The sequence below is a fragment of the Streptomyces thermoalcalitolerans genome (assembly GCF_039525155.1).
Taxonomy (GTDB): domain Bacteria; phylum Actinomycetota; class Actinomycetes; order Streptomycetales; family Streptomycetaceae; genus Streptomyces; species Streptomyces thermovulgaris.
The window spans coordinates 169,343-226,467 of the sequence record NZ_BAAAHG010000003.1; the positions used below are offsets into that span (position 1 = coordinate 169,343).

Annotated in this window: 52 protein-coding genes, 1 tRNA gene and 1 pseudogene (2 of these 54 running past the window's edge); 32 read left to right on the forward strand and 22 right to left on the reverse strand. The window is 71.0% G+C overall.

Annotated features, from left to right (window positions below; all coding sequences use genetic code 11):
• The 12 genes from ABD224_RS03525 to ABD224_RS03580 all read left to right on the forward strand — a co-directional run.
• Positions 1-1,068, forward strand: partial view of a GMC family oxidoreductase gene (locus ABD224_RS03525; RefSeq protein ID WP_344046614.1) — the 3' portion only. The gene continues 519 nt to the left of window position 1, outside the view; the window shows 1,068 of its 1,587 coding nt (coding positions 520-1,587); its start codon lies beyond the left edge, outside the window; it ends in the stop codon at positions 1,066-1,068.
• 32 nt (positions 1,069-1,100) lie between these two features.
• Positions 1,101-2,144: a LacI family DNA-binding transcriptional regulator gene (locus tag ABD224_RS03530; RefSeq protein ID WP_344046616.1), complete on the forward strand. Its 1,044-nt coding sequence runs from the start codon at positions 1,101-1,103 to the stop codon at positions 2,142-2,144.
• 47 nt (positions 2,145-2,191) lie between these two features.
• Complete coding sequence (locus ABD224_RS03535) at positions 2,192-3,223, forward strand: Gfo/Idh/MocA family protein (RefSeq protein ID WP_344046618.1); 1,032 nt, start codon at positions 2,192-2,194, stop codon at positions 3,221-3,223.
• Positions 3,220-4,815, forward strand: a complete 1,596-nt coding sequence (locus tag ABD224_RS03540; protein ID WP_344046620.1) for an acyl CoA:acetate/3-ketoacid CoA transferase — start codon at positions 3,220-3,222, stop codon at positions 4,813-4,815. The genes ABD224_RS03535 and ABD224_RS03540 overlap by 4 nt, the downstream gene beginning before the upstream one ends.
• On the forward strand, positions 4,808-5,605 hold the full coding sequence (locus ABD224_RS03545; protein WP_344046622.1) for an enoyl-CoA hydratase/isomerase family protein: 798 nt from the start codon (positions 4,808-4,810) through the stop codon (positions 5,603-5,605). Before ABD224_RS03540 ends, ABD224_RS03545 begins: the two co-directional genes overlap by 8 nt.
• A 19-nt stretch (positions 5,606-5,624) precedes the next feature.
• Complete coding sequence (locus tag ABD224_RS03550; protein WP_344046624.1) at positions 5,625-7,124, forward strand: aldehyde dehydrogenase family protein; 1,500 nt, start codon at positions 5,625-5,627, stop codon at positions 7,122-7,124.
• A gap of 2 nt (positions 7,125-7,126) precedes the next feature.
• Positions 7,127-8,305, forward strand: coding sequence for a glycoside hydrolase family 88 protein (locus ABD224_RS03555; protein WP_344046626.1), 1,179 nt, complete (start codon positions 7,127-7,129; stop codon positions 8,303-8,305).
• A 274-nt stretch (positions 8,306-8,579) separates the two neighbouring features.
• Entirely contained in the window at positions 8,580-9,845 is a 1,266-nt protein-coding gene (locus ABD224_RS03560; RefSeq protein WP_344046628.1) for an ABC transporter substrate-binding protein, read from the forward strand.
• 85 nt (positions 9,846-9,930) lie between these two features.
• On the forward strand, positions 9,931-10,989 hold the full coding sequence (locus ABD224_RS03565; RefSeq protein WP_344046630.1) for a carbohydrate ABC transporter permease: 1,059 nt from the start codon (positions 9,931-9,933) through the stop codon (positions 10,987-10,989).
• 1 nt (position 10,990) lies between these two features.
• Positions 10,991-11,905 (forward strand): carbohydrate ABC transporter permease, encoded by a 915-nt coding sequence (locus ABD224_RS03570; RefSeq protein ID WP_344046632.1) that lies wholly within the window; start codon positions 10,991-10,993, stop codon positions 11,903-11,905.
• Positions 11,906-12,011: 106 nt separating this feature from the next.
• Positions 12,012-12,680 (forward strand): bifunctional 4-hydroxy-2-oxoglutarate aldolase/2-dehydro-3-deoxy-phosphogluconate aldolase, encoded by a 669-nt coding sequence (locus ABD224_RS03575; RefSeq protein ID WP_344046634.1) that lies wholly within the window; start codon positions 12,012-12,014, stop codon positions 12,678-12,680.
• Positions 12,677-13,639: a sugar kinase gene (locus tag ABD224_RS03580; protein WP_344046636.1), complete on the forward strand. Its 963-nt coding sequence runs from the start codon at positions 12,677-12,679 to the stop codon at positions 13,637-13,639. The genes ABD224_RS03575 and ABD224_RS03580 overlap by 4 nt, the downstream gene beginning before the upstream one ends.
• Before the next feature lie 234 nt (positions 13,640-13,873).
• Here the strand turns inward: ABD224_RS03580 and ABD224_RS03585 are convergent, their stop codons facing one another.
• Entirely contained in the window at positions 13,874-14,305 is a 432-nt protein-coding gene (locus tag ABD224_RS03585; RefSeq protein WP_344046737.1) for a VOC family protein, read from the reverse strand.
• A gap of 116 nt (positions 14,306-14,421) precedes the next feature.
• On the opposite strand from ABD224_RS03585, the gene ABD224_RS03590 reads away from it, so the two are divergent.
• Positions 14,422-15,327: a pseudouridine-5'-phosphate glycosidase gene (locus ABD224_RS03590; RefSeq protein ID WP_344046638.1), complete on the forward strand. Its 906-nt coding sequence runs from the start codon at positions 14,422-14,424 to the stop codon at positions 15,325-15,327.
• 89 nt (positions 15,328-15,416) lie between these two features.
• Here ABD224_RS03590 and ABD224_RS03595 read toward each other — a convergent pair whose 3' ends face one another.
• Positions 15,417-16,049: a nucleoside/nucleotide kinase family protein gene (locus tag ABD224_RS03595; protein ID WP_344046739.1), complete on the reverse strand. Its 633-nt coding sequence runs from the start codon at positions 16,047-16,049 to the stop codon at positions 15,417-15,419.
• 127 nt (positions 16,050-16,176) lie between these two features.
• Here ABD224_RS03595 and ABD224_RS03600 point away from each other — a divergent pair, with 127 nt between their 5' ends.
• The 3 genes from ABD224_RS03600 to ABD224_RS03610 all read left to right on the forward strand — a co-directional run bounded on the left by ABD224_RS03600 (position 16,177) and on the right by ABD224_RS03610 (position 20,334).
• Positions 16,177-17,667 (forward strand): glutamate synthase subunit beta, encoded by a 1,491-nt coding sequence (locus ABD224_RS03600; protein WP_344046640.1) that lies wholly within the window; start codon positions 16,177-16,179, stop codon positions 17,665-17,667.
• A gap of 135 nt (positions 17,668-17,802) precedes the next feature.
• Entirely contained in the window at positions 17,803-19,317 is a 1,515-nt protein-coding gene (locus ABD224_RS03605) for a pentapeptide repeat-containing protein (protein ID WP_344046642.1), read from the forward strand.
• Between the two features lie 177 nt (positions 19,318-19,494).
• Positions 19,495-20,334 (forward strand): SMP-30/gluconolactonase/LRE family protein, encoded by an 840-nt coding sequence (locus ABD224_RS03610; protein ID WP_344046645.1) that lies wholly within the window; start codon positions 19,495-19,497, stop codon positions 20,332-20,334.
• Between the two features lie 167 nt (positions 20,335-20,501).
• Here ABD224_RS03610 and ABD224_RS03615 read toward each other — a convergent pair whose 3' ends face one another.
• The 3 genes from ABD224_RS03615 to ABD224_RS03625 form a co-directional block, all read right to left on the reverse strand.
• On the reverse strand, positions 20,502-21,338 hold the full coding sequence (locus tag ABD224_RS03615; RefSeq protein WP_344046647.1) for an SAM-dependent methyltransferase: 837 nt from the start codon (positions 21,336-21,338) through the stop codon (positions 20,502-20,504).
• A gap of 92 nt (positions 21,339-21,430) precedes the next feature.
• Positions 21,431-21,667 carry a DUF397 domain-containing protein gene (locus ABD224_RS03620; RefSeq protein ID WP_067390338.1) on the reverse strand — a complete coding sequence of 79 codons (237 nt, stop codon included), beginning with the start codon at positions 21,665-21,667 and terminating at the stop codon, positions 21,431-21,433.
• Positions 21,668-22,528: a helix-turn-helix domain-containing protein gene (locus ABD224_RS03625; protein ID WP_344046651.1), complete on the reverse strand. Its 861-nt coding sequence runs from the start codon at positions 22,526-22,528 to the stop codon at positions 21,668-21,670.
• Positions 22,529-22,832: 304 nt separating this feature from the next.
• Between ABD224_RS03625 and ABD224_RS03630 the strand changes: the two genes are divergently transcribed.
• Both ABD224_RS03630 and ABD224_RS03635 read left to right on the forward strand, forming a co-directional pair.
• Positions 22,833-23,438, forward strand: coding sequence for an ATP-binding protein (locus ABD224_RS03630; RefSeq protein WP_425580908.1), 606 nt, complete (start codon positions 22,833-22,835; stop codon positions 23,436-23,438).
• Positions 23,429-23,881 carry a hypothetical protein gene (locus tag ABD224_RS03635; RefSeq protein ID WP_344046655.1) on the forward strand — a complete coding sequence of 151 codons (453 nt, stop codon included), beginning with the start codon at positions 23,429-23,431 and terminating at the stop codon, positions 23,879-23,881. The genes ABD224_RS03630 and ABD224_RS03635 overlap by 10 nt, the downstream gene beginning before the upstream one ends.
• Positions 23,882-24,041: 160 nt before the next feature.
• On the opposite strand, the gene ABD224_RS03640 is transcribed toward ABD224_RS03635, so the two are convergent.
• Entirely contained in the window at positions 24,042-24,227 is a 186-nt protein-coding gene (locus ABD224_RS03640) for a hypothetical protein (RefSeq protein ID WP_344046657.1), read from the reverse strand.
• A gap of 412 nt (positions 24,228-24,639) precedes the next feature.
• On the reverse strand, positions 24,640-25,290 hold the full coding sequence (locus ABD224_RS03645; RefSeq protein WP_344046659.1) for a TetR/AcrR family transcriptional regulator: 651 nt from the start codon (positions 25,288-25,290) through the stop codon (positions 24,640-24,642).
• A 73-nt stretch (positions 25,291-25,363) separates the two neighbouring features.
• Between ABD224_RS03645 and ABD224_RS03650 the strand changes: the two genes are divergently transcribed.
• Positions 25,364-26,776, forward strand: coding sequence for an FAD-dependent oxidoreductase (locus tag ABD224_RS03650; protein WP_344046661.1), 1,413 nt, complete (start codon positions 25,364-25,366; stop codon positions 26,774-26,776).
• A 384-nt stretch (positions 26,777-27,160) separates the two neighbouring features.
• Here the strand turns inward: ABD224_RS03650 and ABD224_RS03655 are convergent, their stop codons facing one another.
• Both ABD224_RS03655 and ABD224_RS03660 read right to left on the reverse strand, forming a co-directional pair.
• Positions 27,161-28,501, reverse strand: coding sequence for a globin domain-containing protein (locus ABD224_RS03655; RefSeq protein ID WP_344046663.1), 1,341 nt, complete (start codon positions 28,499-28,501; stop codon positions 27,161-27,163).
• Between the two features lie 326 nt (positions 28,502-28,827).
• A pseudogene (locus ABD224_RS03660) lies at positions 28,828-29,381 on the reverse strand (nucleotidyltransferase family protein).
• Between the two features lie 99 nt (positions 29,382-29,480).
• Here ABD224_RS03660 and ABD224_RS03665 point away from each other — a divergent pair.
• Complete coding sequence (locus tag ABD224_RS03665) at positions 29,481-29,906, forward strand: RidA family protein (RefSeq protein WP_344046665.1); 426 nt, start codon at positions 29,481-29,483, stop codon at positions 29,904-29,906.
• Positions 29,907-30,238: 332 nt separating this feature from the next.
• Here the strand turns inward: ABD224_RS03665 and pip are convergent, their stop codons facing one another.
• Together pip and ABD224_RS03675 are read right to left on the reverse strand one after the other, a co-directional pair.
• Positions 30,239-31,201, reverse strand: a complete 963-nt coding sequence (gene pip / locus ABD224_RS03670; RefSeq protein WP_344046667.1) for a prolyl aminopeptidase — start codon at positions 31,199-31,201, stop codon at positions 30,239-30,241.
• A 38-nt stretch (positions 31,202-31,239) separates the two neighbouring features.
• Positions 31,240-31,989, reverse strand: coding sequence for a uracil-DNA glycosylase (locus ABD224_RS03675; RefSeq protein WP_344046669.1), 750 nt, complete (start codon positions 31,987-31,989; stop codon positions 31,240-31,242).
• 73 nt (positions 31,990-32,062) lie between these two features.
• Between ABD224_RS03675 and ABD224_RS03680 the strand changes: the two genes are divergently transcribed.
• Positions 32,063-32,527: an RNA-binding S4 domain-containing protein gene (locus ABD224_RS03680; RefSeq protein ID WP_344046671.1), complete on the forward strand. Its 465-nt coding sequence runs from the start codon at positions 32,063-32,065 to the stop codon at positions 32,525-32,527.
• 25 nt (positions 32,528-32,552) lie between these two features.
• Here ABD224_RS03680 and ABD224_RS03685 read toward each other — a convergent pair whose 3' ends face one another.
• Positions 32,553-32,972: a DoxX family protein gene (locus ABD224_RS03685; protein WP_344046673.1), complete on the reverse strand. Its 420-nt coding sequence runs from the start codon at positions 32,970-32,972 to the stop codon at positions 32,553-32,555.
• Positions 32,973-33,213: 241 nt separating this feature from the next.
• Between ABD224_RS03685 and ABD224_RS03690 the strand changes: the two genes are divergently transcribed.
• Complete coding sequence (locus ABD224_RS03690) at positions 33,214-33,468, forward strand: DUF6343 family protein (protein WP_344046675.1); 255 nt, start codon at positions 33,214-33,216, stop codon at positions 33,466-33,468.
• Positions 33,469-33,493: 25 nt separating this feature from the next.
• On the opposite strand, the gene ABD224_RS03695 is transcribed toward ABD224_RS03690, so the two are convergent.
• From ABD224_RS03695 to rpsA, 5 genes are all read right to left on the reverse strand, one after another.
• The gene (locus ABD224_RS03695; protein ID WP_344046677.1) at positions 33,494-33,856 is read right to left on the reverse strand and encodes a tetratricopeptide repeat protein; all 363 of its coding nucleotides are present in this window, start codon (positions 33,854-33,856) and stop codon (positions 33,494-33,496) included.
• 50 nt (positions 33,857-33,906) lie between these two features.
• Entirely contained in the window at positions 33,907-34,590 is a 684-nt protein-coding gene (gene coaE / locus ABD224_RS03700) for a dephospho-CoA kinase (protein WP_344046679.1), read from the reverse strand.
• An 18-nt stretch (positions 34,591-34,608) separates the two neighbouring features.
• Positions 34,609-35,547, reverse strand: coding sequence for a proteasome assembly chaperone family protein (locus ABD224_RS03705; protein ID WP_344046681.1), 939 nt, complete (start codon positions 35,545-35,547; stop codon positions 34,609-34,611).
• A 66-nt stretch (positions 35,548-35,613) separates the two neighbouring features.
• Entirely contained in the window at positions 35,614-36,114 is a 501-nt protein-coding gene (locus ABD224_RS03710) for a hypothetical protein (RefSeq protein WP_344046683.1), read from the reverse strand.
• A 386-nt stretch (positions 36,115-36,500) separates the two neighbouring features.
• Positions 36,501-37,991, reverse strand: a complete 1,491-nt coding sequence (rpsA, locus tag ABD224_RS03715; RefSeq protein ID WP_344046685.1) for a 30S ribosomal protein S1 — start codon at positions 37,989-37,991, stop codon at positions 36,501-36,503.
• A gap of 348 nt (positions 37,992-38,339) precedes the next feature.
• Here rpsA and ABD224_RS03720 point away from each other — a divergent pair, with 348 nt between their 5' ends.
• Positions 38,340-39,167, forward strand: a complete 828-nt coding sequence (locus ABD224_RS03720) for a class I SAM-dependent methyltransferase (RefSeq protein WP_344046743.1) — start codon at positions 38,340-38,342, stop codon at positions 39,165-39,167.
• Between the two features lie 117 nt (positions 39,168-39,284).
• Here ABD224_RS03720 and ABD224_RS03725 read toward each other — a convergent pair whose 3' ends face one another.
• Both ABD224_RS03725 and polA read right to left on the reverse strand, forming a co-directional pair.
• Positions 39,285-41,078 (reverse strand): lytic transglycosylase domain-containing protein, encoded by a 1,794-nt coding sequence (locus ABD224_RS03725; protein ID WP_344046687.1) that lies wholly within the window; start codon positions 41,076-41,078, stop codon positions 39,285-39,287.
• A 583-nt stretch (positions 41,079-41,661) separates the two neighbouring features.
• A complete protein-coding gene (polA, locus tag ABD224_RS03730; protein ID WP_344046689.1) occupies positions 41,662-44,388 on the reverse strand; it encodes a DNA polymerase I in 2,727 nt (908 codons plus the stop codon).
• Between the two features lie 236 nt (positions 44,389-44,624).
• Here polA and ABD224_RS03735 point away from each other — a divergent pair, with 236 nt between their 5' ends.
• From ABD224_RS03735 to ABD224_RS03770, 8 genes are all read left to right on the forward strand, one after another.
• Positions 44,625-46,907, forward strand: coding sequence for an FdhF/YdeP family oxidoreductase (locus ABD224_RS03735; RefSeq protein WP_344046691.1), 2,283 nt, complete (start codon positions 44,625-44,627; stop codon positions 46,905-46,907).
• A gap of 61 nt (positions 46,908-46,968) precedes the next feature.
• On the forward strand, positions 46,969-47,463 hold the full coding sequence (locus ABD224_RS03740) for a PaaI family thioesterase (RefSeq protein WP_344046693.1): 495 nt from the start codon (positions 46,969-46,971) through the stop codon (positions 47,461-47,463).
• 161 nt (positions 47,464-47,624) lie between these two features.
• Positions 47,625-48,251 (forward strand): Tat pathway signal sequence domain protein, encoded by a 627-nt coding sequence (locus ABD224_RS03745; RefSeq protein ID WP_344046745.1) that lies wholly within the window; start codon positions 47,625-47,627, stop codon positions 48,249-48,251.
• Positions 48,252-48,539: 288 nt separating this feature from the next.
• On the forward strand, positions 48,540-49,769 hold the full coding sequence (locus ABD224_RS03750) for a branched-chain amino acid ABC transporter substrate-binding protein (protein ID WP_344046695.1): 1,230 nt from the start codon (positions 48,540-48,542) through the stop codon (positions 49,767-49,769).
• Between the two features lie 107 nt (positions 49,770-49,876).
• Entirely contained in the window at positions 49,877-50,809 is a 933-nt protein-coding gene (locus ABD224_RS03755) for a branched-chain amino acid ABC transporter permease (RefSeq protein WP_344046697.1), read from the forward strand.
• A 5-nt stretch (positions 50,810-50,814) separates the two neighbouring features.
• A complete protein-coding gene (locus ABD224_RS03760; RefSeq protein ID WP_344046699.1) occupies positions 50,815-52,641 on the forward strand; it encodes a branched-chain amino acid ABC transporter permease in 1,827 nt (608 codons plus the stop codon).
• 3 nt (positions 52,642-52,644) lie between these two features.
• The gene (locus ABD224_RS03765) at positions 52,645-53,649 is read left to right on the forward strand and encodes an ABC transporter ATP-binding protein (protein ID WP_344046701.1); all 1,005 of its coding nucleotides are present in this window, start codon (positions 52,645-52,647) and stop codon (positions 53,647-53,649) included.
• Positions 53,646-54,362 (forward strand): ABC transporter ATP-binding protein, encoded by a 717-nt coding sequence (locus ABD224_RS03770; protein WP_344046703.1) that lies wholly within the window; start codon positions 53,646-53,648, stop codon positions 54,360-54,362. The genes ABD224_RS03765 and ABD224_RS03770 overlap by 4 nt, the downstream gene beginning before the upstream one ends.
• Before the next feature lie 166 nt (positions 54,363-54,528).
• On the opposite strand, the gene ABD224_RS03775 is transcribed toward ABD224_RS03770, so the two are convergent.
• Entirely contained in the window at positions 54,529-55,200 is a 672-nt protein-coding gene (locus tag ABD224_RS03775; RefSeq protein WP_344046705.1) for an ANTAR domain-containing response regulator, read from the reverse strand.
• A 104-nt stretch (positions 55,201-55,304) separates the two neighbouring features.
• On the opposite strand from ABD224_RS03775, the gene ABD224_RS03780 reads away from it, so the two are divergent.
• Positions 55,305-55,377 (forward strand) — tRNA-Leu (locus ABD224_RS03780).
• Positions 55,378-55,396: 19 nt separating this feature from the next.
• On the opposite strand, the gene pyk is transcribed toward ABD224_RS03780, so the two are convergent.
• A complete protein-coding gene (gene pyk, locus ABD224_RS03785) occupies positions 55,397-56,842 on the reverse strand; it encodes a pyruvate kinase (RefSeq protein WP_344046707.1) in 1,446 nt (481 codons plus the stop codon).
• A 167-nt stretch (positions 56,843-57,009) separates the two neighbouring features.
• Positions 57,010-57,125 carry the 3' end of an SIMPL domain-containing protein gene (locus tag ABD224_RS03790; RefSeq protein WP_344046709.1) on the reverse strand. It continues 607 nt past the right edge of the window, so 116 of the gene's 723 nt are visible here — the last part of the coding sequence; its start codon lies off the right edge, out of view — the gene reads right to left on this strand; the stop codon is at positions 57,010-57,012.

A 57,125-nucleotide genomic window follows, 5' to 3' on the forward strand; every position in this document is an offset into this window, starting at 1 on the left:
AACGGCGCCGAGCAGGACGGTGTCGGCTACTACGACGTCACCCAGCGCAACGCCCGGCGGGAGAGCGCCGCCACCGCCTTCCTGCGGCCGGCCCGGCGGCGCCCCAACCTCACCGTGGTCACGGAGGCGTTGGCCACCCGGGTGGTGGTGAAGCACGGCCGTGCGGTGGGCGTGACGTACCTGCGGGGCGGGAAGGAGCACACCGCCTGTGCCGAGGGCGAGGTGATCCTCAGCGGCGGTGCCGTCAACTCGCCCCGGCTGCTCCTGCTGTCCGGCATCGGGCCGGGCGAGGAACTGAGCCGGCTCGGCATCCCCGTGGTCCACGACCTCAAGGGCGTGGGGAAGAACCTGCAGGACCACATGGACGTCTACATCACGGCAAAGACGGCCCCCGTCAGCTACAACCAGGAGGACCGCTGGGACCGCGCCCTGTGGCACGGGCTGCAGTACCTGCTGTTCCGCACCGGTCCGGTCACGGCGTGCGTGGCAGAGGCGGGCGCCTTCCTGCGCAGCAGCGAGAAGGTGCGCTCGCCCGACATCCAGATCCACTGCCTGCCGGCGTACGTCGTCGACCACGGCCGGCAGCGCATCAAGGGCCACGGGGTCACGATCAACACCTGCAACCTGCGCCCGCGCAGCATCGGAGAGGTGACGCTGCGCTCGGCCGATCCGCTCGTCCCGCCCGCCATCGACCCCAACTTCCTCGCCGACCCGTACGACTGGGAGATCTCGATGGCGGCTTTCGAGAAGGGACGCGAGCTGCTGGCCACCTCCGCCTTCGCGCCGCTGATCAGGCGTGAGCACATGCCCGGCGCCCGGGTGCGCACCAAGCAGGAGATCCGCGCCTACATCAAGCAGTGGTCCAAGACCGACTACCACCCCGTGGGCACCTGCAAGATGGGCAGCGACGACATGGCCGTGGTGGACACGGACCTGCGTGTGCACGGGCTTCAGGGGCTGCGTGTGATCGACGCCTCCATCATGCCGACGCTGATCAGCGGCAACACCCAGGCCCCGTCCATCATGATCGGCGAGAAGGGTGCCGCGCACGTACTGGGCGAGGCATGAAAGCCGGTCAGGTCGACGAAAGTGGCGGGGAGATGGGCAAGAGCAGAGTCACGCTGGCGGACGTGGCGGCGGACGCGAAGGTCTCGCGCGCGACCGTGTCGCTGGTGCTGAGGGACAGTCCGCTGGTCGCGGAGTCGACCCGGGCGCGCGTGCGCGCGTCGATGGACCGGCTCGGGTACGTCTACCACCGCGGCGCCGCGAGCCTGCGCAGCCGCCGCTCGCACACCGTGGGACTGCTCGTCACCGACGTCTCCAACCCCTTCTTCGCCGAACTGACCGTCGGCGTGGAGGCGGCCCTCGCGGACGCGGGCATCGTCGTCCTGCTCGGCCACAACTACGAGTCGACGGCCAAGCAGGCCGACCTGACGCGGGTGATGCAGGAGTACGGCGCGGACGGCCTGCTGATCACCCCGGCGCGCAACACCACCGCCGCGGACCTGCGTCCCCTGGTGACGGCCCGGGTCCCGCACCTGCTGGTCGTGCGCTACGTCGACGGCCACCCCGCCCCGTACGTGGGGGCCGACAACGTGGTGGGCGCCCGCGCCGCCACCGAGCACCTGCTGGAGCACGGAGCGCGCAGGGTCGCCTTCCTCGGCGGGCCCGAGGGCTCCTCGGCACGGTACGACCGGGAGCGCGGCGTGCGGGAGGCGCTGGCCGCCCGGCGGCGCACGCTCCCGGCGGGCAGGTCGGTGCCCAGCCCCGCGACCCGGCAGGGCGGATACGACGCGGCACTCGCCGTGCTGAGCCGCAAGAACCGCCCCGACGCCATCGTGTGCTACAGCGACGTCGTCACCTTCGGCGTCCTCCTCGCCTGTGAGGAGCTCGGGCTCCGCGTCGGCGAGGACGTCCGGGTCACCGGCTTCGACGACATCGCGGAGTCGGCCCTGCAGCACCCGGCACTCACCACCGTGGCCATCAGACCTCGCGAACTGGGCGAACGTGCCGCCCGGTTGCTCATCAGACGCATAGAGCGCCCGGACGGCCCCGTGGAGAGCGACGTGAGCGTGCCCCGGCTCGTGGTGCGCGCCTCCTGCGGCTGCCGCCCCGAGAAACACTGTGCGAAGGAGTCTCAATGACTGAGTCAAGCCGCTTGCGTGACCGGCGGGGCGGAGGTGAAGACCCCATGAACAGGCCCTTGAGGTGGGTCCTGATCGGAGCGAGCGACATCGCCGCCACGCGGATGATTCCCGCGATGCGGGCGCTCGGGCAGGATCCGGTGGCCGTCTTCAGCAGCAGCCCCGAACGCGGGCGGCAGTTCGCCGAGCGGCATCAGGTGCCGGTGGCGGCGGGCACGCTCGAGGAGGCCCTGTCGGTGCCGGCGGACGCGGTGTACATCAGCACCACCAACGAACTGCACCGCGACCAGGCCGTCGCCGCCGCGGCGGCGGGCCGGCACGTGCTGTGCGAGAAGCCGCTGGCGATGACCCTGGACGACGCCGCGGACATCGTGCGCGCCGCGCGCGCCGCCGGGGTGGTGCTCGGCACCAACCACCACCTGCGCGCCTCACCTGTTGTTAGAACGATCCAAAAGCTGGTGGCGGCCGGAGACATCGGCCGGCCCCTGGCGGTCCGGGTCCACCACGCCGTCGAGCTTCCCCAGCGGTTGCGCGGCTGGCGGCTGGAGAACCCCGCCGCCGGCGGCGGGGTCGTCCTCGACATCACCGTCCACGACGCCGACGCCCTGCGGTTCGTCCTCGGCCGTGAGGTGCTCGACGTGACCGCGACCGCCGTCAACCAGGGGCTGGCCGCACCCGGTGTCGAGGACGCCGCCATGGCGGTCCTGCGTCTTGAGGGCGACGTCCTCGGCTTCACCCACGACGCGTTCACCGTTCCGCACGCCGGTACGGCCCTGGAGGTGCACGGCACCGACGCCTCGGTGTTCGCCACCGACGCGATGACCCAGGACCCCGACGGCGAGGTGGTGCTCCGCCGGGGCGGCACCGGCACGCCCGTCGACGTCGGCCCCCGCGACGACCTCTACGTCACCGGCCTGCGGGCCTTCGCCGACGCCGTCCACGGCGACGGCACGCCGCTGGCCACGGGCACCGACGGATTCGCGTCCCTCGCCGTCGCCCTCGCCGTCCGCGACGCGCTGCGCACCGGCGCCCGCGCCCCTGTGACACCTGTGAGCACCCTGGAGGAAGAGGCGTCGTGACACGCAAACCAGTGATCAGCGCGGCGGAGGCGGCCGCTCTCGTGCCGGACGGCGCGGTGGTGTCGGTCAGTTCCTCCAGCGGGCTCGGCTGCCCCGACGCCGTGCTGCGTGCCATCGGCGAGCGGTTCGGCGCGACCGGCGCCCCGCGGGGACTGACCGCTCTGCACCCCATCGCCGCCGGCGACATGTACGGCATCAAGGGCATCGACCACCTCGCCCAACCCGGCCTGCTGAAGCGGGTGTTCGCCGGCTCCTACCCGAGCGGGCCGTCGTCCCTGGAGCCGCCGCTGATCCGCAAGCTGATCGAGGCCGGAGAGGTCGAGGCGTACAACCTGCCCTCGGGCGTGCTGTTCCAGATGCACCGCAGCGCCGCGACCGGCCAGCCCGGCGTCCTGACCACCGTCGGTCTGGACACCTTCGTCGACCCGCGCCGCGAGGGCGGACGGATGAACGCGGTCACACCGCAGTTCGTGCGGGTCGAGCACTTCGACGGACGCGAATGGCTGTTCTATCCGGCCATCGGCGTGGACGTGGCCGTCATCCGGGCCACCACCGCGGACGAGAACGGCAACCTCACCATGGAGGACGAGGGTTCCCCCCTCGGCGCCCTCGACCAGGCGCTGGCCGCCCGGGCGCGCGGCGGCCTGGTCATCGCACAGGTCAAGCGCATCGCCGAGGCGGGCTCCCTGCCGGCGCAGCAGGTGCGCGTCCCCGGCATCCTCGTCGACCGCATCGTCGTCGACCCCGAGCAGATGCAGACCACCCAGACCCCGTTCGACCCGGCCCTGGCCGGTGCGCTGCGCCGCCCGCTGACGGAGGTGGAGCCCGCCGCGTTCGGGCTGGAGAAGGTGATCGCGCGGCGCGCCGCCATGGAGCTCACCCGGGGCGCCGTGGTCAACCTGGGCTTCGGCATATCGGCCCTCGTCCCGAGGATCCTGCTGGAGGAGGGCTGCCACCACGACGTCACCTGGGTCATCGAGCAGGGCGCGATCGGCGGCTTCCCGCTCACCGGCTTCGCCTTCGGGTGCGCGCTGAACCCCGAGGCGATCCTCCCCTCCGCGGACCAGTTCACGTTTCTGCAGAGCGGGGCGTTCGACACCGCGATGCTGTCCTTCCTGGAGATCGACGCCGAGGGCAACGTCAACGTCTCCGCGCTGCCCGGACGCTCCCACATCACCGCCGGTGTGGGCGGCTTCGCCGACATCACCGCCAACGCCCGCCACCTGGTCTTCAGCGGACGCTTCACCGCCGGACGCGGCGACCTCGCGATCGAGGACGGCGAGCTGCGCATCCGCCGGGACGGCACCGCGGCCAAGTTCGTCGGCGCCGTCCAGCAGGTCACCTTCAGCGGCAGACGGGCGGTGGCCGAGGGCCGGCGCGTCACCGTCGTGACCGAGCGGTGCGTGCTGAGGCTCCTGTCCGAAGGACTGACCGTCACCGAGATCGCCCCCGGGGTCGACGTCCAGCGGGACGTGGTGGAACGCGCGGACTTCCCGCTGCGGATCAGTCCCCGGCTCACCGTCATGGACGCCCGGCTGTTCCGCCCCGAGCCGGTCTCGCTCGACCTGGCCGCGGGAGGCCGCCGTGAGTGACACCCGCACCGCCTCGTCCACGGGCGCCGTCCGGCTGGAACGTCACGGCGACACGGCCGTGATCCGGCTGGCACGGCCCGAGAAGCTCAACGCCCTGACCCCGGCGATGCTCGAGCAGCTGGCCGGGCACACGGAGACCGTCCACGCCGACGAGACGATTCGCGTGGTCCTGGTCGCCGCGGAAGGGGACCGCGCCTTCTGCGCGGGAGCCGACCTCGGGGCCTTCGCGGACCACGACGCGCTGGCCGTGTGGCGGCACTGGGTGCACACCGGTCACGAGGCCTTCCGCCGGCTGGCGGGCCTGCGGCAGCCGACCATCGCGGTGCTCCAGGCCGGTGCCTTCGGCGGCGGCCTGGAGCTGGCCCTGGCCTGCGACCTGCGCGTCGCCGCGGACACCGCACGCCTCGGCCTGCCGGAGGTCGGCATCGGCACCCTGCCCGGATGGGGCGGCACGGCGCGCCTCACCGCCCTCGTCGGCCCGGCCCGGGCCAAGCGGATGATCCTCACCGGGGACCTCGTCGACGCGGCCACGGCCCTGCACTGGGGCCTGGTCGACGAGGTCGCGCCGGCCGACGGGGTGCGGGAGGCCGCCGAGCGCCTCGCCGCCGCCGTCGCCCGCCGCGGTCCCGTCGCGGTGCAGCTCGCCAAGCAGGTGCTCAACCATGCGACACCGTCCAGCGCCGAGGCGTTCGAAGCCCTCGCCGGGGCGCTGTCCGCCGCCACCGACGACCGCGCCGAGGGCCTGGCCGCCTTCCGCGAACGGCGCACTCCCCGGTTCCTCGGCCGATGACCCCCTGGAGACCCCTGCCATGACCACCACCGACACCACCGAGCCGCGCCGCCATTGCCTGCTCATCGGCGGCGAGCACGTCCACGCGTCCGACGGACGGCGGTTCACCCGTACCAGCCCCGCCCACGACCGCGTCGTCGGCGAGTACGCCGAAGCCGGCCCCCAGGAGATCGACCTGGCCGTGGAAACCGCCCGCAAGGCGTTCGATGACGGCCGCTGGCGCGACCTGCCCGGCATGGAGCGCGCCCGCCTCCTGCGGCGCGTCGCCGCCCTCGTGGAGGAACACGCCGAGGAACTGGCCCGTGTGGAGGCGCTGGAGAGCGGCAAGCCCATCGCCCAGGCACGCGGCGAGGTCGCCACCACCGCCGAGCTGTGGTACTACGCGGCCACCCTGGCCCAGCACGCCTACGGCGACGCCCACAACGCCCTCGGCGGCGACTACCTGGGCCTGGCCCTGCGGGAACCGGTCGGCGTCGTCGGCATCATCACCCCCTGGAACTTCCCCCTGCTCATCGTCAGCCAGAAGCTGCCCTTCGCGCTCGCCGTCGGCTGCACGGCGGTGGTCAAGCCCAGTCAGCTCACCCCGGGCACCACCCTCGTCCTCGGCGACCTGGTGACCGAGGCCGGCATCCCGGCCGGCGTGGTCAACGTCGTCACCGGCAAGGGGGACGCCGGGGCCCGGCTGAGCGAGCACCCGCTCGTGGACATGGTCTCCTTCACCGGTTCCACTCAGGTGGGCAAGAAGGTCATGGCCGCCGCGGCCCGCACCCTCAAGCGCGTGGAGCTGGAACTCGGCGGCAAGAACCCGCAGGTCGTCTTCCCCGACGCCGATCTCGACGCCGCCGTCGACGCCGTGGTCTTCGGCGTGCTGTTCAACCAGGGCGAGTGCTGCAACTCCGGAAGCAGGCTGCTGGTGCACCACGACATCGCCGACGAGTTCGTCGCGCGTGTGGTGGAGCACGCCCGGCGGGTCGTGGTCGGAGACCCCCTCGACGAGACCACCAAGGTCGGTGCCATCGCCAGCGACGAACAGCTGCGGGTCATCGAACGGCTCGTCGGCGAAGGCATCGATGCGGGCGCCGAGCTGCTGCTCGGCGGACACCGCCTCGACACCCCCACCGGCCGGTTCTACGCCCCGACCGTCTTCGACCGCGTCACCGCGGACATGTCGATCGCGACGACGGAGATCTTCGGGCCGGTGCTGTCCGTCCTGCGTTTCGGTTCCCTCGACGAAGCCGTCTCGATCACCAACTCCACCCCCTACGGCCTGTCGTCGGCGGTGTGGACACGGGACGTCGACACCGCCCTGGCCTACGCACGCCGCAGCCGGGCCGGCACGGTCTGGGTCAACTGCTTCATGGACGGCTTCCCCGAGATCAGTTTCGGGGGGTACGGCGAGAGCGGCATCGGCCGCGAACTCGGACGACACGCCATCGACGCCTTCACCGAGCTGAAGAGCGTGGTGGTGCACACCGGCCCACGGCGCATCCGGTGGGTCCCGGCGGAAGGAGCGCACTGACCATGACGGAGACCATCGCATCCGCCGCGGGGGGCCTGCATCCGCCCGCCTCGCTGCGCGCCGCGGCCGAACGCGCCCTCGGCGTCGCCCAGGAGAAGGTGGACCGGCTGGTCACCGCGCACGGCGACTACTTCCCCCTCTACACCGAGCGCGGCCGGTGGCACCACGACAAGGAGCCCTGGACCAACTGGTGCGAGGGATTCCTCGGCGGCCAGATGTGGATCTTCGCCGAGGTCACCGGCGATCCGCTGTGGCGGCGCCGGGCCGAGCACTACTCCTTGCTGGTGGAGCCCCGCAAGCACGACCGGACCGTGCACGACCTCGGGTTCGTCTTCTGGCCCACCTGGAAGCGGTGGTACGACCTGACCGGCGACCCGTCCAGGAACGACGTCGTGGTGACCGCCGGGCGCACCATGGGCCTGCGCTACAACCCGGCGGGACGGTACCTGCGGTCCTTCCTCGCCCCCGACAGCCTGTTCATCGACATCATGATGAACGTCGGCATCGTCTTCCACGCCGCACAGCACAGCGGGGACGACGCCCTGCTGGACATCGCCCACCAGCACTGCCGCACCACCCGGCGCCATCTGGTCCGCGGCGACGGCAGCACCGCGCACGAGGGTGTGTTCGACCTGGAGACCGGCGAGTTCCTGCGGCAGAGCACCCAGCAGGGCTGGCGTTCCGACTCCTGCTGGGCCCGCGGCCAGACCTGGGCGCTGTACGGATTCGGCACCTGCTACGCCCTCACCGGCGAGCGCGACTACCTGGACACCGCGATCGCCTGCGCCGATCACTACCTCGCGCGCACCGGCGACCGGCTCGTCCCGCCGAACGACTGGGACGAACCCGACCCCCGTCTGCCCTACGAGTCCTCCGCCGCCGCGATCGCGGCCAGCGGGCTGATCCAGCTGGCGGAGCTGGTGGAGCCGGTGGACGGCGAGCGGGCGGCACGCTACCGCGGTCACGCGTTCGCCGCACTGGAGCGGCTGTGCCAGGAGGACTTCCTGGCCTCGGACGACCCGTCCTGGGAGGGCGTGCTCAAGCACGGCTCCTACCACGAGTCCAAGGGACTCGGTGTCGATGAGAGCGTCATGTGGGGCGACTACTTCTTCACCGAGGCGCTCCACAAGATCCTCGGCGGCCCCCTGACCGCCGTGAGCGGCCCCCGGCCGACTGCCTGATCGTTTCTTCACACAGGGCCGCGGACGCTTCACCGGCCACCGCCACGGCCGTGGCCGGCCCGTCCGTCCCCCTCTTCTCCCCCGCCTGTCCTCTTCCTTTTTCCTATCCGGATCCCGTCTTTCCCCCTATCCGGGCCTCGTCCCTCCCCTGCCCTTGTCCGGGTCCTCGCCCAGCCGTCCGCCACCGCGGTCGCCCCACATCCCCCCTCCTCCCCCCTCCTCCCCACTCCCAACCGCTGCCCCCAGCCCCTGTACACACAAGGAGTCCCACGCCATGAGGAAAACAGCCCTCTGGGCCGCGGCGCTGACCGCCGTGGCCGCCCTGACCGCCTCCGCCTGCGGCGGTGGACCGGCCGCCGGCGGCCAGAAGGCCGACCAGGTGGAGGTCTTCTCCTGGTGGACCTCCGGTTCCGAGGCCGCCGCCCTCGACGCCCTGATCGACAACTTCAAGAAGGCCAACCCCGGTGTGACGGTGCGCAACGCGGCGGTCTCCGGCGGCGGCGGGTCCAACGCCCAGCAGGTCCTGCAGACCCGGCTGGTCGGCGGCAACCCGCCCGACACCTGGCAGACCCACCCCGGCAAGGCGATGAGCGAGATCCTCGACAACGGCCTGGCCCTCGACCTCACCGACGTCTACGCCGCCCACAAGTGGAACTCCGTCATGCCGAAGCCGCTCATCGAGGCGATGAGCCGGGACGGCAAGGTCTACGGCGTCCTCACCGGCGTCCACCGCGGCAACGTCCTGTGGTTCAACAAGAAGGTCCTCGCCGAGGCCGGGGTCAGCGTCGGCGACCGCCTCAGCCGGCAGGAGTTCGACCGCGCGCTGGACAGGCTCCGCGCCAAGGGCAGGACACCGCTGTGCCTGGGCGACAAGGACATCTTCGCCTCCGCCGAGGTCCTGGAGAACGTCCTCGTCGGCCGCCTGGGCGCCACCGGCTGGCAGCGGCTGGTCAGCGGCGAGACCCACTGGTCCGACCCGAAGGTCCGCGCCGCGGTGAAGGAGTACACGAAGCTGCTCGACCGGGTCAACGACGACCACTCCGCCCTGACCTGGGACCAGGCCGTGAAGCGGATGGCCGACGGCGGCTGCGGCTTCAACACCATGGGCGACTGGGCGTACGGCGAGCTGCTCAAGAACGGCAAGCGCGACGGCGAGGACTTCGGGTACGTGGCCTTCCCCGGCTCGGAGGACGTCTTCGTCACCGTCGGCGACGTCTTCGTGGCCTCGGCGAGCGGCAAGAACGCCGATCTGGTGAAGAAGTGGATCGCCTCGGTCGGCAGCAAGGACAGCCAGCTGGCCTTCAACAAGGCGAAGGGCTCCACCCCCGTGCGCACCGACGTCGACGTGTCGTCCCTGGGCGCCTATCAGCAGGCAGCCGCCCAGGACTTCCGGAACAGGACGCTGGTCAGCACGCTGGTCCACGGCGAGGCCACGTCGCCGGGCTTCCAGCAGGCCTTCTTCGACGCCGTCAACCAGCTCAACTCGAACAAGGACGTCGACGCATTCGTCAAGGCCCTCGACGCCGCCGCGCGGAAGTGACGAGATCTCCCCGCAACAGGGTGGCCTCGGCCCGTCCGGCCGAGGCCACCCGGCCACCGAACCACCAGCGACAGAAGAGTCCACCATGACCCACACCGGTACGGTCCCGGCGCGACCGCTCGCCCGCACCGGCCGCCTCAGGAACCACGGGCGCTGGGCCCGGCTGCGCCACACCTGGCTCGGCCCCGCGCTCGTCGCGCCGAGCTTCCTCCTGCTGGCCGTCTTCGTCTACGGCTTCATCGGCTTCACCGTCTTCATCTCCCTGACCCAGCGGTGGAATCCCTTCAACCGCGTCACCGACCTGCGCAGTGACCTTCTGGGCAACTACGCGGACCTGTTCTCCACCCCCCGCTTCCAGGCGGACCTGCGCAACACGGTCGTCTTCACCGTGCTGTTCCTCCTCGCCTCCGTCGCCATCGGGCTGGTCCTGGCCGTCCTGGTGCACCACGTCGTCCTCGGCCGGGCCTTCTTCCGCAGCGTCTTCCTCTTCCCCTACGCCCTGTCGTTCATCGTCACCGGGGTGGTGTGGCGGTGGATCTTCACCCCGCAGACCGGCGCCAATCTGCTGCTGAAGGCGACCGGCATCTCCGGCGCCTACGCCTCCCTCACCGGCAAGCCGCTGCAGCCCGACTGGATCACCGACCGCCGCGTCGTCGGGGAACTCAACGGTGTCCTGGAGGCGGTCATCCCGGGCGGCACCTATCTGCACACCCAGGTGGGCATCCCCCTGGCCCTCATCCCCGTCGTGATCGCCGCCGCATGGCAGCTCGGCGGGTTCGCGATGGCCATGTACCTCGCGGGCCTGGCCGCCATCCCCGACGAGGTCCGGGAGGCGGCCCTGATGGACGGTGCCGGCCCTCTCCAGACCTACCGCAAGGTGATCCTGCCGATGCTGCGGCCGGTCACCCTGACCACTCTGGTCATCCTCGGGCACGTCAGCCTGAAGATCTTCGACCTGGTGTACGCGATGGCGGGCAGCGGGGTCGGCTTCAGCACCGACGTCCCCGGCATCTTCGTCTACGAGCAGATGTTCCGCGCCCTGCACTACAGCGCCGGTGCCGCGGCGAGCGTCGTGATGCTGCTGCTGGTGTGCGCGGTCGTCGTGCCCTATCTCGTCCGCACCTACGCCCGAGAGGACTCCTGACATGGGCGCCGTCACCCAGCTTCCGACTCCTGTCGCGGCCGGGCCGTCCGGCACCTCGACCCCCGCGGCGCCCGGTGCCCGGACACGGCCCCGGCGCCTGCCCCGCACCCGTGGCCAGTGGGCCGCCGTCGCGGTCCTGACCGTGTGCACGCTGACGTTTCTGCTGCCCGTCTACGTGATGGTCTCCGCCGGCCTGAAATCCCCCGCGCAGGCCGATGTCTCCACCATGTGGCAGCTGCCGTCCCCGATCAGCCTCGACGGCTACCGCGAGGCCTGGTCCCGGCTGTCCGGCAACTTCGCCAACAGCCTGCTGATGGTGGTGCCCGCGACCGTCATCTCCTCACTGGTCGGTGCCCTCAACGGGTTCGCCCTGTCCAAGGTGCGCTTCCCGAAGGCCAATCTGGTCTTCACCATCATGCTCCTGGGCATGTTCATCCCGTACCAGGCCGTGCTGATCCCGCTGGTGACGTTCCTGCAGCAGGTCGGCCTGTACGGCACCCTTGCCGGGCTCACGCTCGTCCACGTCGTCTACGGCATCCCCATCGCCACCCTCATCTTCCGCAACTACTACGCCGCGGTGCCGCAGGCCATCGTCGAGGCGGCGTCCATCGACGGTGCCGGTGTGCTGCAGACGTTCCGGCGGGTGATGCTGCCGCTGTCGCTGCCCGGGTTCGTCGTCGCCGGCATCTTCCAGTTCACCAACATCTGGAACGACTTCGTCTTCGGCATCGTCGTCGTTCCCGACCCGGCGAGCCAGCCGGTGACCGTGGCGCTGAACAACCTCTCCGGCACCCAGTCCGTGAACTGGAACGTCGTGATGGCGGGCGCGGTCGTCGCGGCCGTCCCGACCGCACTGATCTACCTGCTGCTCGGCAAGTACTTCATCCGCGGTCTGACGGCCGGATCGGTCAAATGAGCGGTCACATGAGCGCCGCCGGCCCGTGGGCCCCTTCCGCCTCCCCGGCCGCCGCCGTGCGGGCGATCCATGCACCCCGTGAAGGACGTGAAGGAAAGGTGCTGCCATGAACGAGATCCTGGACGAGCTGGCCCGGCATCGTGTCGTGGCCGTCCTGCGCGCCCCCGACGCCGGCCGCTTCCCGGCCACCGCGCGCGCCCTGGCGGCCGGCGGTGTCACCTGCGTCGAGGTGACGATGACGTCCCGGGGCGCCCTGGAGAGCGTCGCCGCCCTGCGGGAACAGGGCCTCGTCGTGGGCGTCGGCAGCGTCACCTCATCCGGCCAGGCGGCGGACGCCTGCGCGGCGGGCGCCGCGTTCGTCGTCACCCCCGCCCGGGTCGAGGGCGTCGTCGACCGCTGCGCCCCGCACGAGGTCCCCGTGGTGATGGGCACCCTGACCCCTTCGGAGATGCTCGCGGCCGTGCAGGAGGGCGCGGCGGCCGTCAAGGTCTTCCCGGCCGCCGCCTTCGGCCCGGACTACCTGCGGCAGATACGGGCCCCGCTGCCGCGGCTGCGGCTGATGCCGACCGGCGGCATCACTGTCGCCACGGCCGCCGGCTATCTGCGGGCCGGTGCCTTCGCCGTCGGACTCGGCACCCCGCTCGTCGGCGACGCCGACACCCCTCTCGACGAGATCACCAGGCGGGCCGAGGCACTCGTCCGCTCCTGCGCCGAGCCGGAGCACCCCGCACTCCCCGGCCTGCCCGGCCGTCCGCACGAAGGCAGACACATATGAGCAACCGCCCACCGCGCCCACTGGTCACGCTGGGCGAGACGATGGGACTCCTCACCACGACCGGCGAGGGTCCCCTGCGCCACCAGCGCGTTCTGGAACTGGGAACCGGCGGGGCCGAGTCCAACGTCGCCATAGGGGCGGCGCGGCTGGGAGTCCCGGCCGCGTGGATCGGCCGCGTGGGCGACGACGAGATCGGCAGGCTCGTCCTGGCGAGCCTGCGGGCGGAAGGCGTCGACACCAGTGCCGTCCGCGTGGACGCCCAGGCCCCCACCGGCCTGATGCTGAAGATCCGCAGGACCCCCGTCGACCGGCGCGTCCTCTACTACCGGCACGGCAGCGCCGGGTCGCGTCTGTCGCCCGAGGACGTGCCCGAGTCCCTCGTCCTCGACGCGGCGGTGCTGCACGTCACCGGCATCACCCCGGCCCTGTCGGCGTCGGCGCGCGAGGCCGTCGAGTACGCGGTCGGGCTCGCCCGTGGGAACGGCGTGCCCGTCTCACTCGACGTCAACTACCGTGCCACGCTGTGGTCCCGCCACGAGGCACGTTCCTGCCTCGCCGCACTCGCCCGGCAGGCCGACGTGCTCTTCGCCGGGGAGGACGAGGCGGCCCTGCTGGGCGCCCGTGGCGACCATGTCGCCCTGGCCGCCCACCTGGCCGCCCTCGGGCCCGCCGAAGTGGTCATCAAACGCGGCCCGCACGGCGCCTACGTCCTCGCGGACGGCACCGCGCACGAGACGGCGGCGATACCGACCACCGTTGTCGATCCGGTCGGGGCCGGCGACGCCTTCGTGGCCGGATACCTCGCCGAGCGCATCACCGGCACCCCCGTACCGCAGAGCCTGCGCACGGCGGCGATCTGCGGAGCCGCCGCCTGTGCGGTCCGCGGCGACTGGGAGGGCGCCCCCGAGCGCGCCGAGCTCGAACGCCTCGCCCGCACCGACGCGGAGGTCCAGCGGTGAGCCCGTCCGCGGCGGGCCATGCCCCGCTCACGCACATCCCCGTCAGGGGCGGGAGGAACACCGTCGGGCGTGCGATCGGCAAACTCGGGGCATCGCGGGGCGTCGCCGCCCGCTGCGGCGGGATCCCAGGGAGCTGCCGCGCCGGCCTCCACCCGCGGGCCTCCGTGATCCGGGGCGAGGGCCTCACCCGGACCGCCCACTGCCCGTGCCCCGGATCATGATCCGATACGTGTCCTAGTCGTAGTGCCGGGCCTCGAAGACGTTTCCGTCGGGGTCGTGGAAGTAGAAGCTGCGCTTGGCGTTGCCGCGTGCCCCGTAGGCGCCGTGGGAGAAGTCGGTCACGGGGACGCCGTGCTCCTGGAGGCGGGTGCGCAGGGCGTCGAAGGCGGCGGCGGACAGGGACACACAGATGTGGTTCACCGGGTGGCCCGCGCTGTCGGCGGCGCCGGGAAGCATGCTGTTCATGCCGCGCGCCATGTCGTACGGGGCGAGGTCGAGGATCGTCTCCTCGTTGAGGCGGACGGAGGGGAAGGAGACCTTGCCCGCGGCGAACTCGTCGAGCCGCAGCGGCTCCAGGCCGACTGTCTTCTCGTAGAAACCGGCGGCGGCGACCGGGTCCCGCACCCACAGGACGACGTGGTCGAGACGCGGCCCACTGTTCGTCATGTCCATGATCTCCAGGCTAGTGTCACGCGGTACGGACCGCAAAAGGGTTTGGCCGGGAGTGGAGCCCGCCAGGGATGAGGGGAGCGACGCAAGAACGACGGGCAGGAGGCAGGCACGTGCTGGTGGTGTCCGAAGAGGTGCGCGAGGCGCTGGCCGCGCGCCGCCCCGTGGTGGCCCTGGAGTCCACGATCATCGCGCACGGGCTGCCCCGCCCGCGCAACCTCCAGGTGGCACTGGAGCTGGAGGAGGTGGTGCGGCAGGAGGGTGCCGTGCCGGCGACGATCGCCGTGCTGGACGGGCGCCCGCACATCGGCCTGGACCGGGAGCGGCTGGAGCGGATCGCGAGCGCGGAGGGAATCCGCAAGCTGGGCCACCGCGATCTGCCGCTCGCCATGGCGGTGGGGGCCAGCGGGGCGACGACGGTGTCGGCGACGGCACAGCTGGCCGCGACGGCGGGGATCCGGGTGTTCGCCACGGGCGGGCTCGGCGGAGTGCACCGGGAGTGGACGGCGACCCAGGACGAGTCCGCCGACCTGCGGCTGCTGGCGCGGACACGGATCACGGTGGTGTGCGCCGGGGTGAAGTCGATCCTGGACGTACCCGCGACCTTGCAGCGGCTGGAGACGCTGGGGGTCGCGGTGGCGGGGTACGGCACGGACCGGTTTCCCGGGTTCTATCTGTCCGACTCGGGTCATCCGGTGGACTGGACGCTGCGCACACCGGAGGAGGTGGCCGCGGTGATGCGCGCGCAGGACGTGCTGCGGGGACCGGAGTCGGCGCTGATCGTCGCCCATCCCGTGCCGGAGGCGGAACAGCTGGACCCCGAGGTGCACGCGCGTGTGCTCGCCGAGGCGCTGCGGGCGTGCGCGGAGAAGGGGGTGACCGGGCAGGCGGTCACCCCGTTCCTGCTCGAGTACCTGGTCGACCGCACCGGGGGTGCGGCGCTGCGCGCCAATGTGGCGGCGGTGCGGGGGAATGCGCGGGTGGCGGCACGGATCGCGGAGGCGTGGGTGCGAAGGTGACGGCGGGAGCCGTCGGCGGGGCCCCGTTCCGCCCGGCCGGGCCCCATCCGCCCGGCCGCGTGTCCTGGCTTCCGGCGGCGGCCGTCCTCTCAGCCGCTCCAGGCCGGACGGCGCGGGTCGTCCGCGCGTACCAGGACGTCGGCGGTGCCGGCCGGGTCGGTCTCGGCCTCGTAGCGTGCGAAGGCGGGCAGGGTCCAGTGCTCCTCCTCAGGGGTACGGCGGCGCAGGGCAGCCGGGGAGAGGAGGATGTGGACGGTCAGGTCGAAGGGGAACCAGTGGCGCAGCAGAAGAGGGCCGTGCAGCAGGAGCAGGGCACCGGGCGGCAGCCGGACGTAGGGGCTGCGGGTGGCACGGTCGGTGACCGGGTCCCACAGATCGGGCAGGACGCGGCCGTCGCCGCCGGGTTCCAGGGGGCCGAAGACCTCGCGCCACAGGGCGCCGGTGTCGAGCCAGCCGTCGTAGTAGGAGTCCACGTCCCGGTGGCCGTGCTCCAGACGGACGGAGGCCGGGCGCAGGAACCCCTCGGCGCCGACGACCAGTGAGGGCCGGCCGAGCGGGCGCAGCGCCCCGGCGACACGTCCGGCGAGGTCACCGGGGCGGGCGGCGGGGGCGCCGTCGAAGGCGACGCGGGGCCAGGGACTGCCGTCGCCGGGCTTCAGCTCGAGCAGACGCTCGGCGAGGCGGTCGGCGAGCCGTTCCCAGGTGATCGCGTGAAGGCGCACACCGTCCATGATGCCGTCCATGACGCGGCAGGCCGTGTCCCGTGGGGCTCCGCGCGGGTACTGCGTGCGACCCGTCGCCGTCGTATCGTGGCCGGAAAGAGGTGGTGCCCAGGCAAGGGGGACGGCCATGGCCGATCCCAAAGGTTTCATGACCACGCCTCGGCAGGAGTGGCCGCGCCGGCCGGTCGAGGAGCGGGTGCGGGACTGGCACGAGGTGTATGCGCCGGGCGGATTGCTGCCGATCATCGGCAAGCAGGCGAACCGGTGCATGAACTGCGGGGTGCCGTTCTGCCACCAGGCCTGTCCGCTGGGCAACCTGATCCCCGACTGGAACGACCTGGTGTCCCTGGGGGACTGGCGCGCGGCGAGCGACCGGCTGCACGCGACCAACAACTTCCCCGAGTTCACGGGGCGGTTGTGTCCGGCACCGTGCGAGGCGGGGTGCGTGCTGGCGATCAACCAGCCGGCCGTCACCATCAAGAACGTGGAGTGCGCGATCGCCGACCGGGCGTGGGAGGAGGGGTTTCTCCCGCCGCAACCGCCCGACCGGCTGTCCGGGCGGTCCGTCGCGGTGATCGGCTCGGGGCCGACAGGGCTGGCCGCGGCGCAGCAGCTGACCCGGGCCGGTCACACGGTCGTGGTGTACGAGAAGGACGACCGGCTCGGCGGGCTCATGCGGTACGGCATCCCCGAGTTCAAGATGGAGAAGCACCATCTGGAGCGGCGGCTGGAGCAGATGCGGGCCGAGGGGACGAAGTTCCGCACGTCCGTGGTGGTCGGGCGGGACGCGGGGGCGGCCGAGCTGCGGGCGCGCCACGACGCCTTGGTGATCGCCACAGGTGCCACGGCGTGGCGCGAACTTCCGGTGCCCGGAAGGGAGTTGTCCGGAATCCACCAGGCGATGGAGTATCTCCCGGCGGCCAACCGGGTGTGCGAGGGGGACTTCGAGGACTCCCCCCTGTCCGCCGCGGGCCGGCATGTCGTCATCATCGGCGGCGGGGACACCGGGGCCGACTGTCTGGGCACGGTGATACGGCAGGGCGCCGCGTCCGTGACCCAGCTGGACATCTACCCCCAGCCGGGCACGGAACGCGACGACGACACCGAGCCGTGGCCGACGTATCCGAAGATCTACCGGCTGTCGGCCGCCCACGAGGAGGCGGACGCCCTGCGCACGGCACCCGCCGCGGATGCCGACGCACGGCTGTTCGCGGCGTCGACGTTCCGCTTCACCGGTGACGCCGAGGGGCGGGTGCGCGAGGTGCATCTGATGGAGGTCGACGCGCAGCGCCGCCCCCTGCCGGGCACCGAGCGCACCCTGCCCGCCGACCTCGTCCTGCTCGCACTGGGCTTCTCCGGCCCCTCCCAGGAGGACGGCCTGATCGCCCAGCTGGGCCTGGAACTCACCCCCCGCGGCACCATCGCCCGCGACCGTGCCTTCGCGACCAATGTCCCCGGTGTCTTCGCCGCCGGTGACGCGGCCCGCGGCCAGTCCCTCATCGTCTGGGCCATCGCCGAGGGCCGCGCGGTGGCGGCCGCCGTGGACCATTACCTGACCGGCGCCCCCTCCCGTCTCCCGTCCCCGATCAGCCCGGACGACCGCCCCATGAGGGTTTAGTGACCGGTCCCGTTGTACCGGTCGCCCGGGTGGGCGGTGCCCGGTTCCTTTCCGTATGCGCCCATACACATTCAGTGCGGCGGCTTCAGGGACAAGACCGGCAACCATCCGGCCGCGCTCGATCGTCCTTCGGGTGTGTCACACCCGAGCTCCGAACCGTCCCCGACTCCGCCGAACTGGCCGCACTGCGGTTACGGTGCCACCGCGGACGATCCGGTCGGCTGCCGCGGCATCCACGTTCCCGGCCACACCGCCTGCCTGGCCCACCTGGCCGAGGCCGACCACGACGCCTACCTGGCCACCCTGTCCCCTGGCGCCGACATCGATCACCGGGGCACCCCTTTCGCCGAAGGTCTGCTGAACCAGTTACTCACCGCCCTGCGCAACCCTGCCACTGGAAACCCCCGTTTTGGCGTCGCCCGGTTCGACTCGGTCACTTTCCAGGACACCGCCTGGTTCAACTCAGCCACCTTCCAGGACACCGCCGGGTTCGACTCAGCCACCTTCCAGGGCGACGCCTGGTTCGTAAGGGCGGTGTTCGAGCGGTTGACCAGTCTCGGGCCGTTGGTGTGTGCCGGGCGGATGGTGCTGTCCGAGGCGGTGTTCGGCGGCCCGGTGACCCTCTTGCTCGCCGCACGCCGCCTGGAGTGCCGGCGGACCCGCTGGTCATCAACGGCTGAGCTGCGTCTGCGCCATGCCACGGTGGACTTCTCCCAGGCGGTCTTCGAGTACCCCCTCACCATTGCCGCAGAGCCCAAGCCTTTCCTTCTCCCCAACGGGCAAACAATGGAGGAACACGCTCTGGCTGGTGCGCCCAGCATCGGGGTGCGGCTGGCCTCGTTGCGCGGGGTGGACGCGGCTCATCTGGTCATCGCGGATGTCGACCTGTCGCAGTGCCTGTTCACCGGCACGGTGCATCTGGATCAGGTGCAACTGGAGGGTGCTTGCTCCTTCGGCACGGTTCTTCTTGGCACGCACTGGGTGCGCTGGCGTCCGGTGCGGTTCACGCTGCGTCGCACCCTGGCCGAGGAACGCTGCTGGCGGGCGCGCCGGCCAGCAGCGGTCCCGGGCTGGAACGTCGAGGTATCCGGCGCCGAACACGTCGGGCCGGCGCAGTTGGCGCCGGTGTACCGGGCGCTGCGCAAGGCGTTCGAGGACGGCAAGAACGAGCCGGGGGCGGCCGACTTCTACTACGGCGAGATGGAGATGCGCCGCCACGACCGCATCAACACCCCTCGTGCCGAACGCGGACTGCTGCACGCCTACTGGATGCTGTCCGGCTATGGCCTGCGCGCCTCCCGGACCCTGGGCTGGCTCGCCGCCGCCATGCTCCTGACCATCGTGCTGCTGATGGGTTTCGGGATCCCACAGGACGACCCGAAGCAGGAGGCGACCGGCACCGTGCCGCCCGGCGGGGGCAAGGTCACCTTCGAGATCGACAAGAAGGACCCGCAGAACCCCACCGGGGACAGGTTCACCGGCGAGCGCTTCGAGAAGGCGTTGAACGTCACGCTCAACTCGGTGGTGTTCCGCTCCAGCGGACAGGACCTGACCACCGCCGGCGCCTACATCGAGATGGCGTCCCGCGTGACCGAGCCCGTCCTTCTCGGCCTGGCGGTCCTGGCGATCCGCAACCGCGTCAAACGCTGACCCGGCCCGTCCACCGGCATCTTCCGCACAGCCTGCCCGACACGGCGGGCCGGCTCCGACGGCGCTCGGCGAAGATGCGTGGGGCCGGGGTGTTGGAGAACATCGAAGGAGCAGCGGATCCGCGTGCCCCGGAGCGATGCCCGTGCCGGAGGGCGTGCCGGGAAGAGGGTGACGGCGGTGAAGGTCGAACAGGTCACCGAGCCGGTCGCATACCACGGTGAGGGGCCGGTCTGGTCCGATGCGTGGGGCGGTCTTCGGTGGCTGGACATGCTGGCGGGGGACGTGCTGTCGTTCGCCCCGGACGGAACCGTGGTACGGCGGCACATCGACACCGTGGTCGCCGCGGTCCGTCCCCGGCGGCGGGGCGGGGCCGTGCTCGGTGTCGCACGCGGCTTCGCCCTCGAGGACGCGGACGGCAAGGTGACCTTCCTGGATCCCCTGTGGAGCGACGAGCACGTCCGGATGAACGAGGGAGGATGCGACCCCGACGGCCGGTTCTACTGCGGCTCCATGGCCTACGACCTCCGGCGGAAGGCCGGGGCCGTCCACCGTCTGGACCCCGACGGCTCGACGACGGTCGTCCTCGACGGCGTGACGGTCTCCAACGGCCTCGACTGGAGCCCCGACGGGAACCGCGCGTACTACGTCGACACGGTGACCGGCCGCATCGACGTGTTCGACTACGACCGTGAGGGCGGGCTGCGCGGACGGCGCCCGTTCGCCGTCACCTCGGGCAGCCCGGACGGGTTGACGGTCGACGCGGAGGGCGGTGTGTGGGTCGCCCTGTACGGCGGCGGCGCGGTGCACCGGTACACGCCGGACGGCGCCCTCGACGAGATCGTGGAGCTCCCGGTCACCAAGGTGACGGCGTGCGCCTTCGGCGGTCCAGGACTCGGCCGGCTGTTCCTCACGACCTCGCGTGAGCATCTCGCTCCCGGCACCGAGCCGGAGGCGGGCGCGCTGTTCGCCTGCACCCCGGGGGTCAGGGGCGTGCCCGTCCGGGAGTTCGCCGGATAAGGAGTAATGAGCGGTGCCGGCGCCCCCCTCAAGCCGGCGTCCCCGCGGGCGGCACGACCGGTGACCGGTGACCCGATCCCCTCGCGGAACCGGGCACCCGGCAGGCCCGAAGCGGCCCACCGGGTGCCCGTCGTGTTCCTTCCGCGGGTTCCTTCCGTCCGCCGTTCCTACGGCTTCCGGCCCACCGCCCCGTATCCCGGGATCACTCCGTCGTCCTGGCCCGGAACCGGCTCGCCGAGCTCCGGGCGCCACTTGTGGACGACCGCGATGCCCGGCTCCACCAGCTCCAGTCCGTCGAAGAAGCGGGTGAACTCCTCGCGGGAGCGCAGGGCCAGGGTGACCCCCGCGCTCTTCAGCTTCGCCGTCGCCTTCTCCGACTCCTCGGGAGTGAAGTCGGCGGTGGCGTGGGTCATCACCAGGTAGCTGCCGGACGGGAGCGCGTCGAGGAGACGGGCGACCAGCCCGTGGGCGTCGTCCTCGTCGGGGATGAAGTGGAACAGGGCGATCAGGGAGAGGGCCACGGGCCTGGTGAAGTCCAGGACCTTGCGGGCACCCTCGATGATCGTCTCCGGGTCGCGCACATCGGCCTGGAGGTACTCCGTGACCCCCTCGGGCGTGCTGCGCAGCAGGGCTGCCGCGTGGGCCAGCACGATGGGGTCGTTGTCGCAGTAGACGACGCGTGTCTCGGGCGCGATCGCCTGGGCGACCTGGTGGAGGTTCGGCTCGGTCGGGATGCCGGTGCCGATGTCCAGGAACTGCCGTACGCCCTGTTCGGTCAGCCACCGTGTGGCCCGGTGCATGAACGCGCGGTTGACCTTGGCCATCACCGGCACCCTCGGTTCGAGGGCGACCATCTGCCGGCCCATCTCCTCGTCGACGGGGTAGTTGTCCTTGCCGCCGAGGTACCAGTCGTACATCCGCGCGGGGTGCGGCTTGCTTGTGTCGATCACGAGCCCGTCACCGGTCCCGGGGCCGGTCTCGGTCTCGTCCTCATGTGCGGTCATACGGCACCCCTTAAGCATCCGAGGGAGAAGGCAATCATGAACAAGTCTGCACTGAAAAAAGGAAGTTGAGAGTCAAGCAATACTCAGGACAGTCAGGTGAGCAGGAAGTCCGCCACCCCCGCCTTCGCGCCCTCGATGAATGCCGTCATCTCGTCCGCGGTGTAGATGAGCGCCGGCCCGTCCGGGTCGGTCGACTGACGGACCGCGATCCGGCCGTCGGCCAGCTTCATCGCCTCCAGGCAGTTGCCGCCGTTGCCGCCGCTCCACGGTTTGTGCCAGCCCTCGGTTCCCAACTCCCGGGCGGGCATGCCGTTGTAGATGCGTTTCATTCAGAGCTCCTTGCGAAGATCGCGGAGGATCTTCTTCGTGCGATGTACTGTGGCGGCCTGCGCCGCCATGCGGTCCATGACCTCGAGATGGGTCGCCACCTCCGGGCGCGCGTCCAGGTAGACGGCACCGGTCAGGTACTCGCTGTAGACCATGTCCGGCAGTTCGGGCATGGCAAATCGGAACAGCACGAAGGGCCCGTACGTGCCCGGGTGCGGCCCCGAGGAGAACTGGGCGACCTGGAGCGTCACATTGGGCAGCTCCATGGCCTCGAGCAGCTTGTCGATCTGCGCCCGCATCACCTCGGGGCCGCCGACCGGACGGCGCAGCGCGGTCTCGTCCATCACCGCCCAGAACCTGGGCGCGTCGGGACGGGTGAGCAGCTCCTGGCGTCGCATGCGCAGCGCGACATGACGCTCGATGTCCTCGGGGCTGGTCTGGCCGATGGCCCCGGACTTGAGCACTCCGCGCGCATAGTCCTCGGTCTGCAGCAGGCCGGGCACGAAGTGCGGCTCGTAGGACCGGATGAGCGTGGCCGCACCCTCCAGGCTGACGTACATCGAGAACCAGCTCGGCAGGATGTCGTGGAAGCGCTGCCACCAGCCGGGACGGTTGGCCTCCTCGGCGAGCTGCACAAAGGCCTCGGCCTCGTCGTCGGGGACGCCGTACGCCTTCAGCAGCATGTGCACATACGGGATCTTGAGGGCGACCTCGGCCATCTCCATGCGGCGTACGGTCGCGGGGGCGACGCGCAGGATGCGCGCGGCCTCCTCGCGCTTGAGTCCCGCGCGTTCCCGCAGGTCCATCAAGCGCCGGCCGAGCACGACCTGTCCGACGGTCGGCGCGGACCGCGGCTCGCTCACACTCCACCTCCACGACTCGGGGACGGCCTTGTGGAGCCGTGCCGGCGCTCCGTTCCAAGGGCCGCGCACGGCCCCTTGCGATCCCGGGCTGCTTCCGGGTGACCCCAAGGCGTTCCCAACTTGCGTCGTTCGACGCACTGTTGCGTGCAGTGTGCCATGACCTGTCACTGCGTCATACAGCACTCTGCAATTTTCAGAGTGCCACTTGCCAAGTGTTCACGGCGGGGAGATAGTGACAAGCGTGATTCCGTCCCCGCCCTTAGGAACAGCCACGTCCGCGAGCCCCCAGGGCCTCGGCGTCCCCATGGGAGCGGGCCTCGGTGAGGCCGCTGCCCTCCGTCGGTTCCGTTTCGAACTGGCCGCGCATCCCGGTTCTCCCGCCCAGGCCAGGCGCTTGACCAGAGCCCGGCTGACCGGCTGGTCCGTGTGCGAGGACACCTGTGAGACAGCGGCCCTGGTGATCTCCGAGCTGGTCACCAACGCCGTCGTGCACACCGCCAGCAACCAGATCGTGTGCGAGCTGCAGGACGGCAGGGACCTGGTGCGCATAGCCGTACGTGACGAGGGGTGCGCGCCGGGCGAGCCGCACCCGTCGCCCAAGCTGCCGGAGGAGGAGCACGGGCGGGGACTGCTCCTCGTCGACGCGCTGTGCCGGGCCTGGGGGGTGCAGGAGTACGACTCCGGCCTGGTGGTGTGGGCGGAGGTTCCCTGCGGGTCCGCTCCCGCGGAGGACACGTCCCGGACCCGGGAGGACGCCCAGGAGGTGCGCGGCGACCTCGGCTGGGGGGGCCGCTCCAGGCCGGGCCCGTCCCGCGACGCGGACGACACGGACGGCGAGGACGACGGGGCCCGCGCGGACGACGAGGACGACCCGCCGGCGCACCGGGGAGTGGAAGCCGTATGGCCGTGACCGACACCGACGCCCTGGGCTCCGGCCGCGTCCTCAGCCTGGACACGCTCGTCCGGCTGAGCCGCACCGCGCGCGCTCCCGACGCCCCCCGGCGCCTGACCGTTCCGGAGGGCATGACGACCCCCTTGGGCTGTGACGCGGTGGCGGTCCCCGCCCACCTCGGTCCCCGGCTTCTGCCCCGGCTCCCCCGTGTGGGCTGTGTCTACGCCGATCCCACGTACTGGTGGTGGATCGTCCCCGCGGACTCCGACTACGCCCTGTGCTGGCCGCTCCCCGCCCACTACTCCACGGGCGCGGTCCTCCCCGCCGCTCCGTCCCCCGCCCTCACCCTGGTCCACCGTCCCCAGGGCACGATCCCCTATACGCCGCCGATCCCTCTCTACCTGGCCCTGTGCCGGGTCATGGGAGCGACGCCGACCTGGTCCCGTCCCTTCCCGGCCTGACGCACGGCCCGGCTGGACGCCGCACCCGGGCACGGCCGCCCGGACCGGAGCGCCGGCTGCTCAAGGGCGTCTCCCACCGGTCCGCCGCGGAAGGACCGTGCTCCTGGTCCGGGACACCGGCCCGCGGGAAGAACGGAGCCCGCATCCGAGGGCCCGGGCGTCATGTCGTCGCGTCGGCCGCCTTCTCGTCGTCTCTGACGATCACCAGGAACATGTCCGTCGCGAGGTCCATGACCACCTCGGCGGGGAGACCCTCCTGACGCCGGGCCTGGGCGAACTCCTCCGCCGGCCACGATCCGCGCGGACCGCCCGCGGGAAAGCGTCGAAGCACCGTCCGCCCCTTCACCTGGCACCTCCCATGTCATGCTGCAGTCGACGATTTAAACGCCAGGTACGAGGCGAACGTCCCGTCAGGTGACGGTACTGAGATCAACCCGACACGAGTTCACCGCCACAGTGCGTCCCACCTCACACATTCCGCCGCTTCCGGCACGGTCCGCCGCACTGCGTGCACTCTCCGTGTTCCTTCACCTTCGCCTCCCCCGCCTCCGTACCACGGGGTGCGCGCCGTTCCTCCTCCCCTGCCCCGCCCCACGCTCTCGTGCCCATGCCCGCCCCGGCCCGCGAGCGCGGATCATGAGTGAGCCGCGCATCCGCCGCCCCCGCGGGCCCTCGCAGGGAGGCGTCGAGGCCGACTCGGGCACCGACGGCCCGCACGAGCCGCAGTTCACGGGCCGGCGGCCCCGGGGCGAGGAGCCTCAGTCGACCTTGTACCGTGCCGCGATGCCGTCGATCACGAGCTCCAGTCCCTCCGCGAAGTGCCGGTCGTAGTCGGCGAAGATCTCGGCGCCCGCGGCGGCGGCCAGCGGGAAGTCCTCCATCGCCCGGGCGCGTTCCTCGATGTCGAAGCCCTCACGCCGCTGACCGGGCAGCGGCTCGGTGCCCTGTTCCTCGGTGACGAAGCCGAGCGTGTACACATACGTCGTCGTGATCGCGCGGACCGCCTGGGCGAGGGTGAAGCCGGCGGCCGTGAAGAGGCGCAGATTGTCCTCCATCTGCTCGGCGTGCACGAGGCTCGTGAAGCGTGAACCGCTGAAGACCTTCGCGCCGTCGCGGTAGCCGCGCAGCGTCGTACGCAGGGCGTGGTTGCTCTTGCGCAGCCGCTCCCGCCAGGTGTCCGCGGGATCGGGAGACGTCCCGGCGATCATCCGGCGGAACATCTCCGTGGCCATCTCGTCGAGCAGCGCCTGCTTGTCCTTGAAGTGCCAGTACAGGGCGGGCGCCTTGACACCCAGCTCGCGGCCGATGGCGCTGAGCGTCAGTCCTTCCAGGCCCACCTCGTTCAGGAGGTTCAGGGCGGCGTCCGCCACCCGCTTGCGGTCGAGGGGCACACGGCGTTTCGTACTCACGCTTGACAGCTTAACGCCGTTAAGTGCATCGTCGTGCCCAGCGGAACTTAACGCCGTTAAGGAGCGTGGACGCATGACCGCACAGGTGGACACAGTGGACGTCCTGGTCGTGGGCGCCGGCCCCAGCGGGCTGACCCTCGGTATCGACCTCGCCCGGCGCGGGGTGGACGCGCTCGTCGTCGAACGGGGCGACGGGCTGTTCCCCGGCTCGCGCGGCAAGGGATTCCAGCCGCGCACCCTGGAGGTCTTCGACGACCTCGGGGTCCTGGACGCGATCCGCGCGGCCGGCGGAACCTACCCGGTCGGGATGATCTGGCAGGACGGACGGCGCATGGGCGAGCACCGGCTGTTCGACCCGGTGCGGCCGACCGAGGACGCGCCCTACAACGAACCGTGGATGGTGCCGCAGTGGCGCACGCTGGAGATCCTGCTGGCGCGGCTGCGCGAGCTGGACGGGCGGATCGCCTTCCGCCGCGAGGTGGTCGGCCTCGCACAGGACGAGGACGGGGTGACCGTGCGCTTCGCCTCCGGCGCCGACCTGCGGGCCAGGTACGTGGTCGCCGCCGACGGAGGCCGCTCGACGGTGCGCCGGGCGCTCGGCATCGGCATGACCGGCGAGACGGTCGACCCGAACCCCATGCTGGTGGCGGACGTCCGCGTCACCGGCCTGGACCGCGACAACTGGCACTTCTTCCCGCCGCACGGGAAGAGCGACGGTCCCGACGGTCTCCTGGCGCTGTGCCCCCTCGCGGGCACGGAGGACTTCCAGCTCATGGCGCAGGTCCCGGAGGGCACCGCGGTGGATGTCTCCCCGGACGGCATACGCAAGCTCGTCGCCGCCCGCTCGCACCTCTCCCCCGAGAATGTGACCGACGTGCGCTGGGCCTCGGAGTTCCAGCCGCGGACCGCCCTGGCGGACCGCTTCCGCGAGGGCCGGGTCTTCCTCGTCGGGGACGCGGCGCACCTCCACTCACCGGCCGGCGGCCAGGGCCTCAACACCAGCGTTCAGGACGCCTACAACCTGGGCTGGAAACTGGGCGCGGTACTGCGGGGCGACGCACCCGCCTCGCTTCTCGACACCTACGAGGAGGAGCGGCGGCCGATCGCCGCCGGCATGCTCGCCCTGACGACGAGCGTTCACCGCGGCGAGACCCGCCGCGGTGAGGCGACCCGGCAGCTCGACCTCCACTACCGGACCTCCTCCCTCACGCAGGAGACCCGCACCACCCCGGGCCCGCTGCGGGCGGGCGACCGCGCACCGGACGGGACGGTGGCGGGAGTGCGGCTGTTCGACGCCTTCCGGGGGCCGCACTGGACCCTGCTGACGCTGGGCACGGACGCGCCGCAGTGGTACGGCGCGGGGGTGTTCCTGATCCGCCCGGACGGCTACGTGGGCTGGGCCGGGGACACCACGGAGGGGCTGGCGGAGTACACCAGGCGCGTGGGGGCCGAGGACGTGCGCCGGGTCCCTCAGTGCTCCGGATGAACCGGCTTGCGTACGCCCCGTGCGCCCGGATTCCTCAGAGGTGACCGGCAACCGGGCTCGCACAGCGGGTCGTGCTCGTCACCGGGGGCGGCGGGGGAAACGGCAGGGCGATCAGCCGTACCTCCGCCGCCGAAGGGACCCGCGCGGCCGTGCACTGCTCCGTTCCAAAGGAAGCGTCACCTTCGGGACGGAGACGGGAACACGCGGCTCCCGCGGCCGAGGCGGCCGAGGCCCTGGCCCCGGACCGGCCGACGCCGATCACCGCCGGACCGGGAGGTCCCAGCCGGCCCGAGCCGGGGCGGTCCGGGCCGGGGCGGTCCGGGCCGGGACGCTCCCCGGGCCGGCTGGGATCACACGCCGTGGACGAGGGGCCTCCCCGGCCGGTCAGACCGGGATCGGCTGCCCCGGGAACGCCGGGGCTCCGGCCGGGCCGAAGCCCTCCGCGGACCGCGGCAGGTCGCGCGGGCCGGGCGGCAGCAGGTCGTGGAGGATGCGTTCGGCGGGCATCCCGGCGTGGGTGAGAGCGGCCGTCACCGCCTGGACCATCGCCGGCGGCCCGGCGAGCAGGGCGCGGCCGGCCGCCGAGGGGCCGCTCCGGGCCACCGCGCGGGCCAGCTCGCCGTACACGTCCTCCTCCTGCGCCGTGCCCGTCACCGGGATCACGGTCAGCCACGGGCGGCGCCGTTCGAGCCCGGCCAGGTACTCGGTGTCGTACAGGTCGGACAGCACGTCGGCCCCCAGGAAGAGCCGTACCCGGGGCATCCCGGGCGCCGTCCGCGCACGGCCGTCCAGCTCCTGCAGCAGCGCCTTCATCGCGGCCCAGCCGGTGTCCCAGGCCACCAGCAGCAGTTCGTCCACCGGTTTCTCGTCGAGCCCCAGGTTCCCCTTGGCGGGCCCGAGCTGTATCCGGTCCCCGACCGCGGTGTGACGCACCAGAGCCTCGCTCACCCCGCCGGGGCCGGTGCACCGGACATGGATCTCCAGCTCCCCCTCCCGGCCGGGCACACCGGCCAGGTAGTACGAGCGCCAGGTGTGCGGCAGCCGCGCGGACTCCAGCGCGGCGTACTGCCCGGCCCGGTACGGGAAGGGCTCGTGCGGCCGGACGCGCATCACCGCGAGGTCCGGACCGATCACCTGATGCTCGGTCACCGTGGCCTGCCAGCACGGGGGTTCACTCAGCGCGGCATCCGCTCCCTGCACCATGGCCGTGATGCCGAACCGCAGCATCCGCACCCACGCCTGCTCGAGTTCCTCGGTCCAGCCCTCACCGGCGCGGATGCGCAGCGCCTCGCACAGTGCGGTTTCGAACGCGGAGTACTGCGCGGGGAGCACACCGAGTTTGCGGTGGTCGCGGCCCAGCTGGTTGAAGGTCGCGACGATCTGCTCGGGCTTGTCCAGGTTCTCCAGCAGATACCAGAACGCCCGCGCCAGATGGGCCTGCTGGAACTCCATCGTGGCGGGGAAGAGCGACCGCAGCGAGGGGTGCCGGGTGAACAGCGCCTGGTAGAGGTGGGCGATCAGCTCCTCGAACGGGGTCACCAGGTCGAGGTGACGCATGATGATCCGCTGGTCGGCGGCCCCGTCGTAGGGCTGCCCGGCCGGGTTCCCGAAGCCGCTGCCGCGGCCCGCGTCCGGGCCGCCTCCGGGGGAGAGCAGCTGCCGGCGCAGTCGCATCGCGTCGTGCCGGGCGAGAAGTGCGTGGTACGTCCCGTCTCCCGCGCTCATGTTCAGCAGCTCCTTCTCATCTCGTGCCGACAGGGGTGGGGGCACTGCCCGGGAGCTGGTGGTGGGGTCGAGGCATGAGTGCGCTCCTGAAAAACGTGCAAAGGACAATGGACGGACACGCGGTGAGGAAAGCTGATCCGCCCGCTGAAACCGCCGATCAGTATGGCATTAAGGACAAATGCCCAACGTCCCTGGTCGGAAGGGACGTTGGGCCCTGGACAAGGCCAAGACGACGATCTTCAGCGGGCGGGGGCCGTCCAGTCGAGGGGCATCCGAGCGGCATCCGGTTCGAGGGGCTTCCGGGTGTCCGGCCCGTTCCGGCAGGCTCAGTCCGCAGGGCCGCCGGATCCGTCGGCGGGAGGCCGCACGGCCCGCCGGATCAGGGCCTCGGTGCCGTCGAGGGCGGCGATCAGCGACTCGGGCCCGGGCTCCAGTCCGGCCACGATGCCGTCGGCCTCGCGCAGACCCGCACGGGCGATCAGGCCCTTGTCGTTGGTGGTCCACTCGCCCCGGGCGGCGAGCACCGCGTGGGCGGCCTGGGTCGCGGCGAGGGCGATCGCGCCGGCGACCTGGGTGACCGCACCCCGACGTCCAGGTCCCGGTAGTGCACGTCGACCCGCCGCCCGTCGATCCTCAGCCAGGCCCCGCCGTTGAACACGCCCCCGCCCCAGGCCCCGATCTCGGAGACCTCCCCTTCCCAGCCGACGGCGCGCAGGCCGGCCGGGTCGAAACGGCCGCGGTAGTAGAGGGCGAGGTCCCAGTCGCTGTCGGGCCGGTGGGTTCCCCGGGCCCGGGACCCGCCGAGGGCCACGGCGCGGACTCCGGGGAGGGCGGCCAGGCGGTCGGCGGTGTCCCGCAGGAACGAGGAGTCGTCCGTCATGAGGTCATCCCTACGTCAGGCATTCCTGTGACACCACTCTTTTTCCGGTCCATGATCGGAAAGTCCCCGTGTCCGTCCCAGCGACTCCAGGAGCTCACCGTGATCCGTCGTGTCACCGCCCCCGCTCTCTTCCCGCCGCCCGCCTACTCCCACGCCTCGGTCGTCGAGGCGGGGACGAGACTGGCGTTCCTCGCCGGATCCGTACCGCTGGATGCCCACGGTGAACTGATCGGGGCAGGGGATCCGGTGCGGCAGGCCGAGCAGGCGATCGCCAACCTGGCGGAGCAACTGCGGGCGGTCGGAAGCGACTTCGCCCATGTGCTGTCCACCGACGTCTACGTCGTCACCACCGATCCCGCCGTGCTCGGCGCCGTGTGGAAGGTGGTGGAGGCCTCCGGGCTCAGTACGGGGCCGCACGCGTCGACGCTGATCGGGGTCGCCTGCCTCGGGTACCCCGGGCAGTTGGTGGAGATCACCGCGACGGCCGCCGTGCCGGAGGAGGACGAGGAAGCGCGCAAGCCCTGAGAACGCCGTCCCGTGCCGCGTCGGGCCGCCGGTCCCGCCGCCCGGCCCGCGCTGCTCGCGCTCAAGGCGCGCCGACGCCTTCGCAGGGCACTGTTCCGATCGTGGACGGCACTGTGACTTCGATGCCCGCCCACGCCCGCCACCCCCGCTCGCGGTGGACCCGGTCCTGCCCGGTACGTCTTCGCGTCCGGCTCCGCACCACCCCCTCGGCGACGGCACCCGGGCCGATGACTGGACGGTGCTTCGGCGTCCGGCCGCTCACCCCGAGAGCGGCACGGGGCAGGAGCCGGGTTCTCCCTGCCGCTCGGGTGCGGGGCGTCGGCGGTGAACGCTCAGTGCCGGGCGTACTTGTCCGTCGCCTTCACCAGCGCGTCCGCCATGGCCGGGGCGCCCGCGTCGTGGCCGGCCTGGTCGACGATGACCAGTTCGCTGTCCGGCCAGGCGTGGTGGAGGCGCCAGACGGTGCCGAGGAGGTTGCCGAAGTCGAGGCTGCCTTGGACGAGGGTGCCGGGGATGCCCTTGAGCAGAGGGGCGTCGCGGAGGATCACGCCCTCGTCGTTTCCCTCGCCGAGGAAGTGGTCGTTGCCGAAGTAGTGGGTGACCGTGCGGGCGAAGGCCATGCGGAAGACGGGGTCCTCGTAGCGCGCGACGGAGCGGGGCGGGGCGGGGATGATCGCCGTCTCCCAGTCGGTCCAGGCGCGCGCCGCCCGTTCCCGGACGGCCGGGTCGGGGGACTCGAGCAGCCGGTTGAAGGCGGCGGCGAGGTTGCCGTCGCGGTCCTGCTCGGGCAGCTCGGCCAGGAAGCGTTCGAACGCCTCCGGGAAGATCCTTCCCAGGCCGTGGGTCAGCAGGGCCACCTCGGGGTTCGAGCCGGTGGCGACGGCGGTGAGGACCAGTTCGGAGACCGCGGAGGGGTGCGTCTGGGCGTAGCGCAGCGCCAGCACCGAGCCCCAGGAGGCGCCCCACACGAGCCATCGCTCGATGCCGAGGTGGCGGCGCAGCAGCTCCAGGTCGGCGATCAGGTGCGCGGTGGTGTTCACGCTCATGTCGGTGTCGTACGCGCTCGCGTGCGGCGTGGAGCGTCCGCAGCCGCGCTGGTCGAGCAGCACGATCCGGTACGCGTCGGGGTCGCAGTAGCGCCGGTATCCGGGGGTGCAGCCGGAGCCCGGTCCGCCGTGCAGCATCACCGCCGGTTTGCCCCGCGGGTTGCCGCAGGTCTCCCAGTAGACGCGGTTGCCGTCACCGACGTCGAGCATGCCGTGGTCGTACGGTTCGATCTCCGGGTAGAGGCCCATCGGGGCACCGTAGGCGGGGTGCGGCGGTCCTGTCATCCCTATTTTCCGCGCAGCCCTTCGCAGGGTCCTCCGCTCTGCTCTTCCCTCTGTTCCCGGGGCAGGCCGGCTGTCCGCGCCGCCGTGCGCAGGACGGCGCGCAGCATGTCGGGGGTGAGTCTGCCGGTGAAGGTGTTGCGCTGGCTGACGTGGTAGCAGCCGAAGAGGGTGATGCCGTCGAGGGGGACCCGGGTGGCGTGGGCGAAGGGCGGGCGGGGGCGGGGAACCCGCCAGCCGGCCTTAGCGAAGGCCGAGAGGGCCGCCTGCCAGCCGAAGGCGCCCAGGACGACGACCGCGCGGAGGGTGGGGCGCAGAAGGGTCAGTTCCTGGACGAGCCAGGGACGGCAGCTGTCGCGTTCGGCGGGTGTGGGCTTGTTGCCGGGCGGGGCGCAGTGGACGGGGGCCGTGACGCGCACCCCGTACAGGCGCAGACCGTCGTCGGCAAAGACCGCGGTGGGCTGGGAGGCCAGGCCCACGTCGTACAGGGCCTGGTAGAGGACGTCTCCGGAGCGGTCCCCCGTGAACATGCGGCCGGTGCGGTTGCCGCCGTGGGCCGCCGGGGCCAGGCCGACGATCAGCAGACGGGCGTCCGGGGGACCGAAGCCCGGTACCGGGCGGCCCCAGTAGGTCCAGTCGGCGAACGCGGCCCGCTTGGTGCGGGCCACCTCCTCCCGCCAGGCGACCAGCCGCGGGCAGGCCCGGCAACCGGTGATCCGCTCGTCGAGGTCGGCGAGCGTGCGAGGGTGGTCCATGGGTCCACGGTAGTTTTCCGGAGTCCACGGTGGTTTTCCGGAGCCGGTGGGTGATGCGGCTAAGGTCGGACGCATGGCTGCTCAGAACGACCAGGACGTGGACCCGAAGACCGCCGCCGCCATCGCCGCCGCCGAGGCGGCCGGCCCGGCCGCCGGTGAGAACGTACGGATCGACAGCTGGATCTGGGCCGTCCGTCTGGTCAAGACCCGCTCCATCGGCGCGACCGCCTGCCGGGGCGGGCATGTCCGGGTGAACGGGGAGCGGGTGAAGCCGTCGTACTCCGTGCGCGTGGGGGACGAGGTACGGCTGCTGCACGCGGGCCGCGAGCGGATCGTCGTCGTCAAACGGCTGATCCGCAAGCGCGTGGGCGCCCCCGTCGCCGCCCAGTGCTACATCGACAACTCCCCGCCGCCTCCGCCCCGCGAGGCCGTCGCCCCCGTCGGCGTCCGCGATCGCGGCGCCGGCCGTCCCACCAAGCGCGACCGGCGCGAGCTGGAGCGCCTGCGGGGCCTGGGCGGCCGTCCCCGGGGGCGGTGACGTCCGCCGTCCCACGCCTGCCGTCTCACCCCTGCCGCCGCAGCAGCCGCAGGAGCGTCACGTTGTGCTCCCGCCGTGCCCATGCGATCACCGCGAGCGGCACGATCAGGACGAGCGGGGTCGCCGCGTACTGCCCGTCGAAGACGGTGAGCTGCACGACGAACGCCCCCGCCATCAGCGCGCCCAGTCCCGCCGCCGCCACCGACTGCAGCACCGGGATCAGCAGTCCCACGGCCCCGGCCAGCTCCAGCAGGCCGATGGCGTACATTCCGGCACTCCCCCATCCGATCCCGTCGAACGACTCGACCGCCGACGGATGCGCGATGAGCTTGGGCAGCGCACTGGCGAACGCGTAGAACAGCGCGAGCACCGTCTGTACGGTGCGCAGCGCGATCCGGGCGGCACGGCGGCCGCGGGCGGACACTGTCCCGGTGGTGACGGACATGAGGGACTCCTCTGGGAAGCAGGTCGGGTCGTTGTGCTTGCACAGAGGTGGACTGCTTCACGCCGCGGAACTCATCGCCCTCACGCGTGTTCCGTTCTCCGTCGGGTACCGCTCCCCTCGGCCCTGCCTTCCGCACCGGCCGTTCCCTCCCGGGGTGGTTCACCTGTTCGTAAGGTGCGGACTCGCCTTTGATGAAGCTCTTCCGAGGGGAGTACGGTGCGAGGAGGAGCGGTGACCGACCATGCGTACGGGCAGTGAGCCCACTACCGCGCGCAGTGCTCTGCGGGCGCGGTTCTGGCTGAGTGTGTGGGGGCTGGTCTGGACGGCCGTCGGCGCGGTGGTGTTCGCGCTGACGGGGCTCCTCGGGTGGGCGGTGGCCTGTGGGGTGCTGTGGCTGGTGATCGCCATTGATCTGGCGATGATCGTGCGGCACATGCGGCAGGGGCCGCACTATCAACCGGGGCGGGACATACCGCCGTACTGGCCGCCGGAGTAGACGCCTGCCGCTGTCAGGTCCGGTCTCAGGTGTCGAAGCGGGCCCGCTCCAGGTACTCCGGGTTCGGATCCAGGGCCGCCGCCAGCCGGAAGTGGCGCCTGGCCAGGTCGGAACGGCTCTGCCGTTCATAGGTGCGGGCGAGCGCGAAGTGCGCGTAGGCGTTGTCCGGCTCGCGCTCCAGCACGATCGTGAACTCCAGCTCGGCCGACCGCAGCTGTGCGGCGGCGAAGAAGGCGCGGGCGCGCAGCAGCCGGGCCGCCGTGTTCTCCGGGTGCGCGGCTATCACCCCGTCGAGCAGCTTCACCGCGCCGCGCGGATCCTGTGCGGCCAGCAGCTGCTCGGCGGCACGGTAGTGGACGACATGCGTCTCAGGAGTACGTTCGGGCACGGCTGCTTCCTTCCCTCGCCGGGATCGTTCAACGCGCCGCGCCGGCTTCCCTATTCCTCTTGCCCCTGCTGCTTCCGCGCTTCCCGCGGCTTCCGCGGTTCCTGCGGCTCCCGCGGTTCCTGCGGCTTCTGCCGGAGCGCCCGTTCCCTGCGCCTCAGGTCCGCCCAGACCTCCCTCACCCGCTGCTTCAGCCGCTCCAGCGGCACATCGTTGTCGATCACGATGTCCGCGATCTTCAGGCGCTCCTCCCGCGTCGCCTGCGCGGCCATGCGCGCGCGTGCGTCCTCCTCGGTCATGCCGCGCAGGCGTACGAGGCGGTCGAGCTGGGTCTGCGGGCTCGCGTCGACCACGACGACCACGTCGTACTGGGGTGCCAGGCCGTTCTCCGTCAGGAGCGGGACGTCGTGGACCACCACCGCGTCCTCGGGCGCGGCCTCCTGCAGTTCACGGGAGCGGGCGCCCACCAGGGGGTGCACGATCGCGTTCAGGACCGCGCGCTTTTCGGGGTCGGCGAAGACGATCGAGCCCAGCCGGGGACGGTCCAGGCTGCCGTCCTCGGCCAGGATGTCCTGGCCGAAGGCCTCCACCACCGCCTCGAGTCCGGGCGTGCCCGGAGCGACCACCTCGCGCGCGATGCGGTCGGCGTCGATCAGCACGGCCCCGCACTCCACGAGCAGCCGCGACACCTCGCTCTTACCGGCTCCGATGCCCCCGGTCAGGCCCACGGACAGCATGCCCGGAAGCGTAGCCGATCAGGCTTCGCCCTCCCGCTCCGCCAGGAAGCGTTCGAACTGACGGCCGATCTCCTCCGCCGTGGGGATGTCGACCGGCTCGGCGAGCATGTTGCCCCGGGTCTGCGCACCCGCCGCCGCGTCGTACTGGTGCTCGAGCCCCTGGACGAGAGCCGTCAGCTCCTCGTCGCCCTCACGGATCTGCCGGTCGATCTCGGTCTGCGTACGCCGGGCGGCGGTGCGCAGGGAGTGGGCCACGGTCGGCAGGACCAGGCCGGTCGCCGAGGTGATCGCCTCCAGGACCGTCAGTGCCGCGTCCGGGTACGGGGAGCGGGCGATGTAGTGCGGCACGTGCGCGGCCAGGCCCAGCACATCGTGCCCGGCCTGCATCAGGCGGTACTCCAGCAGCGCCTCCGCACTGCTCGGCACCTGCGCCTCCTCGAAGGGGCTGGGGTGGCCCGGTACGAGGTCACTGCGGTTGCCGTGCGGGGTCAGGCCCACCGGGCGGGTGTGCGGGACGCCCATGGGGATGCCGTGGAAGTTCACCGAGAGGCGTACGCCCAGCCGCTCCACCATCTGCCGTACGGCCGCCACGAAACGCTCCCACTCCACGTCGGGCTCGGGCCCGGACAGCAGCAGGAACGGCGCACCCGTCGTGTCCTGGAGCAGGTGCAGCTCGATGCGGGGCACCTCGTAGTCGGTCCAGCGGTCGCGCTGGAACGTCAGCAGCGGGCGGCGGGCCCGGTAGTCCACGAGCCGGTCGTGGTCGAAGCGGGCCACGACCTGGTGGGGCAGCGAGTCCAGCAGCCGGTCGACGATCTGGTCGCCGATCTGGCCCGCGTCGATGTATCCGTCGAAGTGGTAGAGCATGACAAGGCCGGCCGACTCCTGGGCCAGTGCCATATCGACGACTGCCAGACCCTTCGGCTCCCATGCGTACAAACCCTGCGGATCAAGCACTGTGTGATCGCCCCTCCTTGTGTTCGTAGGTGCACAACGAGCAGCGCGGTGTCGACATTCCCGCACTCAGTCCGACGTCCGCCCTCCGGCGGCCCCGGCCCGGGCCGCGGCCGCCTCGAGCATCGGGTCCGGGGCGAGGGCGGAATTCCCGTCGTCCGACTCCTCGGTCTTCGAAAGGCAGGGCGCGGCAGCCGCGAGGTGGGGAGGGCGGTGCGCGGGGGCGAGGGCGTGCTCGCGTCCCCAGAAGGACGTGTCACCGGCGCGGGCCCGTGCGTCCAGGGCGGCACAGGCGGCGCTCCTGCACGACCAGGACCGGGCGAGGCCGGCCGGTGCCCGGCAGGGGTGCGCGGCCTGCTCGGGTCCGAGGCCCGCCTCGGCCGGCGCGCCCAGGATCATGCCGACGGTCCGCGTTCCGGCCGGCCGCCGAGCGGTCCGGACGGTGGCGAGCGCGCGGAAGGTGCACTTGCCGGCGCCGTCCTTCTCCAGCGGTTCCAGGCTCGCCCCGACGATGCGCTGCGGCGACAGCGTGGCCGCGCGGCGTCCGCCCCGGCTGTCCCCGACCCCCATCTCCACCGGCTCCTTCCACCTCGTGCTGGCCCCTGTCATTGTGCCCGAGACGGGTGGTGCCCGAGACGGGTGAAAACCACTGACATCGCCGCTGTCAGCATCGCCGACAACGGTGGAGTGCGCGCATGTCGGTGCGCCGCCTGGAGGCCCCCGGGGGCGCGGGTCCGCGCTGCTCCATGGCTCCGCCGTGGTAGCGCGGCCGGCCGGCGCAACCGGTCGGCGTGCCCCGGCGCGGCGGGCCGGCCACGCGAAGGACGGCTGGTTCCGGTCCTCCGGTTTCCCGTCCCCGGCACGCATGCGAGGGGCCATACCCGGAAGGTATGGCCCCTCGCACTTTCGGCCTCTTCGGCCTTTCGGCCTATGCGGCTAGAACCGGCAACCGGTGATCAGCTCTGACCGCCCGCCAGCTTCTCCCGCAGCGCGGCCAGCGCCTCGTCCGAGGCCAGCGCGCCGGAGTTGTCGCCGCCCTCGGAGGAGTACGACCCGCCGGCCCCGGCCTGGGCAGCGGCCTCGCCGCCCTCGGCAGCGGCCTGGGCGTCCGCCTCGCGGGACTTGATGACCTGCGCCTGGTGCGCCTCGAAGCGGGCCTGCGCCTCGGCGTACTGGCGCTCCCACTCCTCGCGCTGCTTCTCGTAGCCCGGCAGCCAGTCGTTGGTCTCCGGGTCGAAGCCCTCGGGGTAGATGTAGTTGCCCTGGTCGTCGTAGGACGCGGCCATGCCGTACAGGGTCGGGTCGAACTCGACCGCCAGCGGGTCGGGGCCGAAGGCCTCGTTGGCCTGCTTCAGGGACAGCGAGATCCGACGGCGCTCCAGGTCGATGTCGATGACCTTGACGAAGATCTCGTCGTTGACCTGGACGACCTGCTCCGGAATCTCCACGTGGCGCTCGGCCAGCTCGGAGATGTGGACCAGACCCTCGATGCCCTCGTCCACACGAACGAACGCACCGAACGGAACCAGCTTCGTGACCTTGCCGGGCACGACCTGGCCGATCTGGTGAGTACGGGCGAACTGCTGCCACGGGTCCTCCTGGGTCGCCTTCAGCGACAGGGAGACCCGCTCGCGGTCCATGTCGACGTCGAGCACCTCGACGGTGACCTCCTGGCCCACCTCGACGACCTCGGACGGGTGGTCGATGTGCTTCCAGGAGAGCTCGGAGACGTGGACCAGACCATCGACGCCACCCAGGTCCACGAAGGCACCGAAGTTGACGATCGAAGAGACCACGCCGGAGCGGACCTGCCCCTTCTGCAGGGTCGTGAGGAACGTCTGGCGAACCTCGGACTGGGTCTGCTCCAGCCAGGCACGGCGGGAGAGGACCACGTTGTTGCGGTTCTTGTCCAGCTCGATGATCTTGGCCTCGAGCTCCTTGCCGACGTACGGCTGGAGATCGCGGACCCGGCGCATCTCGACCAGGGAGGCCGGCAGGAAGCCGCGGAGGCCGATGTCGAGGATGAGACCACCCTTGACGACCTCGATGACGGTACCGGTGACGATGCCGTCCTCTTCCTTGATCTTCTCGATGGTGCCCCAGGCACGCTCGTACTGGGCGCGCTTCTTCGAGAGGATCAGGCGGCCTTCCTTGTCCTCCTTCTGGAGAACGAGAGCCTCGATCTCGTCGCCGACGGCAACGACCTCGTTCGGGTCGACATCGTGCTTGATCGAGAGCTCTCGGCTCGGGATGACACCTTCGGTCTTGTAACCGATGTCGAGCAGGACCTCGTCCCGGTCGACCTTCACGATGACGCCGTCGACGATGTCGCCGTCGTTGAAGTACTTGATCGTCTCGTCGATCGCCGCGAGGAAAGCTTCCTCGTTACCGATGTCGTTGACCGCTACCTGGGGGGTGGTGGCGGTGGTCTCGGTGCTGCTCGTCATGTGGAAAAGGACTCCGGTACGGACATTGAAGTCGTAGGTACTGCTTACGCCGGAGCCCGTTTCGCTCTGTAGAAGCCGGACAGCCAAGGAAGCGCCACACGAGAGCCCAGCCGGACCACTGGTGGCGCCTCGACAACCGAGGGGACATACAACAGATGCGAGCGCAGCCTGCTCCGTCCGAGGCGCGCAGGCCCGCAGCGCAACTTGTAGCATACGGGGGCAGCCGGGCAGGGTCAATCGCGAAGCCGCGCATTAGGCGCAGAACGCCCCATTCCCGGCAGAAAACCCGGGTTGGCGCCCCGTGTGGCCACGCGGCCCGGACGGAAGGGTACGACGAGGGAGCCGATCATCCAAGAGCCTGAAATCTCCAAGGCGGTTGAAGTCTTCGAGCCTGTCGCCACCCGGCGTGAGGTGGGTGTCACGGAGAGCGTCAGGGCCAATCGGGGCTGGTGGGACCGCAACGCGGACGAGTACCAGAGCGAACACGGCACGTTCCTCGGCGACGACCGCTTCGTGTGGGGCCCGGAGGGCCTGGACGAGGTGGAGGCGGGGCTGCTGGGCGATCCGGACGAGCTGAGGGGCAAGGACGTCCTGGAGGTCGGCGCCGGCGCGGCGCAGTGCTCCCGCTGGCTGGCCGGGCAGGGGGCGCGCCCGGTCGCCCTGGACCTGTCCCACCGCCAGCTCCAGCACGCGCTGCGCATCGGCGGGACGTTCCCCCTGGTGTGCGCCGACGCCGCCGCGCTGCCCTTCGCGGACGGCTCCTTCGACCTGGCCTGCTCGGCGTACGGGGCGCTGCCGTTCGTCGCCGACCCGCGCACGGTGCTGCGGGAGGTGCGGCGGGTGCTGCGGCCGGGCGGGCGGTTCGTGTTCTCGGTGACGCACCCGGTCCGCTGGGCGTTCCCGGACGAGCCCGGCCCGGAGGGGCTGTCGGTGTCCGCCTCCTACTTCGACCGCACGCCGTACGTGGAGCAGGACGAGGAGGGCCGCGCGGTGTACGTCGAGCACCACCGGACCCTCGGCGACCGGGTGCGGGACATCGTGGCCTCCGGTTTCCGCCTGGTGGACCTGGTCGAGCCGGAGTGGCCCGCCTGGAACACCTCCGAGTGGGGCGGCTGGTCGCCGCTGCGCGGGAGACTGATCCCGGGAACGGCGATCTTCGTCTGCGTACGGGACTGAGGACGGGAGCGAGCGGCCGGCGCGCCGGCGGGGACCTTCGTGAGCCGCTGTGAGCTGCCCGTGCCGGGCCGGGTCCCGTCCCGGGCCCCGGCCGCCCGCTTCGGGGCTGTTCCGGGGCTACGACGCCGCCGACGGACTCGGCGACGGGTCCGCCGGCTCCACCGTCAGCTTCACCGTCAGCGTCGCGCCGCCGGTGGTGGTGATGCGGAGCAGGAACGTACCGGTGGTGTCGTCCGCGTACAGCCTGGGGAGCTTCAGCAGGCCCTTGTCGTCCGTCCGGAGGCCCTTCAGGGTGCGGACGGGGTTGCCGTCGGCGTCCTTGAAGTACGGGCCCCTGTCGTTCTCGGTGGGGTCGTCGTCCGACGTGATCAGGGTGGCGGTGGCCGCGACCCGGTCCGCCGCGGCGCCCTTGTAGGTGGCCCTGACCTCCACCTCGTCGGCGAACGCGCCGCCCGGCGTGCAGACGAGCGGGGTGTCAAAGGTGCGGGTGAGGGTGTCGGCGGCGCGCTCGGTGACGGTGGCCGTGTAGCCGACGCCGAGGACCGTGCGGCCGACCAGCACCGCGTGGACGGTGAAGTCGCCCGTCTTCTCGCCCGCCTGGAGCACGGGTGCCACCGCCACGCCCGAGGCGTCCGTGAGGGCCACGGCGACCTTCTCCCCGCTGGCGAAGGTGGCGTCGGTGTCGCCGCTGATCACGAACCGGACCCGGACCTTGCCGACCGGCTTGCCGTCCTCGGTCTCGGCACGCGTGCTGATCCTCTCGGGGAACGCGTCACCGGCCATGGCGGTGAGCCTGCCGGTGCCCGCGTCCTCGAGGTGGTGCACGGTGTCGGTGGGCGTGGGCGGCAGGGTGGGCCCGCCGGGGACCGGCTCCTGCGGGGCGGGCCGCGGAGTCGGCTCGGCCGGCGGGGTCGGCCGGTCCGGCCTGGCCGGCTTGTCCGGCTTGGACGGCTTCGGGCTCGCCGTGCCGCCGCCGCCCGGCTTCGCCGGCTTTCCGGACGCGGAACCCGGCGTACGGGAGGACGGTCCCGTCGACGCACCGGTGCCCGTCCCGGTGGTCCCGTCGCTGCGCCGGGACGGCAGCGGGCCCGTGCCGTCCGGCACCGAGTGGCTGTGCTTGCGGTAGTACTCCAGCCAGGTCAGGACGGTGTGGAGATAGTCCCGCGAGTTGTTGTAGCTGAGGATCGCGCGTTCGAGGTCGGCGTCGTTGGACAGGTCCCAGCCGAAGCGGCACAGGTAGTGGCCGGCGGCGAGGGCGGCGTCGTAGACGTTGTTGGGGTCCTTTGCGCCGTCCCCGTTGCCGTCGCGGCCCGCCCAGGCCCAGGTGGACGGGATGAACTGCATGGGGCCGACCGCGCGGTCGTAGGCGCTGTCGCCGTCGTACGCGCCGTGGTCGGTGTCGCGGATGCGGGCGAAGCCGTTGCCGTCGAGGCGCGGGCCGAGGATCGGGGAGAACGTGGTGCCGTTCGCGTCGACCTTGCCGCCGCGCGCGTGGCCGGACTCGACCCTGCCGATGGCGGCGAGCAGCTGCCAGGGCAGGTTGCAGCCGGGCTTGGCGGCGCGCACCTTGGCCGCGGCCTTCTTGTAGGCGTCGAGGACGGTCGCCGGGATGCCGCCCTCGCTCGGCTTCCCGGCGCCGGAGGTGTCACCGGAGTCACCGTCGGAGGTGCCGGGCGCCGGGCTGGGGCTGTTGAGCGGCGGCAGTTCCGTGTAGTACGGCGAGTTGCCGGTCGCGGAGCCCTCGGCGTTCGCCTCCGGATCGGGGGAGACCGCCTCGGCGGCGGACTGTCTGCCGTGGTCGTCGACCGTGACTCCGGGAGCCTGAGAGGCGGAGAGAGCCGCGACCGCCGCTGCGGCCACGGCCGTGGTTGCCGCTCCCTTGCGCAGTCTGCTGCCGAAATGCGCCGCCATGCAGTGAACCCCTCCCATTGGACGCCCCCGCGTCCGTCTGTGCAGGTGACCCTACGACAACTTCCTTTCCCTCAGCATCTGTTCGTGCCCGTTTTTCACCGATTGGCACGAGGTTCTGCGTGAGGTGTCACACGGAAGCCGCGCCGGGCTCTCTCTGCAGAGGGAACGTCAACTCCCCTGGGGGAAAGTTCCGTTGACATTCCCATGTGATGGTGCGGCAACCGCGCTGTCCGTGGTGCGCGGCGACGGGGCAGGGCGGGGCGGGGCGAGGTCGGCCGGTGCCGATGCCGTGTCCCGGTGCGGTGGCGGGGCCGGCGGCGGGCTGCCGGTGTATGCCCGGATCACCGCCGGCCGGTGAGGGAGCGTGCGTATACCCATGCCCGCATCCTGGTGGGTACGGGCGGCGGCTGCGTTTCCGCGAGGGCCACGGGAGTGACGGGTCCGGCCGCGCGGGGAGGCCTTGAGGGCCCCCCGCGGGGGGCCACGACGCCGAGCCCCGATGGGCGCCCGGGGCGGGGCTCCGGCACGCCGCCACGGGTCCGCGGGCGAGGCCCCGGGGCCCGTGGCGGCGTGCCGACCGGCTCTAGTGCGCCGCCGACTCCCAGTCCGGGCCGACGCCCACCGAGACGTCCAGGGGAACCTTGAGCCGGACCGCGCCGGACATCTCGCGGCGGACGATCTCCTCGGTGGCCTCGCGCTCGCCGGGGGCGATCTCCAGGACGATTTCGTCGTGGACCTGCAGCAGCATCCGGGAGGCGAGGCCGGCCTCGCGCAGGGCGCGGTCCACGCGCAGCATGGCGATCTTGACGATGTCCGCCGCCGTGCCCTGGATCGGCGCGTTGAGGGCCATCCGCTCGGCCATCTCGCGGCGCTGGCGGTTGTCGCTGTTGAGGTCGGGCAGATAGCGGCGGCGGCCGAAGAGGGTCTCGGTGTAACCGGTCGCCCGTGCCTCGTCGACCACGCGGCGCAGATAGTCCCGCACCCCGCCGAAACGCTCGAAGTAGGCGTCCATCAGGGCGCGGGCCTCGGCCGGCTCGATCTTCAGCTGCTGGGAGAGGCCGAAGGCCGACAGCCCGTAGGCCAGGCCGTACGACATGGCCTTGATCTTGCGGCGCATCTCCGGGTCCACGGCCGAGCGGTCGACGCCGAAGACCTGGGAGGCGGCCGTGGTGTGGAGGTCCTCGCCGGAGGTGAACGCCTCGATCAGGCCCTCGTCCTCGGACAGATGGGCCATCACCCGCATCTCGATCTGGCTGTAGTCGGCGGTCATCAGCGACTCGAAGCCCTCCCCGACGACGAAGCCGCGGCGGATGGCCCGGCCCTCGTCGGTGCGCACGGGGATGTTCTGCAGGTTGGGCTCGGTGGAGGACAGACGGCCGGTCGTGGCGACCGTCTGGTTGAAGGTCGTGTGGATACGGCCGTCCGCCGCGATGGTCTTGATCAGGCCCTCGACGGTGACGCGGAGCTTGGCCTGCTCCCGGTGGCGGAGCATGATCACCGGAAGCTCGTTGTCCGTCTGCGTGGCGAGCCAGGCCAGGGCGTCGGCGTCGGTGGTGTAGCCCGTCTTGGTCCTCTTGGTCTTGGGCAGGCCGAGCTCGCCGAAGAGGACTTCCTGGAGCTGCTTGGGCGAGCCGAGGTTGAACTCGTGGCCGGCCGCCGCGTGCGCCTCCTTCACGGCCTGCTGCACCGCGCCGGCGAACATCTGCTCCATCGCCTCGAGGTGGGCGCGGTCGGCGGCGATGCCGTGCCGCTCCATGCGGGCGAGCAGGGCGGAGACGGGCAGCTCCACGTCGCGCAGCAGCTCCGCCGCGCCGACCTCCCGCAGGCGCTCCTCGAAGGCCTCGCCCAGGTCGAGGATGGTGCGGGCCTGGATCATCAGGTTCTCGGCCTCGGCGCCCTCGTCCACGCCGAAGGCGAGCTGGCCGTCGGCCGCGGCGGCGGGGGCGAGCTCGCGGTGCAGGTACTCCAGGGACAGGGCGTCCAGGTCGAAGGAGCGACGACCCGGCTTGACCAGGTAGGCGGCGAGCGCGGTGTCCATGGTGACGCCCTCGATGCGCCAGCCGTGCTCGGCGAAGACCCGCATCGCGCTCTTGGCGTCGTGGAAGACCTTGGGCCGGCCGGTGTCGGCCAGCCAGTCGGCGAACGCGGTCTCGTCGGCCTCGTCCAGCTGGGAGGGGTCGAACCAGGCGGCGGCTCCGCCGGGCGTGGCGAGCGCGATCTCGGCGACGGAGCCCGTGCCCAGCGCCCAGGTGTGGACGGTGGCGACACCGAGGGGCTGTGTGCCGTGCTCGGCGAGCCAGGGCGCCAGCTCTCCGGTGCCGAGCACGCTGCCGTCCAGCTGCACGCCGTCCGCGGCGATCGGGGTGGTCTCGGCCTCCTCGGCGCCCGGGTCGACCGCGAAGAGACGCTCGCGCAGGGAGGGGTTGCGGATCTCCAGGGTGTCCAGGACCATCGCGACGGCCTTGCGGTCGTACGGCGTGCGCACGAGGTCGGTGACCGCCTTGGGCAGCTCGACGTTCCGCTCCAGCTCGGTCAGGCGGCGGTTGAGCCTGACGGACTCCAGGTGGTCGCGCAGGTTCTGTCCGACCTTGCCCTTGACCTCGTCGGCGCGCTCGATGAGCCGGGCGAGGGAGCCGAACTGCTTGATCCACTTCGTGGCCGTCTTCTCGCCCACGCCGGGGATGCCGGGCAGGTTGTCGGAGGGGTCGCCGCGCAGGGCGGCGAAGTCCGGGTACTGGGCCGGCGTCAGCCCGTACTTCTCGGCGACCTTCTCCGGGGTGAACCGGGTCAGCTCGGAGACCCCCTTCGTGGGATACAGCACCGTGGTGTGCTCGCTGACCAGCTGGAAGGAGTCCCGGTCGCCGGTGACGATCAGCACCTCGAAGCCCTCGGCCTCGGCCTGGGTGGCGAGGGTGGCGATCACGTCGTCCGCCTCGTACCCCTCGACGGCGAAGCGGGCGACGTGCATCGCGTCGAGCAGCTCGCAGATCAGCTCGACCTGCCCCTTGAACTCGTCCGGGGTCTTGGAACGGTTCGCCTTGTACTCGGGGAACTCCTCCGAGCGCCATGTCCTGCGGGACACGTCGAACGCCACCGCGAAGTGCGTCGGCTCCTCGTCACGCAGCGTGTTGGCCAGCATCGACGCGAAGCCGTAGATCGCGTTCGTCGGCTGCCCGGTCGCGGTCGTGAAGTTCTCCGCGGGCAGCGCGAAGAACGCGCGGTAGGCCAGCGAGTGTCCGTCCATGAGCAACAGCCGCGGACGGCTGCCGCCAGGGGTGCTGTCGGTCTTCTTCGATGCTGTATCTGCCACGTCCCCGATCCTGCCACGGACCACCGACACCCGGCGTCCGCCCCGTGGACGGCGGGGCCGCGGGGCCTGCCCGCCCCTCCGTCCGTCCCGGCTCCCCGCCGCCGGGGACGGCGGATCCTCTCACAACGCCCTCACAACGCCCTCACGACGCTCCTCGCGACGCCCTTCGAAGAAGAAGGGGAGCGTGGAAAAATCGTGCGCGGTCCTCGGTACGCGCGATCGAAGGGAAGCGTGCGATGGTGGCGAAGGCTCCGAAGGGGGATCCCGTCCAGGATGCGCCGAAGGTCGCCGCGCCGGAGCACGCGGCGGCGGGGCTGCCCGCCATCGGGCACACCCTGCGGGCGGCGCGGCGTCAGATGGGCGTGCGGCGGACCGCGTTGACCCTGCTGCGGGTCAACCAGGAGGACGGTTTCGACTGCCCGGGGTGCGCGTGGCCGGAGCCGGAGCGGCGGCACACGGCGGAGTTCTGCGAGAACGGGGCGAAGGCGATCGCCGAGGAGGCCACCCTGCGCCGGGTCACCCCGGAGTTCTTCGCCGCGCACCCCGTGTCCGAGCTGGCGGGAAAGAGCGGGTACTGGCTGGGGCAGCAGGGGCGGCTCACCCACCCGATGTACCTGCCCGAGGGCGCCGATCACTACGAGCCGGTCAGCTGGGAGCGGGCCTTCGACATCATCGCCGAGGAGATCTCCGCCCTCGGCTCCCCCGACGAGGCCGTCTTCTACACCTCCGGCCGCACCAGCAACGAGGCCGCGTTCCTCTACCAGCTCTTCGCCCGCGAGCTCGGCACCAACAACCTGCCCGACTGCTCCAACCTGTGCCACGAGTCCTCCGGCCGGGCCCTGGCGGAGACGATCGGCGTCGGCAAGGGCAGCGTGCTGCTGGAGGACCTGTACCGGGCCGACCTGATCATCGTGGCCGGGCAGAACCCGGGGACCAACCATCCGCGGATGCTCTCCGCCCTGGAGAAGGCCAAGGCCGCCGGCGCGCGGATCATCAGCATCAATCCGCTGCCCGAGGCCGGTCTGGAACGCTTCAAGAACCCGCAGACCCCGCAGGGCGTCCTCAGGGGCTCCGCGCTCACCGACCTGTTCCTGCAGATCCGCATCGGCGGCGACCAGGCACTCTTCCGTCTCCTCAACAAGCTGATCCTCGAGACCGAGGGCGCGGTCGACGAGGAGTTCGTCCGGCAGCACACCCATGGGTACGAGGAGTTCGCCGCCGCCGCCCGCGCCGCCGACTGGGACCGGACGCTCGCCGCGACCGGCCTGTCCCGCGAACGGATCGAGGAGGCGCTGCGCATGGTGCTCGCCTCCCGGCGCATCATCGTGTGCTGGGCGATGGGCCTGACCCAGCACAAGCACTCCGTGCCGACCATCCGGGAAATCGTCAACTTCCTGCTGCTGCGCGGCAACATCGGACGTCCGGGGGCGGGCGTGTGCCCGGTGCGCGGTCACTCCAATGTGCAGGGCGACCGCACCATGGGCATCGTCGAACGGCCCTCCCCCGCCTTTCTGGACGCCCTGGAGAAGGAGTTCGGCTTCACCCCGCCGCGCAAGCCCGGCTACGACGTCGTCCGGGCCATCCGCGCCCTGCGCGACGGCGAGGCCAAGGTGTTCTTCGCCATGGGCGGCAACTTCGTGGCCGCCTCCCCCGACACCGAGGTCACCGAGGCGGCCATGCGCCGTGCCCGGCTGACCGTGCATGTGTCGACCAAGCTCAACCGTTCGCATGTCGTCACGGGCGCGCGTGCCCTGATCCTGCCGACGCTGGGCCGCACCGAGCGCGATGTGCAGGCCGGCGGCGAGCAGTTCGTCACCGTCGAGGACTCCATGGGCATGGTGCACGCCTCCCGCGGCCGGCTCGAGCCCGCGAGCCCCCACCTGAAGTCGGAGCCGGCCATCGTGTGCCGGCTGGCCCGCCGGGTGCTGGGCGAGAACAGCGTGGTGCCGTGGGAGGAGTTCGAGAAGGACTACGCCGCGATCCGCGACCGCATCGCCCGTGTGATCCCCGGCTTCGAGGACTTCAACGCGCGCGTGGCCCATCCCGGGAAGGGCTTCGCGCTGCCGCACGCCCCGCGCGACGAGCGCCGCTTCCCCACGGCCACCGGCAAGGCCCACTTCACCGCCGCGCCCGTGGAGTACCCCGAGGTGCCCGAGGGCCGGCTGCTGCTGCAGACACTGCGCTCGCACGACCAGTACAACACCACCATCTACGGCCTGGACGACCGCTACCGCGGGATCCGGAACGGCCGGCGGGTGGTGCTGGTCAACCCCGAGGACGCACGGGCGCTGGGCGTCGCCGACGGGTCCTACGTGGATCTGGTCGGCGAGTGGAAGGACGGCGTGGAGCGGCGGGCGCCCGGCTTCCGGGTCGTGCACTATCCGACCGCGCGCGGGTGCGCGGCCGCGTACTACCCGGAGACCAACGTCCTGGTGCCGCTGGACGCCACCGCGGACATCAGCAACACCCCGGCCAGCAAGTCCGTCGTGGTGCGTCTGGAACAATCGACGGCCGACTGAGCGTTCGCTCAGTCAGGAGCCGATCAGCGACGCCGATCAACGACGAACGGAGCCGTACGCCATGGGCGAGCAGCACCAGGTGAAGTTTCCTCAGGAAGTCCTCGACGAGTACGCCGCCCTCGGCATAGACCTGCCGGCCCTGTTCTCCGCCGGGCATCTGGGCACCCGCATGGGCGTGCAGATCCTGGAGGCGTCCGCCGACCGTGTCGTCGGCACCATGCCGGTGGAGGGCAACACCCAGCCCTACGGCCTGCTGCACGGCGGCGCCTCCGCCGTTCTCGCCGAGACCCTGGGCTCCGTCGGCGCCATGCTGCACGGCGGCAGCTCCAAGATCGCCGTCGGTGTCGACCTGAACTGCACCCACCACCGCGGGGTCCGCTCGGGTCTGGTCACGGGCGTGGCCACGCCCGTCCACCGGGGGCGCTCGACGGCGACGTACGAGATCGCCATCAGCGACGAGGAGGGGCGGCGTGTGTGCAGCGCCCGCCTGACCTGCATGCTGCGCGATGCGAAGCCGGGCGAGGGCGTCCCCGTCGACCCCCCTGCGGCCGGCTGAGCCGCCGGGCCTCCCGCGTCCCGGCCGTTGCCCCCGGATCCGGCCGGCCCTAGCGTCATGGCATGACAACGGAAGAAGTCCCCCGGCCGGGGGCACAAGTGCCCCGGCCCCGGCCCGGATCGGGGCACCGCACCACCGACGGCACCGGCGAGGCCGTCGCGATGAGCGGCATCGGGCCGCTCGAACCGGGCGAGGGCACGCACGCGTGGGACGCGCCCGGTGCCGCCGGCCCGCCCCGCATCCCCTGGGCGTACGGCCCCCTCGCGCGGGCGTACCGGCGGCACCGCCGCGCCGTCCTCACGGCCGCCACGCTCATCCTCCTTCTCGCGAGCGGCAGTTACCTCTACGCCACCCGTGAGCGCCCCTCGCCGCCCGCGCCCTCCGCCCCGCCCTATCCCTCCCAAGTCACCGACATCTCCTACCTGGACGCGGTGGCCACGCCGCCCCGCGACGCCGGGCCCAGGAGCTTCAGCTTCGCGGTGCTGGTCGGTGTGCGCTCCGGCCCGCCCGTGACGGTGACCCGTGTCAGCCAGCCGTACGCGGGACTCTCCGTCACCTCCGAGCCCCGGCCCCCTTTCCGCACAAAGGCGGGAACCGCCCAAAAAGTTGTCATCACCATGCATATAAGGGAGTGCAAGAAGGCCCCGGAGAGCGCCGGGCTCCCTTTCCTGGATGTAACACTGCGTAACGCGCGCGCAATCCAAGTGCACAGTTTCATCCTCGGCCCGCGCTACGCACAGAGCCTCTCCGAGGCCCTTCGGGCGGCGTGTGACAACGATTCCAGGTAATCACCAAAACATCTGAGACACCTGAATCCATCGCCGCCCATCCTGCGGGTTCTCAGAATCCGGACAGGGCGAATCGGCCTGAATTCCACTGTTCCACCCATGCGGCGCCGGTCCGCATTACGTCGGGTCATAACAAGAGCATCACAGCATGGCTCAGACTCTCCTCCACATTCCCCGCCCGCGCTTAGAGTCACGCCCAGTCACGGCGCGGTCAGGAAAGATCTTCGGACCGGCGCTTGACTCGGCCTCTTCCAGGGGGGAGTGGCCGTGCCAGGGAAAGGACTGATCGTGCGTCAACGTTCGCTCATCGCCATCACCGCCGCACTGGCAGCGGGAGCACTCACCCTTACCGCCTGCGGATCGCGGGGCGGGGACAAGGGTTCGGACTCCGGCAGCGGCGGCACCATCGTCACCATCGGCGTCGACGCCCCGCTGACGGGCGACCTGTCCGCACTGGGTCTCGGTATCAAGAACTCCGTCGACCTGGCCGCCAAGACCGCGAACAAGCAGAACTACGTCAAGGGCGTCACCTTCAAGATCGAGGCCCTCGACGACCAGGCGCAGCCCTCCTCGGGTCAGCAGAACGCCACCAAGTTCGTCGCCGACAAGAGCGTCCTCGGCGTCGTCGGCCCCCTCAACTCCTCCGTCGCCGAGTCCATGCAGAAGGTCTTCGACGACGCGAAGCTGGTCCAGGTCTCGCCTGCCAACACCAACCCCGCGCTCTCCCAGGGCGTGAACTGGCAGAAGAGCAAGAGCCGCCCCTACAAGTCGTACTTCCGTACTGCGACCACCGACGCCATCCAGGGCCCGTTCGCCGCGCAGTACATGTACAACGAGGCCAAGAAGCGCAAGGTCTTCGTCATCGACGACAAGAAGACCTACGGCGCCGGCCTTGCCTCCACCTTCACCGCGGAGTTCAAGAAGCTCGGTGGCAAGGTCGTCGGCACCGACCACATCAACCCCGAGACCAAGGACTTCTCCGCGGTCGCCACCAAGGTCAAGAACTCCGGCGCCGACGTGGTGTACTACGGCGGCGAGTACCCGCAGGCCGGCCCGCTCAGCAAGCAGATCAAGGCCGCCGGCGCCAAGGTTCCCCTCATCGGCGGTGACGGCATCTACAGCGGCGACTTCATCAAGCTCGCCGGCGCCGCCGGCAACGGCGACTTCGCCACCTCCGTCGGCGCCCCGGTCGAGGAACTCCCCTCGGCCAAGGAGTTCATCGCCAACTACAAGGCCGCCGGTTACAAGGAGGCCTACGAGGCCTACGGCGGTTACTCCTACGACTCGGCCTGGGCCATCATCGAGGCCGTCAAGAAGGTGGTCGAGGACAACGGCGGCAAGCTCCCCGACGACGCCCGCGAGAAGGTCACCGCCGCCATGCAGAACGTCTCCTTCGACGGAGTGACCGGCAAGGTTTCCTTCGACGAGTTCGGTGACGCCACGAACAAGCAGCTCACCGTCTACTCCGTCCAGGAGGGTGCCTGGAAGCCCGTGAAGTCCGGCACCTACACCGGCTGACCCGGATTGCACCACCACGTCGCGCGGGGCGCCGTACCACTGGCGCCCCGCGCGTACTCACTTACGGCCCATCCGTCGAACTTTCCGAACGTCTCGGAGGACATGCGGTGAACGAACTGCCGCAGCAGCTGGTCAACGGCCTGCTACTGGGATCCATGTACGGGCTGGTCGCCATTGGCTACACCATGGTCTACGGCATCGTCCAGCTCATCAACTTCGCCCACGGCGAGATCTTCATGGTGGGAGGCTTCGGCGCCCTCACCGTCTATCTCTATGTGCTGCCCGACGGCACATCCATGTGGGTGGCGCTTCCGCTGATGCTCCTCGGAGCCATCATCGTCTCCGTGCTGACCGCCATCGGAGCGGAACGATTCGCCTACCGTCCCCTGCGCGGCGCACCGCGCCTTGCCCCCCTCATCACCGCCATCGGCCTCTCCCTCGCCCTTCAGCAGGCCGTCTGGGCCTGGTACCCCGGCGGTGAGGACTCCCTCAACTTCCCGCAGATCGAGGGCGGTCCCTTCGAGATCGGCAGCGTCACCATCCAGACCGGCGACATCTTCCTCTTCGTCGTCGCCCCCATCAGCATGGCCATCCTCGCCTACTTCGTCATGAGGACCCGCACCGGACGCGGTATGCAGGCCACCGCCCAGGATCCCGACACCGCCAAACTCATGGGCATCAACACCGATCGCATCATCGTGATCGCCTTCGCCCTCGGTGCCGCCTTCGCCGCCGTCGGGGCCGTCGCCTACGGCCTCAAGTACGGCCAGGTCCAGTTCCGCATGGGCTTCATCCTCGGCCTCAAGGCCTTCACCGCCGCCGTCCTCGGAGGCATCGGCAACATCTACGGAGCCATGATCGGCGGTCTCGCCCTCGGCATCGCCGAAACCCTGGCCACCGCCTACGTTGCCGACATTCCCGGAATGCACCAGTTCGGCAGCCAGTCCTGGGCCGACGTCTGGGCCTTCGTACTCCTCATCCTCGTGCTCCTGTTCAGGCCTCAGGGTCTGCTCGGCGAGCGAGTCGCGGACAGGGCGTGACACCGATGACCACACAGACCGCAGCAAGCAACACCCCCAGCACCACCACCGCCGCAGCCCCCAAGGGCCTCATCGGCATCCCCGAGAACATCGGCCGCGCCCTCGCCACCGCCGGCGGTGCCCTCGCTGTCGCCTCCACCTTCCTCGCCTGGACCTGGACCTCCGCCTTCCCCGGCGACCTCACCGTCTATGGTTACCCCGGCGGCCTCCAAGTACTCGTCCTGATCGGCGGCGCTCTCACCGCTCTCTTCGGCCTCGCCTCCTACGGCGTCAAGGGACTGCGCTGGCTGGCCCCGGCGGGCGCCGACAGCGCCATCAAACTCGCCGCCCTGGGCACCTTCGCCACCGCCTGGTACACCGTCATCGCCATCAGCGCCAAGCTCGGCGGGCTCGTCAACCTCGAACCCGGCGGCTGGGTGGTGGCCGTCGTCACCCTTGCCGCCGTGCTCGGCGCGTTCTCCCTGCCGTTCGAGCGGCCGGAAGCCGACCAGCACGACGCCGACGGCACGGGCTGGGACCGGTTCCGCCACAACGCGCGTCACCAGGTCGCCGTGTTCAGGGCCGCTCTCGCCAGCGGCGACAGCGCCCCCGCCCGCAAACTCCCCGCCTACGCCGAAATCCTGATCATCGTCGCCGTCCTCGCCGTCGGCCTCACCGTCTTCACCTACGGCATCGGCACCGAGTACGACGAACTCTTCATCGGCTTCCTCATCACCGCGGGCTTCGGCTTCGCCGCTCTGGCCAAGGCAGGACTGATCGGCCGTATCGCCACGATCACCGCCAGGCACAGCACGGTCACCATGATCGGCGCCTTCGTCGCGGCCGCCGCCTTCCCCTTCACCCAGTCCGACGACCAGTACGCCACCATCGGCGTCTACATCCTGATCTTCGCCACGGTCGCACTCGGCCTCAACGTCGTCGTCGGTCTCGCCGGCCTCCTCGACCTCGGATACGTCGCCTTCCTCGGCGTCGGCGCCTACACCGCCGCGATGGTCTCCGGAAGTCCCTCCAGTCCCTTCGACGTCCATCTTCCCTTCTGGGCCAGCGCCATCATCGGTGCCGTGGTCGCCATGGTCTTCGGCGTCGTCATCGGTGCCCCCACCCTTCGCCTCCACGGCGACTACCTCGCCATCGTCACCCTCGGCTTCGGCGAGATCTTCCGCATCGCCGTCCTCAACACCGACGGAACCTCCGGGCCCGACATCACCAACGGCTCCAACGGCATCTCCTCGATCCCCAACCTCAAGCTCTTCGGCTTCGACTTCGGCCAGGAGCACACCATCCTCGGGTTCACCATCGCCCGGTTCGCCAACTACTTCCTGCTGATGCTGCTCATCACGCTGATCGTCGTCGTGGTCTTCCGACGCAGCAGCGACTCCCGCATCGGCCGTGCCTGGATCGCCGTCCGCGAGGACGAGACCGCCGCCCGCGCCATGGGCATCAACGGCTTCCGCGTCAAGCTCATCGCCTTCGCTCTCGGCGCCACGCTCGCGGGCCTCGCCGGCACCGTCCAGGCCCACGTCACCTACACCGTCACCCCCGAGCAGTACATGTTCGCGCACGTCGTCCCGCCCAACTCCGCCTTCCTGCTCGCCGCGGTCGTCCTCGGCGGCATGGGCACCATCAGCGGCCCGCTCGTCGGCGCGGCCCTGCTCTACCTCATCCCGGCCAAGCTCCAGTTCCTCGGCGACTACCAGCTCCTGGCCTTCGGTCTCGCACTCGTCCTGCTGATGCGCTTCCGCCCGGAGGGCCTGATCGCCAACCGGCGCCGCCAGCTCGAGTTCCACGAGGACACGGAAGCGCCCGCAGTCCTCAGCAAGGCAGGGGTCTGATCCATGACAACCGACACCACCACCAAGGGCACCACGCCCGACGCCACCACCCCCGGCGAGCCCATCCTCGACGCCCGCGGCGTCACCATGCGCTTCGGCGGCCTCACCGCCGTACGCGGAGTCGACCTCACCGTGAACAGCGGCGAGATCGTCGGACTCATCGGCCCCAACGGCGCCGGCAAGACCACCTTCTTCAACTGCCTGACCGGGCTCTACGTCCCCACCGAGGGCGAGGTCCGCTACAAGGGCAAGGTCCTGCCGCCCAAGCCCTTCAAGGTCACCGCGGCCGGCATCGCCCGCACCTTCCAGAACATCCGTCTGTTCGCCAACATGACGGTGCTGGAGAACGTGCTCGTCGGCCGGCACACCCGCACCAAGGAAGGGCTCTGGTCCGCCCTGCTGCGCGGCCCCGGCTTCCACCGGGCCGAAGCCGCCTCCCGCGCCCGCGCCATGGAACTCCTCGAGTTCGTCGGTCTGGCCCACAAGGCCGACCACCTCTCGCGCAATCTGCCCTACGGCGAGCAGCGCAAGCTCGAGATCGCCCGCGCGCTGGCCAGCGAGCCCGGCCTGCTGCTCCTGGACGAGCCCACCGCCGGCATGAACCCGCAGGAGACCCGCGCCACCGAGGAGCTGGTCTTCAAAATCCGGGACATGGGCATCGCCATCCTCGTCATCGAGCACGACATGCGGTTCATCATGAACCTCTGCGACCGTGTCGCCGTGCTCGTCCAGGGCGAGAAGCTCATCGAGGGCGACAGCGTCACCGTCCAGCGCGACGAACGCGTCATCGCCGCCTACCTCGGTGAGCCCTTCGAGGGCGCCCCCGGCGCCGAGGAGGTCGCCGAGGTGGAGAGCGCCGAGGCCCATGCGAAGGCGGAAGCACAGGCCGAGAGCGCCGAGGCCGAGGCGAAGACGGAAGCACAGGCCGAGAGCGCCGAGAACACCACGGACGCCGCGTCGGGCAAGAGCACGACGGACGCCGCGCCCGGCAAGGAGAACGACCGATGACCGCACTGCTCGAAGTCGAGGACCTCCGCGTCGCCTACGGCAAGATCCAGGCCGTCAAGGGCATCTCCTTCACCGTCGAGGCCGGCCAGATCGTCACCCTCATCGGCACCAACGGCGCCGGCAAGACCACCACCCTGCGCACCCTGTCCGGGCTGCTCAAGCCGGTCGGCGGGCAGATCAGGTTCAACGGCAAGTCGCTGAAGAAGGTCCCCGCCCACCAGATCGTCTCCCTGGGGCTCGCCCACTCCCCCGAGGGGCGGCACATCTTCCCCCGGATGACCATCGAGGACAACCTTCTGCTCGGTGCCTTCCTCCGCAAGGACAAAAGCGGCATCGAGAAGGACATCCAGCGCGCCTACGACCTCTTCCCCATCCTGGGAGAGCGCAGAAAGCAGGCTGCGGGCACCCTCTCCGGCGGTGAACAGCAGATGCTCGCCATGGGCCGGGCCCTGATGTCCCAGCCCAAACTGCTCATGCTCGACGAGCCCTCCATGGGTCTCTCCCCGATCATGATGCAGAAGATCATGGCGACCATCGCCGAGCTGAAGGCCCAGGGCACCACCATTCTGCTCGTCGAGCAGAACGCCCAGGCCGCCCTCTCCCTGGCCGACCGGGGCTATGTCATGGAGGTCGGCAACATCGTCCTCTCCGGCACCGGCCAGGAGCTGCTGCACGACGAATCGGTCCGCAAGGCGTACCTGGGCGAGGACTGAGGAATCCAGGGCCAGAAGGCCGCACGACAGGACAAGGGCCCGCGTCCCCCAAGGGGCGCGGGCCCTTTCCCCGTTCCTCGTCGTGCCTTGTCGTTTCCCGGCGTGCCTCGGTGTGCTTCGGTGTGCTTCGGTGTGCTTCGTCGTTTCCCGTCGTGCCTCGTCCGGCTCAGCCCTTGTCGGGCTTGGCGGCGCTCTTCGCGGCCTTCCGCTCCTCGCTGTCCTGAAGGATCGCCTCCGCGACCTGCCGCATCGACATACGGCGGTCCATCGACGTCTTCTGGATCCAGCGGAACGCCGCCGGCTCGTTCAGCCCGTACTCCGTCTGCAGCACCGACTTGGCACGATCGACCAGCTTGCGGGTCTCCAGCCGCTGGGAGAGGTCCGCGACCTCCTTCTCCAGCTCCTTCAGCTCCGTGAACCGCGACACGGCCATCTCGATCGCCGGGACGACATCGCCCTTGTTGAAGGGCTTGACCAGATAGGCCATCGCACCGGCGTCCCGCGCGCGCTCCACGAGCTCCCGCTGCGAGAACGCGGTCAGCATCAGCACCGGCGCGATCCGCTCCCCGGCGATCCGCTCCGCCGCCGAGATGCCGTCGAGCTTGGGCATCTTCACGTCGAGGATCACCAGGTCGGGCCGGTGCTCCCGGGCCAGCTCCACGGCCCGCTCCCCGTCCCCGGCCTCCCCGACGACCCGGTACCCTTCCTCCTCCAGCATCTCCTTGAGGTCCAGCCGGATCAGCGCCTCGTCCTCGGCGATGACGACCCGTGTGGTCAGCGGAGGCCTGTGCGACTTGTCGTCGGACACGTCTACGGGCTGAGGTGGCTCGGCGGTCACGGGGCGCTCCTTGTTCCGGAGAGGAAGATACTGCTCTCAAGAGCGTACCGAGCTGCGGTAAGGTGGGGGCACGGCGGGTGACCGTCGATCTTCGTTTCGAAGGGGCCCCGGTAGCCCAGCGGTAGAGGCAATGGTCTCAAACACCATCCAGCGTCGGTTCGAATCCGACCCGGGGTACTTTCCTCCGAGTCCAAGGTCACCGGTTCCCCTGGAGGGTGTCGTCCTCCCCGATGCGGTGGACCCGGACCAGGTTGGTGGAGCCGGACACGCCGGGCGGTGAGCCGGCTGTGATGACCACCACATCGCCTTTCTCGCAGCGGCCGCTTCTCAGCAGGAGTTCGTCGACCTGCTCGACCATCGCGTCGGTCGAGTCGACGCGCGGGCCCAGGAATGTCTCCACGCCCCAGGTCGCGCTGAGCCGGGAGCGGGTGGACGGCTCCGGGGTGAAGGCCAGGAGCGGGATCGGGGAACGGTAGCGGGAGAGACGGCGGGCCGTATCACCCGACTGGGTGAAGGCGACCAGGAATGAGGCGCCGAGAAAATCGCCGATCTCCGCGGCGGCACGGGCGACGGCGCCCCCCTGGGTGCGGGGCTTGTCGTGTTCGACCAGGGGCTGCAGTCCCCTGGCGAGGAGGTCGTCCTCGGCCGCCGTGATGATCCGGGCCATCGTCCGCACCGTCTGCACCGGGTACCTGCCCACGCTGGTCTCGCCCGAGAGCATCACCGCGTCCGTACCGTCGATCACCGCGTTGGCCACGTCGGAGGCCTCCGCGCGGGTCGGGCGGGAGCTGCCGATCATCGAGTCGAGCATCTGGGTGGCGACGATCACCGGTTTGGCGTTGCGCCTGGCCAGTTTGATCGCCCGCTTCTGGACGATGGGGACCTGCTCCAGCGGCATCTCCACGCCCAGGTCGCCGCGGGCGACCATGATGCCGTCGAAGGCGGAGACGATGTCCTCCAGGGCCTCGACCGCCTGGGGTTTCTCGATCTTGGCGATGACCGGGAGACGGCGGCCCTCGTCGTCCATGACACGGTGGACGTCGAGGACGTCCCGGCCGCTGCGGACGAACGACAGGGCGATGACGTCGAAGCCGGTGCGCAGCGCCCAGCGCAGGTCGTCCTCGTCCTTCTTGGTCAGGGCGGGGACGGAGACGGCGACCCCGGGAAGGTTCAGGCCCTTGTGATCGGAGATCACCCCACCCTCGATCACCCTGGTGCGGACCCGGGGACCGTCGACCGAGGTCACCTCGAGGCAGACTCTGCCGTCGTCGACGAGGATGCGTTCGCCGGGGGCGACGTCGTCCGCGAGGCCGGCGTGGGTGGTGCCGCAGAGATGACGGTCGCCCTCGACTCCCTCCTCCACGGTGATGGTGAAGGTGTCGCCGCGCTCGAGAAGCACCGGCCCTTCACGGAAACGGCCGAGCCGGATCTTCGGCCCCTGGAGGTCGGCGAGAATTCCGACACTGCGCCCGGTCCGCTCGGCGGCCTTGCGCACATGCCGGTAGCGCTCCTCGTGTTCGGCGCGGTCGCCATGGCTCAGATTGAACCGGGCGACGTCCATTCCGGCGTCGACCAGAGCTTCGATCCGGTCGTATGTGTCCGTGGCGGGTCCGAGGGTACAGACGATCTTTGCTCGGCGCATGATGGGGCCCATGCCTTACCAAGTGGTGTGCCGCGGTGCGACGCGACCGCTCAACAACCTTTGAGCGAAGGGATGCTGAATAAATGTTGAATAAATGCCGAAGGGACATGAAAGGAGTTCTGGAGGGATTCCGGACGGTTGTCGAACAGCGTGGGACGGTGTTCTGACTACAGTGTGGGCGGTGCCATCGTGAATCGCGCGTTGAGTTGCGCATATACGTGCTGCCGTTTGGGTTCCAGATCCAGGGGTGCGGCCTCGTTCTGCGCGCCGGGTGCGCCGTAGA

Coding starts and splice junctions, on each gene's coding strand:
- ABD224_RS03655 (WP_344046663.1), bottom strand. CDS start 28,501: ATGAGCGCGGGAGACGGGACGTACCACGCACTTCTCGCCCGGCACGAC.
- ABD224_RS03600 (WP_344046640.1), top strand. CDS start 16,177: ATGGCCGATCCCAAAGGTTTCATGACCACGCCTCGGCAGGAGTGGCCG.
- ABD224_RS03555 (WP_344046626.1), top strand. CDS start 7,127: ATGACGGAGACCATCGCATCCGCCGCGGGGGGCCTGCATCCGCCCGCC.
- pip (WP_344046667.1), bottom strand. CDS start 31,201: ATGGGCCTCTACCCGGAGATCGAACCGTACGACCACGGCATGCTCGAC.
- ABD224_RS03585 (WP_344046737.1), bottom strand. CDS start 14,305: ATGACGAACAGTGGGCCGCGTCTCGACCACGTCGTCCTGTGGGTGCGG.
- ABD224_RS03675 (WP_344046669.1), bottom strand. CDS start 31,989: ATGGACCACCCTCGCACGCTCGCCGACCTCGACGAGCGGATCACCGGT.
- ABD224_RS03745 (WP_344046745.1), top strand. CDS start 47,625: ATGAGCGGCATCGGGCCGCTCGAACCGGGCGAGGGCACGCACGCGTGG.
- ABD224_RS03535 (WP_344046618.1), top strand. CDS start 2,192: ATGAACAGGCCCTTGAGGTGGGTCCTGATCGGAGCGAGCGACATCGCC.
- ABD224_RS03760 (WP_344046699.1), top strand. CDS start 50,815: ATGACCACACAGACCGCAGCAAGCAACACCCCCAGCACCACCACCGCC.
- ABD224_RS03615 (WP_344046647.1), bottom strand. CDS start 21,338: ATGACCGCACATGAGGACGAGACCGAGACCGGCCCCGGGACCGGTGAC.
- ABD224_RS03550 (WP_344046624.1), top strand. CDS start 5,625: ATGACCACCACCGACACCACCGAGCCGCGCCGCCATTGCCTGCTCATC.
- ABD224_RS03565 (WP_344046630.1), top strand. CDS start 9,931: ATGACCCACACCGGTACGGTCCCGGCGCGACCGCTCGCCCGCACCGGC.
- pyk (WP_344046707.1), bottom strand. CDS start 56,842: ATGCGCCGAGCAAAGATCGTCTGTACCCTCGGACCCGCCACGGACACA.
- rpsA (WP_344046685.1), bottom strand. CDS start 37,991: ATGACGAGCAGCACCGAGACCACCGCCACCACCCCCCAGGTAGCGGTC.
- ABD224_RS03690 (WP_344046675.1), top strand. CDS start 33,214: ATGCGTACGGGCAGTGAGCCCACTACCGCGCGCAGTGCTCTGCGGGCG.
- ABD224_RS03580 (WP_344046636.1), top strand. CDS start 12,677: ATGAGCAACCGCCCACCGCGCCCACTGGTCACGCTGGGCGAGACGATG.
- ABD224_RS03620 (WP_067390338.1), bottom strand. CDS start 21,667: ATGAAACGCATCTACAACGGCATGCCCGCCCGGGAGTTGGGAACCGAG.
- coaE (WP_344046679.1), bottom strand. CDS start 34,590: ATGCTGTCCGTGGGCCTGACCGGGGGCATCGGAGCCGGTAAGAGCGAG.
- ABD224_RS03570 (WP_344046632.1), top strand. CDS start 10,991: ATGGGCGCCGTCACCCAGCTTCCGACTCCTGTCGCGGCCGGGCCGTCC.
- ABD224_RS03560 (WP_344046628.1), top strand. CDS start 8,580: ATGAGGAAAACAGCCCTCTGGGCCGCGGCGCTGACCGCCGTGGCCGCC.
- ABD224_RS03740 (WP_344046693.1), top strand. CDS start 46,969: ATGGGCGAGCAGCACCAGGTGAAGTTTCCTCAGGAAGTCCTCGACGAG.
- ABD224_RS03650 (WP_344046661.1), top strand. CDS start 25,364: ATGACCGCACAGGTGGACACAGTGGACGTCCTGGTCGTGGGCGCCGGC.
- ABD224_RS03635 (WP_344046655.1), top strand. CDS start 23,429: ATGGCCGTGACCGACACCGACGCCCTGGGCTCCGGCCGCGTCCTCAGC.
- ABD224_RS03685 (WP_344046673.1), bottom strand. CDS start 32,972: ATGTCCGTCACCACCGGGACAGTGTCCGCCCGCGGCCGCCGTGCCGCC.
- ABD224_RS03710 (WP_344046683.1), bottom strand. CDS start 36,114: ATGGGGGTCGGGGACAGCCGGGGCGGACGCCGCGCGGCCACGCTGTCG.
- ABD224_RS03575 (WP_344046634.1), top strand. CDS start 12,012: ATGAACGAGATCCTGGACGAGCTGGCCCGGCATCGTGTCGTGGCCGTC.
- ABD224_RS03765 (WP_344046701.1), top strand. CDS start 52,645: ATGACAACCGACACCACCACCAAGGGCACCACGCCCGACGCCACCACC.
- ABD224_RS03680 (WP_344046671.1), top strand. CDS start 32,063: ATGGCTGCTCAGAACGACCAGGACGTGGACCCGAAGACCGCCGCCGCC.
- ABD224_RS03735 (WP_344046691.1), top strand. CDS start 44,625: ATGGTGGCGAAGGCTCCGAAGGGGGATCCCGTCCAGGATGCGCCGAAG.
- ABD224_RS03770 (WP_344046703.1), top strand. CDS start 53,646: ATGACCGCACTGCTCGAAGTCGAGGACCTCCGCGTCGCCTACGGCAAG.
- ABD224_RS03630 (WP_425580908.1), top strand. CDS start 22,833: ATGGGAGCGGGCCTCGGTGAGGCCGCTGCCCTCCGTCGGTTCCGTTTC.
- ABD224_RS03725 (WP_344046687.1), bottom strand. CDS start 41,078: ATGGCGGCGCATTTCGGCAGCAGACTGCGCAAGGGAGCGGCAACCACG.
- ABD224_RS03530 (WP_344046616.1), top strand. CDS start 1,101: ATGGGCAAGAGCAGAGTCACGCTGGCGGACGTGGCGGCGGACGCGAAG.